Genomic DNA, 56,678 nt, shown 5'->3' on the forward strand with positions numbered 1-56,678 from the left:
ACGCCCGGTTACATTCCGAACCCGGAAGCTAAGCCTCACAGCGCCGATGGTACTGCAGGGGGGACCCTGTGGGAGAGTAGGACGCCGCCGAACTATTATTGAGAGGACCTTCGGTCCCGGCACACATGCTGGGACCGAAGGTCCTTTTTTGTTTTTCCAGAGCTTTTCTCGAAGCGCGCCGGCACCCCGGCTGCGCGAGAATGACTGCGGTACCGAAGACAGGAGTCCCCGATGTCCCCCAACTCTCCCGACGATCGACCGGAGCGCGATCAGCGCCGCCGGGACAGTGGCGACCGGGGCGGCTACCGCGGGAGCGCTCCGCGCGGTGACCGGCGTGGAGAGCGTCCGCAGGGCGACCGCGACCGCGACCGCGACCGTGGACCGCGCCGAGACGGTGACCGGCCCTCGTACCGACGCGACGACCGCCGTGATGATCGGCGCGATGACAATCGTGGTGGCGGCTTCCGGCGTGATGACAACCGTGGTGGTGGGTTCCGTGGGCGGGATGACCGGCCCTCGTACGGCGACCGTGATCGTGACCGGGATCGTGGGCCGCGGCGTGATGGTGACCGGCCGCCGTTCCGGCGGGATGACCGGCGTGATGACAATCGCGGTGGTGGGTTCCGTGGGCGGGATGACCGGCCCTCGTACGGTGGCGGTGACCGGGACCGTGACCGGGATCGTGGGCCGCGGCGTGACGGTGACCGGCCTCCCTTCCGCCGTGACGACCGACGTGATGACCGGCGCGATGACAATCGTGGTGGCGGCTTCCGGCGTGATGACAACCGTGGTGGTGGGTTCCGTGGGCGGGATGACCGGCCCTCGTACGGTGGCGGCGACCGTGACCGTGACCGGGATCGTGGGCCGCGGCGTGACGGTGACCGGCCTCCCTTCCGCCGTGACGACCGACGTGATGACCGGCGCGATGACAATCGCGGTGGTGGGTTCCGTGGGCGGGACGACCGGCCCTCGTACCGTCGTGACGACCGGGACCGTGACCGGGATCGTGGGCCGCGGCGTGATGGTGACCGGCCGCCCTTCCGCCGTGACGACCGCCGTGACGACCGCCGTGACGACCGCCGTGACGACCGGCGGGACGACCGGCGGGACGACCGGCGGGACGACCGGCGTGACGACCGGCGTGACGACCGGCGTGGTGGTGGGTTCCGTGGGCGTGATGATCGTGGGGGGCGGCCCGGTGGGGGCTACCGCGGGCGGGATGACCGGCGTGATGACCGTCGGGACGACCGGCGTGGTGGCGGGCGTTTCCGGGACGAGCGGGAGCGGGATCGTGAGCCGATCAAGCGGCTGCCGATTCCGGAGGACGTCTCCGGGTTCGAGCTCGACAGGGATGTGCAGCAGGAGCTGCAGTCGCTGCCGAAGGGGCTCGCGGAGGACGTCTCCAAGAACCTCGTCATGGTCGCCCGGCTGATCGACGAGGACCCGGAGAAGGCTTACGGATACGCGAAGGTCGCGCTGCGGCTCGCTTCGCGAGTGGCCGCTGTGCGCGAGGCCGCCGGGTTCGCCGCGTACGCCAACCAGGAGTACGGCGAGGCGCTCGCCGAGTTCCGGGCCGCGCGGCGGATGACCGGGCGCGTGGAGCTGTGGCCCGTCATGGCCGACTGCGAGCGAGGGCTCGAACGGCCGGAGAAGGCGCTCGACATGGCCGGGGCGCCCGAGGTGCAGAAGCTGGACAAGGCCGGGCAGGTCGAGATGCGGCTCGTCGCGGCCGGCGCCCGGCGTGACATGGGGCAGCTGGACGCCGCCATCGTGACGTTGCAGAGCCCCGAGCTCGCGTCGAACTCCGTACAGCCGTGGACGGCGCGGCTCCGTTACGCGTACGCCGACGCGCTGCTGGCCGTCGGGCGTGAGGGTGAGGCGCGCGAGTGGTTCGCCAAGGCCGTGGAGTCCGACAAGGACGGCAGCACGGACGCGTCGGACCGCCTTGCCGAGCTGGACGGGGTCGAGTTCGTCGACGCCTTCGACGGTGATGAGGACGGCAACGCCGACATCGATGACGATGTCGACGACGCCGACGACGGCGACGCGAAGTAGGCGTCGGCGGCGGGTCTTGTGACGACTGACGGGCGGGCCTTCGGGTCCGCCCGTCAGTCGTTTCCGTCGTCCGTGAGCGTGCGCAGGACCAGGCCGGTGGCCGGCTTCGGGCCGAACGACGTCGACTTGCGGGGCATCGTCACGCCCTGGCGGGCCAGTTCGCGTACGACCTCCTCGCGGACCGGGTGCATGAGGACCGCGGTGCCGCCGTCGCGGCGGGCCTTCTCGACCGTGGCGTCCATGGCGTGGATGTAGGTGACGTCGGCGGGGGAGTCCTCGGCGATGCCCCACAGATGGGCGAGGAGCGTGGAGTGCAGGACCGTCGCGTCCAGGGTGCGCCAGGGCTCGGGGCGGTCCTTCGGGACCGTGCGGTCGAGGAGGGCGGCGTCGGGGCGGTCGAGCAGGTAGTACCGGTCGGCGGTGCCGGTCAGGAGGAAGGCGTTGCCGTGGCGGGCCGCCTCGGCGAGGGACTCCATCGCCGAGGGAAGGGGGCCCGCGACCTCCCGTATGCGGAAGTGGGGGGACGCCGCCGCCAGGGCCTCGTCGAGCGGGAGGTTGTTCAGGAGGCGGTGGATGGCGCGGACGCGCAGGGGGTAGCGGGCCGTGTCGACGAGGAGGACCAAGCCGTGGTCCCACGGGGTCGGCGACGGATGTTCGGCGCGTAGCCGCAGGTAGGTGGCCCAGCGGTGGTGGCCGTCGGCGATGAGGGCCTGGCGGTGCGACAGGTCGTCCTGGACCGTACGGATGTCCGACGGGTCCGTGATCGCCCACAGGCGGTGGCTGTAGCCGTCCTCGGTGGTCGTGGAGAGGAGGGGCGTGGTGTGGCGGGTGGTGTGTTCGATGAGGGTGGCCGCGGCGCCGGGTGTTTCGTCCTCGGGCGCCTTGTCATTGGCCGAGTTGTCGCCGGGCGCCTTGCCGACGGTCGGGTTGTCGGCGGGTGCCCTGTCGACGGCCGGGTTGTCGGCCGTCGGGCCTGCGGTGGTCGGGCCGGCGTCGGTCGAGCCTGTGGTGACCGGGTCGTTGCCGCGGTAGGTGAGGAGGAGTGGCTCGAAGTTCGCCTCGGTGGTGCGCATCAGGCCCGCGCGGTCCTCGACGATGTGCGGCATGACGTCTTCGTGCGGCAGGACCACGCCCTCCGCCACCTCGGACAGGCGCAGGGCGCCGATGAGGCCGCGCTGCAGGAGTTCGCCGTTGCGCTGCTCGTAGACGTAGAGGGCCGGTTCGGTGTCGGCGGCGAGGACGCCTTCGGCGAGCCAGCGGTGCAGGGTGGCGGCCGCCTGGTCGTTGCGCGACTGCGGCGACGTGGCCTGCGGGAGGATCAGGCGGACGATGTTGTGCGGGTCCGCGCTCTCCAGGTGGAGCAGGCCGTCCGGGCGCACGACGACGTCGTACGGGGGTGAGGTGACGGCCGCGAGGCTGCCGATGCGCTCGGGGTCGTAGCGCACCCCGCGGAAGGGGCGCAGATCCAGGCCGTCACCTGCAGTGTTCATGCGGGCATCGTACGAGTGTCAGTGGTGTGAGGGATGATCGGGGGAGAGGGATCGAGGAAGGGCGGAACGGAATGAGCCAGAGTGCGAGCGGTGCGGCCGGCGCGGAGCCGCGGGTGCGGCCGGGGAGCAGCGCGCGGGCGCTGAGCGAGGCGTACGACACCGCGCTGCTCGATCTGGACGGGGTGGTGTACGCGGGTGGGCACGCCATCGTGCATGCGGTGGAGTCGCTGGCGGACGCGCGGGAGGCGGGGATGCGGCTCGCGTACGTCACCAACAACGCGTTGCGTACGCCGGACGCTGTCGCCGAGCACCTGGTGGAGCTGGGGATTCCGACCGGGGCCGACGATGTGATCACTTCCGCGCAGGCCGTTGCCCGGCTCGTCAGCGATCAGCTGCCCGAGGGGGCGCGGGTCCTTGTCGTCGGCGGGGAGGGGTTGCGGGTGGCCCTGCGGGAGCGGGGGCTCGTGCCGGTCGACTCGGCGGACGACGAGCCCGTCGCGGTCGTGCAGGGGTACGGGGGGCCCGACATGGCGTGGAAGCGATTCGCGGAGGCCTGTTATGCCATCGCGGGCGGTGGCGTGCCGTGGTTCGCGTCCAACACCGACCTGACGATCCCGAGCGCGCGCGGTATCGCTCCGGGGAACGGGGCGGCGGTGGAGGTCGTCCGGATCGCGACGGGGGCGGAGCCGCAGGTCGCGGGGAAGCCGTTGCCGCCGATGCACCGGGAGACCATTTTGCGTACGGGGGCGAAGACACCGCTGGTGGTCGGGGACCGGCTCGACACGGACATCGAGGGCGCGTTCAACGGGGAGGTGGACTCGCTGCTCGTGCTCACCGGGGTGACGGACGCGGCGCAGCTGCTCGCCGCGCCGCCGCAGCACCGGCCCACGTACGTGGACCGTGACCTGCGCGGGGTGCTCACCGGGCAGCCCGAGGTGACGGTCGAGGGGGACGGCTTCCGGTGCGGGGGGTGGACCGCCTCCGCGGGGGACGAGCGGCTGGAGCTCGAAGGGGACGGTGAGGCGATGGACGGGCTGCGGGCGTTGTGCGCGGCGGCTTGGACGGTTGCGGGGGACGGGGTTTGCGAGCTGGACGCGGAGAAGGTTCTGGGGCGCCTCCAGCTGTAGGGGGGTGGCCGCGGCGAGTCGGGCCCGGCGGGTGCAGGTGGTGCGGGTGCGGTCGCGGTCGGCGCGGTCGTCCCTTCCATCATCGCTTCAGCCGCTTCAGCCGCTTCAGCCGCTTCAGCCGCTTCAGCCGCTTCGGCTCGCCGATGGCCGCCGCCAGTCGCTCCCCGGCCCCGGGCGTAGCCCGCGGCGTGACAGGGCAGGGCGCATGAGGGATGCTTCTCTCGGGCAGCGGGACGCGGTCCATGGCGGCCAGCGAAATTGGGCCGATTTGGAGGGTAGGCTAACCTAACCTCGTGTTGGTCGACAGTCCCCCAGAAACGAGCGCGGACACCGCTCCCGCGCCACCCGGCCGCCGTACGGCGATACGTACGGCCGGGCTGCTCGCCTCGCTCGTCGTGCTGGTCGCCGTGTGCGTGGCGAGCATCGCCGTCGGCGCCAAACCGCTCTCGCTCGACCAGGTCTGGCACGGGCTGTTCCACGACTCGGGGACCTACGCCGACATCGTGGTGGGTGAGCGCGTCTCCCGTACGCTGCTGGGTCTGCTCGCCGGGCTCGCGCTCGGCCTCGCCGGAGCCGTGCTGCAGGCGCTGACCCGCAACCCGCTCGCCGACCCCGGCATCCTCGGCATCAACATGGGCGCCTCCGCCGCCGTCGTCACCGCGATCAGCTTCTTCGGTGTGACCTCGCTCAGCGGCTACGTGTGGTTCGCCTTCGCCGGTTCCGCCGCTGTCGGCGTGCTCGTGTACGTGCTCGGCGGTACGCGCAGTGCTACGCCCGTGCGGCTCGCGCTCGCCGGTACCGCGATCACCGCCGCGCTCTCCGGCTACCTCTACGCCGTGATGATCACCGACGACGTAGCGCTGAACCGTATGCGGTTCTGGCAGGTCGGTTCGCTGGCCAGCGCCAAGACGGACACGATCGAGCAGGTGCTGCCGTTCATCGCGGTCGGCGCCGTGCTCGCGCTGGGCCTCGCCCGGCCGCTCAACGCGATGGCCATGGGTGACGACACCGCCCGCGCCCTCGGCGCCCACCTCGGCCGCACCCGCGCCCTCAGCATGGCCGCCGCGACGCTGCTCTGCGGCGCCGCCACCGCCGCCTGCGGGCCCATCGTCTTCGTCGGCCTGATGGTGCCGCACATCGTGCGCTCGTTCACCGGCCCCGACATGCGCTGGATCCTGCCGTACGCGGCGGTCCTCTCACCCGTGCTGCTGCTCGGCGCCGACGTCGTCGGCCGGATCGTGGCCCGCCCCGCCGAACTCCAGGTCGGCATCGTCACCGCGGTCATCGGCGCCCCGGTCTTCATCCTTCTCGTACGACGCCGGAGGCTGGCCCAGCTGTGAAGGCGATGAAGACGATGAAGGTGACGAAGACGATGAAGACAGTGAAGGCGATACGCACCCCGGGCGGACTCTCCGTCCGGCTCGACGTCCGCGCGGCCGTCGTCGTGGGCGTGCTCGTCGTGGCCGCGCTCGCCGCGAGCGTCGTCCTCATCGGCACCGGCGACTTCCCGATCCCGGCCCTCGACGTCCTGCGCACCCTCGCCGGGCACGGCGACGCCGGGCAGGAGTTCATCATCAACGACCTGCGGCTGCCGCGGGTCCTCGTCGGCCTCCTGGTCGGCGGCGCGCTCGGCCTGTCCGGCGCGCTCTTCCAGTCCATCTCGCGCAACCCGCTCGGCAGCCCCGACGTGCTCGGCCTCGGGCAGGGCTCGACCGCGGGCGCGCTCGTCATGATCGTGATCTTCGGCGGCAGCGCCGCGCAGGTCGCGCTCGGCGCGCTCGTCGGCGGACTCGTCACAGGGCTCGCGATCTACCTCCTCGCGTGGAAGCGGGGCGTGCACGGCTACCGGCTCGTCCTGGTCGGTATCGGCGTCTCCGCGTTCGTCACCGCCGTCAACGGCTATCTGCTGACCAAGGCCGACTTCGTGGACGCGGCCCGCGCCACCGTGTGGATGACCGGCTCGCTCAACGGGCGCGGCTGGGAGCAGGTGTGGCCGCTGCTCGTCCTGTTCGCGATCCTCGTGCCGGTCGTCGCCGTGTTCGGACGGCCGCTGCGCATGCTGGAGATGGGCGACGACTCGGCCGGCGCGCTCGGCATCCGCGTCGAGCGGACCCGGCTGCTGCTGCTCACCGCCTCCGTCTTCCTGACCGCGGCCGCGACCGCCGCGGCGGGCCCGGTCACCTTCGTGGCGCTCACCTCCCCGCAGATCGTCCGGCGCCTCACCAAGTCGCCGGGGCCGAACCTGATGGCCGCCACCTGGATGGGCGCGACGCTGCTGATCGTCGCCGACCTGGTCTCGCAACGGATGTTCGGCGCGGACCAGCTGCCCGTCGGCGTCGTGACCGGCGTCGTCGGCGGCGCGTATCTGCTGTGGCTCCTCGTCACCGAGCGCAAGGCGGGCCGGATATGAGGGCCCGGACGCACACCTCCACGGCCGACCAGCCGCACCAGACCCTCCAGAACCGAAGGAGCACCGCTGTGAACAGGCTGATAGCCGACGACGTCACACTCGGCTACGACCAGCGCGTCATCGCCGAGAAGCTGTCCGTGGAGATCCCCGACCACTCCTTCACGGTGATCGTCGGCCCGAACGCCTGCGGCAAGTCCACCCTCCTTCGCGCCCTGTCGCGGATGCTCAAGCCGAGCGCGGGCCGCGTCCTGCTCGACGGCGGCGTCATCCAGTCGATGCCCGCGAAGAAGGTCGCCAAGACGCTGGGCCTGCTGCCGCAGTCCTCCGTGGCGCCCGACGGCATCACCGTCGGCGATCTCGTCGCGCGCGGCCGCTACCCGCACCAGGGCCTGCTGCGCCAGTGGTCGCCGGAGGACGAGAAGGTCGTACGGGAGTCGATGGAGTCCACCGGCGTCGCCGAGCTCGCCGACCGGTACGTCGACGAGCTCTCCGGCGGTCAGCGCCAGCGCGTGTGGATCGCCATGGCGCTGGCCCAGCAGACGCCGCTGCTGCTCCTCGACGAGCCGACCACGTACCTCGACATCCAGCACCAGATCGACGTGCTCGACCTCTGCGCCGAGCTGCACGAGGAGCAGGGGCGCACGCTCGTCGCCGTTCTGCACGACCTCAACCACGCCGCCCGCTACGCGACCCACCTCATCGCCCTGCGCGGGGGCGAGGTGATCGCCGAGGGCGCGCCGAAGGACATCGTCACCGCCGATCTCGTCGAGCGGCTGTTCGGGATGAAGTGCCAGGTCATCGATGACCCGGAGACGGGTACGCCGCTGGTCGTGCCCGCCGCCCGCAAGGCGCGCAGGCCCGCGCATCCGAAGGCGCCGGAAGCGGTTGCGGACGTGGACGCCCCGCAGGGCTCGGGAGTCGACTCCGAAGTGGCTAAAGCAGCGTCCTGAGGCGCAGCAGGTCGCGGAACGAGGCCTCCAGCCTGACCCGGCCCGCGGCCCACGCCTTCGCGAAGTTCAGTCGGCCGTTCACCAGGGCCACCAGATCGTCGCCCGTCATCGCGAGGCGGATCTGCGCCTTCTCGGCCGGCGGCCCGGGGTAGGTGGACAGGACCTCGATCCGGCCGTCCCGCAGGCGGCCGGAGAACGTCATGTCCAGGTCCGTGATGCGGCAGCTCAGGGTGCGGTCGAGCGCCGCGGCGGCCCGGACGTCGCCGTCCGCGCCCGCCATGGTGTCCGAGAGTTTGTCGAGCGCCGCGCGGCACTCCTCCGTAGTGGCCATCGTGATCGACGGTACACCGGGCTTCCGAGGTAGCGTCTGAGCATGAGTGAGCCCCCCGCCGAACCCCCCGCCGAACAGCCGTATGAGCCGTATGAGCCGTACGAGCCCGCGGCCCCGGTCCCCCTCGGCGTCGTGCGCACCCCCACCGGCAACGCCGACGTGGACGCCCAGCTCGAGCGGCTCGGCGATGTGGACCACCTCGCGGCGGACGGACACGTCGAGGTGTACGAGGATGTACACCAGGGCCTTCGCACCGCGCTGACCGCGCTCGACGCCAGGCCCCAGCCTTCGGCGACGCCCTCACCGGCACCGTCGCCGGCGCCCTCACCGACGTACGAACACAGGAGCTGAACCGACCGTGGCAGGTGTGGCACGTCGCCGCCTCGACGCCGAACTCGTCCACCGCAAGCTGGCCCGCTCGCGGGAGCACGCCAGCCAGCTGATCGCGGCCGGGCGGGTGAGCGTGGCCAAGATCGTCGCGACCAAGCCCGCGACGCAGGTGGACGCCGGGGTCTCCATCGTCGTCGCCTCGGACGACAGCGACCCCGACTACGTCTCGCGCGGCGGGCACAAGCTCGCGGGCGCGCTCGCCGCGTTCGGGCCGCAGGGGCTCGTGGTGAAGGGGCGGCGGGCGCTGGACGCCGGGGCGTCGACGGGCGGCTTCACGGATGTCCTGCTGCGGGCCGGGGCCGCGCACGTCGTCGCCGTCGACGTCGGATACGGGCAGCTCGCCTGGTCACTCCAGAGCGATGAACGCGTCACCGTCAAGGACCGTACGAACGTACGCGAATTGACGCTGGAGGCGATCGACGGAGTGCCGGTGGACGTGGTGGTCGGGGATCTTTCCTTCATCCCGCTCGGGCTCGTGCTGCCCGCCCTCGCGCGGTGCGCCGCGCCCGACGCGGACCTTGCCCTCATGGTCAAGCCGCAGTTCGAGGTCGGCAAGGAGCGGCTCGGCAGCGGCGGCGTCGTGCGCAGCCCCGAGCTGCGGGCCGAGGCGGTGCGCGGCGTGGCCGCACAGGCGTACGCGCTCGGGCTGGGCGTGCGGGGCGTCACCGCGAGCCCCCTGCCCGGGCCCTCCGGGAATGTCGAGTACTTTCTGTGGCTGCGTGCCGGGGCGCCCGAACTGGACCCGGCCGACGTTGACCGTGCAGTGGCGGAGGGGCCGCGTTGACAGAGACCCGAGCTCGTACTGTTTTCCTGCTCGCGCACACCGGGCGGCCCGCGGCCATCCGCAGTGCCGAACTCGTCGTGGAGGGGCTGCTGAAGAGCGGCCTCGGCGTGCGGGTGCTCGCCTCGGAGGCGGCCGACCTGCCGCTGCCGCCGTCCGTGGACCTCGTGCAGGAGGCCACCCCGGCCTGCCTCGACGGGTGCGAGCTGCTCATCGTCCTCGGCGGTGACGGGACGCTGCTGCGCGGGGCCGAGTTCGCGCGGGCGTCCGGGGTGCCGATGCTCGGCGTGAATCTCGGGCGGGTCGGGTTCCTCGCGGAGGCCGAGCGCGACGACCTCGACAAGGTCGTCGACCGGGTCGTCACCAAGGAGTACGAGGTCGAGGAGCGCATGACGATCGACGTCGTCGTGCACCGCAACGGTGACGTCGTCCACCGGGACTGGGCGCTCAACGAAGCCGCCGTGCAGAAGACCGAGCCCGAGCGGATGCTCGAGGTCGTTCTCGAGATCGACGGGCGGCCGGTGACCGGGTTCGGGTGCGACGGGATCGTCTGTGCGACTCCTACCGGGTCCACGGCGTATGCGTTCTCGGCGGGCGGGCCTGTGGTGTGGCCCGAGGTGGAGGCGTTGCTGATGGTGCCCATCAGCGCGCATGCGCTGTTCGCCAAGCCGCTTGTCACGTCGCCGGACTCTGTGCTCGCTGTGGAGGTGCAGCCGCACACGCCGCACGGGGTTCTGTGGTGTGACGGGCGTCGGACGGTGGGGTTGCCGGCCGGGGCGCGGGTGGAGGTCCGGCGGGGGGCCGTGCCTGTGCGGCTGGCTCGGCTGCATCATGCGGTGTTCACGGATCGGCTGGTGGCCAAGTTCGCGTTGCCGGTCGCGGGGTGGCGCGGGGCGCCGCACTGACGGGTGCGCGTCCGCGTCCGGCCGTGGCATGCCGGGTGACCGTCTCGTCGTGGCTGGTCGCGCGGTTCAGGGCGCGTCTGCCTGGTTGCGTGATCGTTGCCGGGCGCCGGTCTCGTCGTGGCTGGTCGCGCGGTTCCCCGCGCCCTTTCAGGGCGCTGGTCGTGCCGTTCGTCGCGCCCCTTTCGGGGCACTCGCTCAGGGGGCCGTCGCACGGACCGCCCCTAACCTCGTAAGGTCGTGTTCGTGTTGGAGGAGATGCGGATACGGTCGCTCGGAGTCATCGACGACGCGGTGGTCGAGCTGTCACCCGGATTCACGGCGGTGACCGGCGAGACCGGCGCGGGCAAGACGATGGTCGTCACCAGCCTCGGGCTGCTGCTCGGCGGGCGGGCCGACCCCGCGCTCGTGCGGATCGGCGCGAAGAACGCCGTCGTGGAGGGGCGCGTCGCCGTGCCCGCCGGGTCAGGTGCCGTGGCGCGTGCCGAGGAGGCCGGGGCCGAGCTGGAGGACGGGGTGCTGCTCGTCAGCCGGACCGTCTCCGCCGAGGGGCGTTCGCGGGCGCATCTGGGCGGGCGGTCGGTGCCGGTGGGCGTGCTCGCCGAGCTGGCCGATGAGCTGGTCGCCGTACATGGGCAGACCGATCAGCAAGGGCTGCTCAAGCTCGGGCGGCAGCGGCAGGCGCTCGACCGGTACGCCGGGGACGCCGTCGCTGCTCCGCTGGCCAAGTACGCCACCGTCTACAAGCGGCTCAAGGCCGTCAGCGGCGAGCTGGACGAGATCACCACGCGCGCGCGGGAGCGGGCGCAAGAAGCCGATCTGCTGCGGTTCGGGCTCGACGAGATCGCCGCCGTGGAGCCGCGCGCCGGTGAGGACGTCGAGCTGTCGGACGAGGCCTCGCGGCTCGGGCACGCCGAAGCGCTCGCCTCGGCCGCCGCCGCCGCGCACGCCGCCCTGGCCGGGAACCCCGAGGACCCGGAGGGCGTCGATGCCACGACGCTGGTCGGGGGCGCCGCCCGGGCTCTCGACGCCGTACGGGCCCATGACCCGGCCCTCGCCACGCTCGCCGAGCGGATCGGTGAGGTGCAGATCCTGCTGACCGATGTCGCCGCCGAGCTCGCCGGGTACGCCGACGACCTGGACGCCGACCCGCTGCGGCTCTCGGCCGTCGAGGAGCGCAGGGCCGCGCTGACCCAGCTGACCCGCAAGTACGGCGCGGACGGAGAAGGCACGGCGGGCGTGCTCGCCTGGGCCGAGACGAGCGCCGCCCGGCTGCTCGAACTGGACGGCGACGACGAGCGGATCGACGAGCTGAGCGCCGAGCGCGAGTCGCTGCGCGGTGAACTCGGCGCCCTCGCCCAGGAGCTGACCAGCGCCCGTACCGAGGCCGCCTCGCGGTTCGCCGCCGCCGTCACCGGGGAACTCGCCTCGCTCGCCATGCCGCACGCGCGCGTGTCCTTCGACATCCGGCAGAACGAGACCGCCGCGGGCGACGGCGTCGAGGTCGACGGGCGGACCGTGGCGTGCGGGCCCAGCGGCGTCGACGAGGTCGAGCTGCTGCTCGCGCCGCACCCCGGCGCCCCGCCGCGGCCCATCGCCAAGGGCGCGTCCGGCGGTGAGCTGTCCCGCGTGATGCTCGCGGTCGAGGTCGTCTTCGCGGGCACCGACCCCGTGCCGACCTACCTCTTCGACGAGGTCGACGCCGGTGTCGGCGGCAAGGCGGCCGTCGAGATCGGCCGGCGCCTCGCGAAGCTCGCCAAGACCGCGCAGGTCGTGGTCGTCACGCACCTGCCGCAGGTCGCGGCCTTCGCCGACCGCCAGCTCCTGGTCGAGAAGACGAACGACGGGACCGTCACACGCTCGGGCGTCACCGTGCTCGAAGGCGAGGACCGCGTACGGGAGTTGTCGCGGATGCTCGCCGGCCAGGAGGACTCGGAGACGGCGCGGGCGCACGCCGAGGAGCTGCTCGAGGCGGCCCGCGCCGATGCCTGAGGCCGTGCGGCGAGAGCGCGTGCCAGGCGTCGCGGGGCAGACGGCAACTGTCGGACAGGCCCTGGGCGTCGCCGCTCTGGCCGCGGGCGTCACCCGTGCCGCCCGCACCGCTCTGCGCCGTACGAAACCGGGCGGCGCGCAGCTCTGGGACCGGAAGAACCACGCGGGCCGCGGCGTCGATCTGTGCGCCGGGCCCGCCGTCACCCTGGGCACCGCGGCGGGCGTGCTCGTCGCGGACCCGGGGACGCGCGGCGCCGCGCTGATCGCCACGCTCGCGGCCGGGGCCTGCGGCGCGTACGACGACGTGGCGGGCGCGGACGACCCCCGGCGCGGCTTCCGGGCCCACCTCGGCGAGCTGCGGCACGGCGAAGTCACGAGCGGCGCCGTGAAATTGTTCGGCATCTCGGCGGCCGGGCTCGTCGCGGGCGCGCTGCTGAAGGAGCGCTTCGTCGACAAGGTCCTGGCCGGGGTCGTCGTCGCGAGCACCGCGCACGTCGTCAACCTCGTGGACGTACGCCCCGGACGCGCGGCCCAGGCGGCGCTCGCGCTCGGCAGCGCCGGGCTGCTGCGCGGATCGCTCGCCGCCGCGCCGATGGGCGCCGCCGTGGTGGCGCTCCCCGACGACCTCGCCGAGCGCGGCATGCTCGGCGACGCGGGCGCGCACGCCCTGGGCGCCGCGCTCGGCGTCGCCATCGTCGCGGGCAACGGACGGGCCGGGCTCGTCGCGCACGCCGCGGGTCTCGTCGCCGCCGTCGCGGGCGGGGAACGCGTGAGCGAGTGGGCCAGGAAAAGCCTGGGCTGAGACCCGCCCTGACTTCACCCGTGTGAGTGGTCCGGTGCGCCGGGTTGCCCGGGACGGCCCGGTGGGGGACCGTGGCCGGTGCCGGAACGTCCGTACGGGCTGGCATCCTTGGCCTGGACCGCACCGCACTCCGGCCCGAACCACCCGAACGACCTCATCAGGAGCCCCGCCGCGTGAGCCACGTGAGCAGCCACTCAGCACACGGACAGTCGCCGCTGCGCACCGTGCAGGTACTGGGTGGCGGCAGCGCGGGCAGCAGCGCCCACGTCCGGTCGCTCGCCGCGGGCCTCGTGGCCCGCGGGGTGCGCGTCACGGTCTGCGCGCCGTCGGAGGCCGAGCGCGCGTACGGGTTCGGGGGCGTCGGCGCCCACCATCTCGCGGTGCCGCGCCGCAGCGACCCGGCGTCCGTCGCCGCGCTCCGCGTGGCCTGCGCCGACGCCGACCTGGTGCACGCGCACGGCCTGCACGCCGCTCTGCGCGCCTCTCTCGCGCTGCACGGCCGCCGCGTCCCGCTCGTCGTCACCTGGCACACCCGCGGCTACGCGGAAGGGGCCCGCGCCCGTCTGCTGCGGATGCTCGAGCGCCGTGTCGCCCGCGCCGCGTCCGTCGTCCTCGGCACCTCGTCGGAGCTGGTCGACCGGGCGCGGGAGCGCGGCGCCCGTGACGCGCGGCTCGCCGCGGTCTCCTTCCCCGCGCGCCGGCTCGAGCGGGTCGACGCCGAGGACGCCGAGCGGGCCCGCAGCAAGACGCGGGCCGAACTGGGCGCTGTGGACCGCCCGTTGCTGATGGCTGTCGGAAGCCTGGAGCGGCATCGCGGCTACGACGTGCTGCTCGACGCCGCGCACGCCTGGCTCGACCTCGATCCGGCGCCGCTGCTCGTCATCGCGGGGGAGGGGCCCGAACGGGCCGCGCTCCAGCGGCGTATCGAGACCGAGGGGCTGCCCGTACGGCTCGCGGGGCGCCGCGACGACGTCGCCGAGCTGCTGCCCGCCGCCGATGTCGCGCTGCTGCCCAGCAGTTGGGAGTCGCGCTCGCTGCTCGCCCAGGAGGCGCTGCACGCGGGCGTGCCGCTGGTGGCGACCCAGGTCGGCGGCGTCCCCGAACTGGTCGGTGAAGCCGCCGAACTGGTGCCCTACGGCGACGCCCCGGCGCTCGCCCGAGCCGTCGAGCGGCTCCTCGATGACCCCGCGCGCCGCGCCGAACTCCGCGACCGGGGGAGGGCGCAGGCCGCGTCGTGGCCGACCGAGGACGCGACGATCGCCCAGGTCCTCAGCGTCTACGACGAGCTGACCGGCGCGTTCTGACCTCCCCTTCGCCATAGAGAAGGTCTTCGCCATATGCAAGGTCTTCGTCATTGAGACGGCTTCGTCGTAGAGACGGCTTCCTCGTAGAGAAGGGTTCGTCGTAGAGACGGGCTCATTGCACGTGGCGGCGGGCCCGCAGCGCCAGGCTCAGCGCGAGCACCGTCTGTGGATCGTCCAGATCCGTGCCGAGCAACTCCCCGATGCGGGCGAGCCGGTTGTAGAGGGTCTGCCGGTTCAGGTGCAGCTCGCGCGCCGTCTCCGCTTTGCGGCCGGCGTGGGCGAGGTAGATCTGGAGGGTGGGCAGCAGCGGCGGCTTCGCGCGTCCGTCGTGGTCCCGGAGCGGGCCGATCGCCCGCTCCACGAACGCGGCGAGGGCCCCCTCGTCGTGGCGGTGCAGTCGCCACAGCAGCAGGTCGATGTCGAGTCGCCGGGCGTCGTGCCACGGCTTGTCGTCCAGGCCCTGCGCCGCCGTCGCCGTCTCGGCCGCGTGGCGCAGGCCCGCCGCCACCGCGGCCCAGCCGCCCGCGCCGCCGACCACGACGATCGGGGCCTGCGCGCCCGCGCGGCGCATCCCGGCCCGTTCGACCCCGGCCCGCAGCGCCGCCGCGACCCGCTCCGCGACCGCCGGGCGCTCCGTCTCCGCGCGCAGGCCGAGCAGCAGCGGCACCCGCCCCTCGACGGGCCGTACGCCGAGCAGGACGGGCACGCCGACCGACGCCAGCTCCTCCGACACGGCCCGTGCGAGGACCGCCCAGCCGCCGCCCGCCGAGGAGCCGACCGGGGTCTCCGGCAGCCGCATCACCACCGGAAGGAGTGGCCCCTGCCCGGTGGGCTTGAAGCCGAGGACGCGGGCCTGCGCCGGGGCGTCCTCCGGCGTGATCCGGCCCTCGGCGAGGTCGGTGAGGAAGTCGCCGCGCCCGCGTGCCGCCAGCTCCTCCTCCTGCCGCGCCTGCATCAGCACCACGGCCAACGACCCCGCGGCGCGCTCGGCGGCGATCCGGTGCACCGGTGCGAGCGGCGCCGCCACCGGCAGGAGCACGAGCCGGGCCCGCACCGAACCGGCTCCGGGCCCGCCGCCCGGCACGTCCACGAGCACGGCGCCGCCGGGCGGTTCGTCCTGGTGGGTCGCGCGCATGCCCTCCCACACCTGGAGCGGGTCGGCGACGTCACCGGCCGCGCCCGCCGCGTACAGGAGTTGCCCGTCGACGGTCTCCAGGAAGACGGGGTTGCCGCTGAACCCGGCGAGGACGTGCAGGACCTGCGGGACACCGCCGCCGCCGAGCAGGGCCTCGGTGCAGCGGCGGTGCACGTCCTCGGCGCGGCGAAGGAGCGCGTAGTGCCCGTTGACGATCTCGGTGTGGATCTCCTCGGTGACCGTCACGAACGGCACCTCGCGGTGCAGCTGCACCAGCGGGAGGCCCGCGGCCCGCGCCGTCTCGACGAGCGCGGCGGGCAGCCGTTCGAACCGCTGGCCAAGCTCTATGACGAGCGCCGCGATGCCCCGCTCGGCCAGTTTCCGGACGAAGGCGCGCTGCTCGGCCGGGCGCGTCCCTAGCCCGTAGCCGGTGCTCAGGAGCAGTTCGCCGCCCTTGAGCAGCGACGCGATGTTGGGCACCTCGCCCGCGTGCACCCAGCGCACGGTCCGCTGCAGCCGGTCCGCGCCGGCCACCACCTCGGGGAGTCCGCTGCGCAGCCCCGGCAGCTCCAGGGCGCGCTGCACGGTGATGCCCCCCGGGGCGTTCTGCGAGGTGCGGGAGGTGTCCATGGGACGGACGCTACCTGCGCGTCCGCCCTACGAACATCCCGGGGCCCGGGACCGGTGACTCAGCCGCTGTACGCCCCTGACGAGGTCAGGCGCAGCGCCGTGTCGATCAGCGGCACGTGGCTGAACGCCTGCGGGAAGTTGCCGACCTGACGCTGCAGGTGCGGGTCCCACTCCTCGGCGAGCAGGCCCAGGTCGTTGCGGAGGGCGAGCAGCTTCTCGAAGAGCTTGCGCGCCTCGTCGACCCGGCCGATCATCGCGAGGTCGTCCGCCATCCAGAATGAGCAGGCCAGGAACGCGCCCTCGTCACCGGGCAGCCCGTCGAGCCCGGCGTTGTCGCCGTCGGTCGGGTAGCGCAGGATGAAGCCGTCCGGCGTGGACAGCTCCCGCTGGATCGCCTCGATCGTGCCGATGACGCGCTTGTCGTCCGGCGGCAGGAAGCCCATCTGCGGGATGAGCAGCAGCGACGCGTCCAGCTCCTTGGAGCCGTAGGACTGCGTGAAGGTGTTGCGCTCGGCGTCGTATCCGCGCGCGCACACGTCCCGGTGGATGTCGTCGCGCAGATCGCGCCAGCGGTCCAGGGGACCGTCCGCCTCGCCCGACTCCAGGAGCTTGATGGTGCGGTCGACCGCGACCCACGCCATCACCTTCGAGTGCACGAAGTGGCGGCGCGGCCCGCGCACCTCCCAGATGCCCTCGTCGGGCTCGTCCCAGTGCTTCTCCAGGTACTGGATGAGCTTGAGCTGGAGCAGCGAGGCGTAGTCGTTGCGGGCCAGGCCCGTCATGTGCGCCAGGTGCAGCGCCTCGGTGACCTCGCCGTACACGTCGAGCTGGAGCTGGTGCGCCGCCCCGTTCCCGACCCGTACGGGCGTCGAGTTCTCGTAGCCGGGGAGCCAGTCGAGCTCGGCCTCGCCCAGCTCGCGCTCGCCCGCGATGCCGTACATGATCTGCAGGTTCTCCGGGTCGCCCGCGACCGCGCGAAGCAGCCACTCGCGCCAGGCGCGGGCCTCCTCGCGGTAACCGGTGCGAAGCAGCGAGGACAGCGTGATCGCCGCGTCCCGCAGCCAGGTGTAGCGGTAGTCCCAGTTGCGCACGCCGCCGATCTCCTCCGGCAGGGAGGTGGTGGGCGCGGCGACGATGCCGCCGGTCGGCGCGTACGTGAGCGCCTTCAGCGTGATGAGGGAGCGCACGACGGCCTCGCGGTAGGGGCCGTGGTACGTACAGTGCTCGACCCACTCGCGCCAGAAGTCCTGGGTCGCCGAGAGCGCGCCCTGAGGGTCCGGCAGCGGCGGCTGGTCCTTGTGCGAGGGCTGCCACTGGATGGTGAACGCGACCCGCTCGCCGGGCGCCACCGTGAAGTCGGAGTACGTCGTCAGGTCCTTGCCGTACGTCTCCGCCTCGGAGTCCAGCCACACGGAGTCGGGGCCGGCGACGGCGACCGTACGGCCGTCGATCTTGTGCACCCACGGGGTGATGCGCCCGTACGAGAACCGCATCCGCAGCGCCGAACGCACCTGGACGCGCCCGGTGACGCCCTCCACGATGCGGGTGAGCTGCGGCGCGCCGTCACGCGGCGGCATGAAGTCCGTCACGCGGACGGTGCCGCGCGGGGTGTCCCACTCGGACTGGAGGATCAGGGAGTCCCCGAGGTAGCCGCGGCGCGTCGCCGCCGGCGGTTCGGAGTCGGCCGCGTGCGCGGGGCCAAGGCGCCAGAAGCCGTGATCCTCGGTGCCGAGCAACCCGGCGAAAATGGCGTGCGAGTCGAAGCGGGGCAGGCACAGCCAGTCGACTGTGCCGTCCCGGCAGACCAGGGCGGCGGTCTGCATGTCTCCGATAAGTGCGTAATCCTCGATGCGCCCGGCCACGTGCGTCTCCAGTCGAACGGCCACGTACGCCCCAGGACCGCGACAGTGGGTCGAGGGACGATCGCAATGCGGTCTCAGCGGTCAGCGGTCATAGGTCTAGATGATCGGTCAACGGTAAACGGTCGACGGTTCACAGACGGAAGTCAACGAATCGTCTTGATACGTCGTCGGGGGACGTCGTCGCAAACGAACCGACCAGCCGGTTGTTCCGGCGACGGCACCTGCATTCACGGACGGGGGTGGCGCCGTTGTGCTGCCGTTCTCCTGTGTGACTCGCCGAGCCGACTGTCGCGAGCAGGATACGACGCGCCCCAGTGATCCGCTTGCCGCTCCTGACAACACGCCTGCGCCGAAAGGGTGACCACCGGGTGACGATGTCGTGGACCCGTGGTGACGCGTGCGCGGAGCGTGGCCGGAAGCACCCTGCCCGCGTCGCTGATACCCTGGTAGCCCGTGAGCCGGTGGTCATAGAACCCCCGAACCGCAGCGACGGCGCCTCCCCGAAAGTCCGGAGTTCGCGCCGGTACGCACCTCCAGACCGCGACCACGGGAGCCCCCTCTTGGCCATGACGCCCAAATCCACGACGACCAAGCACATCTTCGTCACCGGGGGTGTCGCCTCCTCCCTCGGCAAGGGCCTCACCGCCTCCAGCCTCGGGATGCTGCTCAAGGCACGGGGCCTCCGCGTCGTCATGCAGAAGCTCGACCCGTACCTCAACGTCGACCCCGGCACGATGAACCCCTTCCAGCACGGCGAGGTGTTCGTCACCAACGACGGCGCCGAGACCGACCTGGACATCGGCCACTACGAGCGCTTCCTCGACGTCGACCTCGACGGCTCGGCCAACGTCACCACCGGCCAGGTCTACTCGCAGGTCATCGCCAAGGAGCGGCGCGGCGAGTACCTCGGCGACACCGTCCAGGTCATCCCGCACATCACCAACGAGATCAAGCACCGCATCCGCCGCATGGCCACCGACGAGGTGGATGTCGTCATCACCGAGGTCGGCGGCACGGTCGGCGACATCGAGTCGCTGCCGTTCCTGGAGACCGTCCGCCAGGTCCGCCACGAGGTCGGCCGCGACAACGTGTTCGTGGTGCACATCTCGCTGCTGCCCTACATCGGCCCCTCCGGCGAGCTGAAGACCAAGCCCACCCAGCACTCGGTGGCCGCCCTGCGCAACATCGGTATCCAGCCGGACGCCATCGTGCTGCGCTGCGACCGCGAGGTCCCGACCGCCATCAAGCGCAAGATCAGCCTGATGTGCGACGTCGACGAGGACGCCGTCGTGGCCTGCCCCGACGCCCGCTCGATCTACGACATCCCGAAGGTCGTGCACACCGAGGGCCTCGACGCGTACGTCGTCCGCAAGCTGGACCTGCCGTTCCGCGACGTGGACTGGACGACCTGGGACGACCTGCTCGACCGCGTCCACAACCCCGACCACGAGATCGTCATGGCGCTGGTCGGCAAGTACATCGACCTGCCCGACGCCTACCTGTCGGTGACCGAGGCGCTGCGCGCCGGCGGCTTCGCCAACAAGGCCCGCGTCAAGATCAAGTGGGTCACCTCCGACGACTGCAAGACCCCGGCGGGCGCCGCGAAGCAGCTCGGCGACGTCGACGCGATCTGCATCCCCGGCGGCTTCGGCGAGCGCGGTGTGTCCGGCAAGGTCGGCGCGATCCGGTTCGCCCGCGAGAACAAGGTGCCGCTGCTCGGCCTCTGCCTCGGCCTGCAGTGCATCGTCATCGAGGCCGCGCGCAACCTCGCCGACGTGCCGGACGCCAACTCCACCGAGTTCGACCCCGCCACCGGCCACCCGGTCATCGCCACGATGGCCGAGCAGCTCGACATCGTCGCGGGCGAGGGCGACATGGGCGGAACGATGCGCCTGGGCATGTACCCGGCCAAGCTCGCCGAGGGCTCCATCGCGCGCGAGGTGTACGACGGCAAGGAGTACGTCGAGGAGCGCCACCGCCACCGCTACGAGGTGAACAACGCCTACCGCGCCGAGCTGGAGAAGAAGGCCGGTCTGCAGTTCTCCGGGCTCTCCCCGGACGGCAAGCTCGTCGAGTACGTCGAGTACCCGCGCGAGGTCCACCCCTACCTGGTCGCCACCCAGGCCCACCCGGAGCTGCGCTCGCGCCCGACGCGTCCGCACCCGCTCTTCGCCGGTCTGGTGAAGGCGGCCGTGGAGCGCAAGGTCGCCGCCGCGCAGGGTTCCGCGGGTTCCGCGGGGGCCAAGAAGGCCAAGTAAGGCCAAGTGAGGCCTGTCGCACCAGCGATGTACGGTTACCGGGGTGCGTGCCTTTTGCGGCACGTGCCCCGGTTTCTTTTGTGTGTGCGTGGGAGGAAGTGGCGACATGACCGCGATCAAGGACACCCCTGAGCACTGGGAGGTCCGGGCCACCGAGACACCCTTCGTCGGGAACAAGACCTCCGTGCGTACGGACGACGTCGTCATGCCCGACGGGTCGGTCGCCCGCCGCGACTACCAGGTCCACCCCGGCTCCGTCGCGGTCCTCGCCCTCGACGACGAGGACCGCGTCCTCGTCCTCAAGCAGTACCGCCACCCCGTCTCCATGAAGCTCTGGGAGATCCCGGCGGGCCTTCTGGACGTCCCCGGCGAGAACCCGCTGCATGCCGCGCAGCGCGAGCTCTACGAGGAGGCGCACGTCAAGGCCGAGGACTGGCGGGTCCTCACCGACGTGTACACCACCCCGGGCGGCTGCTCCGAGGCGGTCCGCGTCTTCCTCGCGCGGGGTCTCTCCGAGGCGGAGGGGGCTCGCTTCGAGGTGGAGGACGAGGAGGCGGACATGGAGCTGGCGCGGGTGCCTCTGGCGGAGCTGGTTGCCGGGGTGCTCGGGGGCGACCTCCACAACAACTGCCTTGTGGTGGGGGTGCTTTCGCTCAGCGCGGCGCGTGCTGGGGGGCTGGTGGACGGGTTGCGGCCGGCTGAGGCGGAGTGGCCCGCGCGTCCCTTCGACGCGTAGTCGCCGTCGGGGCGACGGTTCTCGGGCGAGCGCGGGTGCGTCGTGGCTGGTCGCGCAGTTCCCCGCGCCCCTGAAGGCCTGCGGCTCCGCCGCGCCTTCCCCGACACGGCGCCCCGGTGGGGACGCGCCCGGTGGGGACGCGCCCTTGAAATGGCGCACGTAGTGCGCATTTCGGGGGCGCGGGGAACTGCGCGACCAGCCACGACGCACCCGCACGCGGCCACGCACGGCGGAGCCCATGGCGCGCCCCGCCCCCGCCCACGCACGGCGGAGCCCACCGCGCTTAATGCGAAGATCCGCTGATCCGATCGGGGGATCTTGGCGCGGCGCTCGCCGGAGACGTACCCGGTCACTGAACTAGGCTCGGGACCGCCCCTGCCGATCCCCGGAGGGGCAGGGTGAGACGGAGCGTGGCCCGTGACGGATCAGGCGGTCGAATCGGACGACGAGACGGCGGTCGGGTCGTCGCCTCGTGACGTGACGGCCCGTCAGTTCTTGGGCCGCAGGCGGGAATTGAAGGAGCTCAGGGCCGACATCGAGCGGGCCGGGCTGGACACCCTGTCCGGCCGGAAAGCACCCCGCGCAAGAGTCCTGCTGATCGCGGGACGCCCCGGCACCGGCCGCACCGCCCTCGCCGAGGAACTGCTGCGCCAGGTGGCGGAGCGGTACCCGGACGGCGCCCTGCGGACCCGGCTCACCGCGCCGGACGGCACCCCCGTACCGACCGAACGAGTCGCCCGTGACCTGCTGAACGCGCTCGAACTGCCCGCGCCCCCGGGGGAGACGGCCGACGACCTGGCGGAGCGGCTGCGCGAGGGGCTCTCGGTGCGCAGGGTCGTGCTGCTGCTCGACGACGCGGGCGATGCCGAGCACGTCGACCCGCTGCTCCCGGACGCCCCGGACTGTCTGGTTGTCGCCGTCGCCGAGGGACCGCTCACCGGGATCGCGGACGTACGGCCCTGCACGATCGGCGGGCTCGACACCAAGTCGGCGCTGGAGCTGCTGACCACGCACATCGGGTCCGTCCGCGTCACCTGCGACCCGCGCTCCGCCGAGGCCCTTGTCGAGCTGTGCGCCGGTGAACCGGCCGCTCTGAAGATCGCCGGCGGCTGGCTGGCCCGGCGGCCCAAGGAATCCGTCGCCGATCTGGCCAGGCAACTGCACTCCGCCGACGACGCCGGGGACGGGCCCGCACTCGTCCGCGTCTTCCGGCACGCCTACGCCACCCTGCCCGGACCGGCCGCGCGGATACTGCGCTACTTGTCCCTGGCGCCCGAGGGCTACGTCGACCCGCACACCGCGTCCGCGCTGGCGGGCTGCTCCGTCTCCGCCGCCCGCGCCACGCTGGACGACTTCGTCGCCCTCGGACTCGTCCGCGCCGTCGGCACGCGGCTGCCGCAGTACGAGGTGCCGGTCTGCCTGATCCCGTTGTTGCGCGGGCTCACCGAGAGCCAGGACCGGCCCGGCGAACTCCAGCTGGCCCGCGCCCGGATGCTGGAACGGACCGTCCGCCTGCTGACCTCCTGCCGCGCCGTCACCGAGCCCGCCGACAGCCCGGCCCGAAAGAAGCTCGCCGGGCTGCCCAGCGCCCTGCGGTTCCCGGACCCGGCGGCAGCGGCGGAGTGGCTGCACGCCAGGCAGCCCGCGCTGCTCGCCGCGGCCCGGCTCGCCGTGGCCGACGGCGACCTCGACACCCTGGCCCGGCGGCTGATGGCGGCGCTGGTGCGAGCCCTCGTCGCGCACCGGGGCACCGAGGCCGCAGCCCCTGAGCTGTACGCCGTCCATGGCCTCGTGCTCGATGTCGCCGGGCGACGGAACCTGCCCAGGGAGAAAGCCGCCGCGCTGCTCAACCTCGGTGATCTCGACGCCGGTACCGGGCGGACGCGGGAGGCGCTCGCCCGGTACCGGGCCGCGCTCGACGCCGGACGGGCGGCGCAGGACCCGTACGCCACCGGCCGCGCGATGGAATCCGTGGGCGGCGCGTATCAGCAGCTGGAGGACTGGCACCGGGCGGCGGACTGGTACGGGCGGGCCCTCGCCCAGCGGCTCGCGCGGGGTGAGCGGGCCGACGCCGCACGGCTGCACGGGCGGATCGCCGCCGTCCACACGTACGCGGGGCGCTACGGCGAGGCGCTGCGCGGCTGGCGTTCGGCGATCGCCGGGTACCGCAAGGAGGGCGATGTGCCCGCCCAGGCGCGGGCGCTGAGCGAGCTGGCCCGGGTGCAGGAGTACGCCGGGCGGCCCGAGGAGTCGCTGCGTATCTGTCAGGAGGCGGCCGAGTGGGCGCGGCAGGCCAAGGACGTACGGCTGCAGGCGGCGCTCCAGCTACGGCTCGCCGACACCCTCGAACGGCTCGGGGACCCGGCCGCCGCCAAGCTGCACCGGGGTGCGGCCGAGCGCATGCTGGGAGAGGAGGCGGCCAGGTCAGCCGTGGGCGGCGCTCCGGAAGCAAACCCTTCGGAACATGCGGCTAACACCTGCGAAATCCGTAGTGCTTCACCAGAAGATTGATGTATCGAAAGGCTAGACAGCTCGAAAACCTTCATTAGACTGGCTCCGCCGCGTGCTTCCGTGGCGTCTCCCGGTGTGTCCTTCGGCGCACTGGTATGCAGTGCAATGACCGGTATATCCCCCGAGCCAAGGACCGTGATCGACGATGAAGGTCGGCATCCCCCGCGAGGTCAAGAACAACGAGTTCCGGGTGGCCATCACCCCGGCCGGCGTGCACGAGCTCGTGCGCCACGGCCACCAGGTCTTCGTCGAGCGGAACGCCGGTGTGGGTTCCTCGATCCCGGACGTGGAGTACGTCGCCGCGGGTGCGCAGATCCTCGACACCGCCGATGAGGTGTGGGCCACCGCCGACCTGCTCCTGAAGGTCAAGGAGCCGATCGCGGAGGAGTACCACCGCCTCCGCAAGGACCAGACGCTCTTCACCTACCTGCACCTGGCCGCGTCCAGGGAGTGCACGGACGCGCTCCTGGAGTCGGGCACGACCGCCATCGCGTACGAGACGGTCGAGACCGCCGGCCGTCAGCTGCCGCTGCTCGCCCCGATGTCCGAGGTCGCGGGCCGGCTCGCCCCGCAGGTCGGCGCCTACCACCTGATGGCCGCGAACGGCGGTCGCGGTGTGCTGCCCGGCGGCGTCCCCGGCGTCCTCGCCGGCAAGGCCGTCGTCATCGGCGGCGGCGTCTCCGGCTGGAACGCCGCGCAGATCGCCATCGGCATGGGCTTCCACGTGACCCTGCTCGACAAGGACATCAACAAGCTCAAGGAAGCCGACAAGATCTTCGGTACGAAGATCCAGACGGTCGTCTCCAACGCCTTCGAGCTGGAGAAGGCGTGCCTGGAGGCCGACCTCGTCATCGGCGCCGTCCTGATCCCCGGCGCCAAGGCGCCGAAGCTCGTCACCAACGAGCTGGTCTCGCGGATGAAGCCGGGAAGTGTCCTTGTCGACATCGCGATCGACCAGGGCGGCTGCTTCGAGGACTCGCACCCGACCACGCACGCCGAGCCGACCTTCCCGGTGCACGGTTCGGTCTTCTACTGCGTCGCCAACATGCCCGGCGCCGTGCCCAACACGTCGACGTACGCGCTGACCAACGCCACGCTCCCGTACATCGTCGAACTGGCCAACCGCGGCTGGGCCGAGGCGCTGCGCCGTGACCACGCGCTGGCCCTCGGCCTCAACACGCATGACGGCAAGGTCGTTTACAAGGAGGTCGCGCAGGCCCACGGCCTGGACCACGTCGACCTCGACGCGCTGCTCGGCTAGAACCGCCGGTGGCGGCGCCATGCGGCGGCGTCAACAAAAGTCGTCAATCTCACGCTTACGGCCGGACCTTGTCAGGGGTCCGGCCGTAAGCGCATGGGTACGGACTTGGCCAACTCGCCGTGAACGTAACCCTTTAGCCGATTCGCGCCCCCGCGAAACGCGCCGAAGAACCGCCGCACGCCCTTGACATGAGGGTGTTCCGATGCCGACACATCCTGCCGGGTACGGCGGATTGTGTTGCTGCGGAGCGGTGACACGCCATAGAGTCGCCAACCGTCGGCATAGTGCCACGCTGACCTATCGATAAATTGTTCCTGGTCACATCCAAGGAGGTAAGACGACTTGTGAATGAGTCGACATTTACTCCCGGAGGTGCCCAGCCAGGCGGACAGGGACCCGCGGGGCTTCAAGCTGTCGGCTCCGTAGCTGTGCGTACCTTCGCGGCCCACCAGAGCGGCTTCCAGAGCAGCTTCAAGCAGCAGCCGAGCAGCCCCCAGCCAAAGCCGACGCAGACAGCACACCAGAGCATGGATGGCCATCACGTGAACGCCATGGCCGGCGACCGAAGCGGCGACACCCAACACAGCCACTTCGCCGACTACGACGAACTGTCCCCCGAGGGGCACTTCTACGACCCCGACGCCGAGTACGAGCCGGACCCCGAGTACGCGGCCACGCTTGCCCCGGACGCTGCCCGGCAGCGCCGTGAGCGCGTCGGCCCCACCGGGCGTCCGCTGCCGTACTTCCCGATTCCAGGACCGCTGACCGACCACGGGCCCGCGAAGATCATCGCGATGTGCAACCAGAAGGGCGGCGTCGGCAAGACCACGTCGACCATCAACCTGGGTGCCGCGCTCGCCGAGTACGGCCGCCGGGTCCTGCTCGTCGACTTCGACCCGCAGGGCGCCCTGTCGGTGGGCCTGGGTGTGAACCCGATGGAGCTCGACCTCACGGTCTACAACCTGCTCATGGAGCGGGGCATGTCCGCGGACGAGGTCCTCCTCAAGACCGCGGTCCCCAACATGGACCTGCTGCCGAGCAACATCGACCTGTCCGCCGCCGAGGTGCAACTGGTCAGTGAGGTCGCGCGCGAGTCCACGCTCCAGCGCGCCCTGAAGCCGCTGATGGCCGACTACGACTACATCGTGATCGACTGTCAGCCCTCGCTCGGTCTGCTCACGGTCAACGCGCTGACCGCCGCGCACAAGGTCATAGTGCCGCTGGAGTGCGAGTTCTTCGCACTGCGCGGTGTGGCCCTGCTGACCGAGACCATCGAGAAGGTCCAGGAGCGGCTCAACCCCGAGCTCGAGCTCGACGGCATCCTCGCCACGATGTACGACTCCCGCACGGTGCACAGCCGTGAGGTGCTCGCGCGCGTGGTCGAGGCGTTCGACGACCACGTTTACCACACGGTCATCGGGCGCACGGTCCGCTTCCCGGAGACCACGGTCGCCGGTGAGCCGATCACCACGTACGCCTCGAACTCGGTCGGTGCCGCGGCCTACCGTCAGCTCGCCAGGGAGGTGCTCGCCCGGTGTCACGCCGAGTGAGTCTGCCGGGGGCCGACGAACTGTTCCGTACGACCGGGGGAATGGCACTGCAGGCGTCGTCACCACGGCGCCCGGCGAACGGTGAGGCGCGGGTCCCGGGCCCGGCCGGCGAGAGCGACGAGGCCGCGGCCGCGCCCTCCGCCGACGAGGGCGACCCGGAGACGGCGTCCGCGCCCGCACCCGCCGCCGAGCACGCGGCCGCGGAGGCCGATTCGGAGGCGGGCTCGCGCAACCGCGCCGCCGCTGCCGAGGCCGGGGAGAAGCCGGCCCGGCGGTCCTCCGGCGCCGCGCAGGAGGGCACCGGTGGCCGTGGGTCGACCGCTGCCGCCCGGCGCCGCTCCCGCGCCGCCAACCGGCGCCCCAGCGGCCGTGAACGGCACGACGAGAAGATCACCGTGTACGTCTCCGCCGAGGAGCTGATGGACCTCGAGCACGCCCGCCTGGTGCTGCGCGGCGAGCACGGCCTCGCCGTCGACCGGGGCCGCATCGTGCGCGAGGCCGTCGCCGTGGTCCTGGCCGACCTGGAGTCCCGCGGGGACGCGAGCATTCTCGTACGCCGGCTGCGCGGGCGTTAGTCGCTTCGGCGGTAGCCTCCGGCAGTGATGCCCGTGAACGATTCCTCACCTGTGCCCGGCCGGGGCGCCCGACGGCGTGCGCTGGGCCGTGGAGCGGTGGCCGCGCCGGTCGAGCCGGATGATGTGGCGGCGGAACCGGAGAGCGCCGCGCCCGGGTCCGGGTCGATGCCGATTCCCGAGTCCGGGGCGGACGGCGTGGCCGTAGTGGAGACCGTGCCTGAGGCCGGAGTGGGGCCGGAGGCGGTGTCCGGGAGCCGGCCGGTCCCTGAGGGAGCCGGGGCCGGAGCCGAGCCCGCTCCGGAAGCGGGGCTCGCGGAGACCGGAGACCAAGCCGCTCCGGAAGCCGTCCCCGCGGCGGCCGAGGCCGACGACGGGCGCTTCACAGTGCGGCTCGCCAACTTCGAGGGGCCCTTCGACCTGCTGCTCCAGCTCATCTCGAAGCACAAGCTGGACGTCACCGAGGTCGCGCTGTCGAAGGTGACCGATGAGTTCATGGCGCACATCCGGGCCATGGGGCCCGACTGGGACCTCGACCAGACCACCGAGTTCCTCGTCGTCGCCGCGACCCTGCTCGATCTGAAGGCGGCCCGGCTGCTGCCCGCCGCCGAGGTGGAGGACGAGGCGGATCTGGCGCTGCTCGAAGCCCGCGACCTGCTGTTCGCGCGGCTGCTCCAGTACCGCGCCTACAAGAGGATCGCCGACATCTTCAGCGGGCGGCTCGATGACGAGGCGCGGCGTTATCCGCGTACCGTCGGGCTCGAGCCGCACCATGCCGAGCTGCTGCCCGACGTCGTCATCAAGATCGGTGCTGAGGGGTTCGCCGCACTCGCCGTGAAGGCGATGCAGCCCAGGCCGAAGCCGCAGGTGTACGTCGACCACATCCACGCGCCGCTGGTCAGCGTCCAGGAGCAGGCCGGTCTGGTCGTGGCGCGGCTGCGGGAGATGGGCGAGGCGACCTTCCAGGCGCTCGTGGCCGACACCGACGACACCCTGACCGTCGTGGCACGGTTCCTGGCGCTGCTCGAGCTGTACCGGGAGAAGGCCGTCGCCCTGGAGCAGGAGACCGCGCTGGGGGAGCTGCTCGTGCGCTGGACCGGCGAGGAGGCGGCCGAACCCGTGGTGACCGACGAGTTCGACCGGGCGCCCGAGCCGGTGGCCGAGAACAAGGAGAGTGCGGGATGAGCGTGGGCGACGCGGCGGACGCCGACGAGGGCGGGGTGGCCGGGCTCGCGCTGCGGCCCGCCCTCGAAGCCGTCCTCATGGTCGTGGACGAGCCCGCCACCGAGGAGCACCTCGCCAAGATCCTGCGGCGGCCGAGGCGGGCCGTGGCCGACGCGCTGCGGGAGCTGGCCGACGAGTACACGGTGCAGGGGCGCGGCTTCGAGCTGCGCCCGGTCGCCGGGGGCTGGCGGTTCTACACACGGCCCGAGTACGCGGAGGCCGTCGAGGGGTTCGTGCTCGACGGGCAGGCCGCCCGGTTGACGCAGGCCGCCCTGGAGACGCTGGCCGTGGTCGCGTACCGCCAGCCGGTCAGCCGTTCCCGGGTCTCCGCCGTGCGCGGAGTGAACTGTGACGGGGTCATGCGGACCCTGTTGCAGAGGGGTCTGGTGGAGGAGGCGGGCGCGGAACCCGAAACAGGTGCGATCCTGTACAGGACGACGAACTACTTTCTGGAGCGGATGGGCCTGCGCGGCCTGGACGAGCTGCCGGAGCTCGCGCCCTTCCTCCCCGAGGCGGACGCGATCGAGGCCGAGACGCTGGAAGGGGTTCCGTCGTTCGATCCGGACGCACCCGATGCGCCGGGTCTCGGACACGACGATCACATCGATCGCACCGAGCACGCAGCCGACTAGACGGAAATTTTGATGCGAAGCAGCAGCGGCAGGAACAGCAGCGGAAACAACGGCGGGAGCCGTGGTGGCAACAGCGGCGGCCGCGGCGGTAGCGGCGGCGGCCCGCGCGGTGGGAGCGGCTCCGGCCGCGGCAACTACCGCGGTGCCGGCAACGACCGCGACGACAAGCAGGGCGGCGCGGGCCGTCCGAAGAAGCCGCGCCCCGAGGAGCGGCGTTACGACGTGGGCCCCGGCGGCACGCAGGACGGCCCCAAGTCGGGCCGCGGTGCCTCGGCGCGCGGCGGTGCCAAGGGCGGCCCCAAGCGCGGGCAGCAGTCCGGCGGCCGTACGGCTCCCTCGCGCTCCCGTGAGTACGAGACGCGGGCCGAGGAGCGCAACCGCGACCGGTACGCGGGCAAGCCGAAGGTGAACCTCCCCAAGACCTTCCCCGGCGCCGAGCAGGAGGGCGAGCGGCTGCAGAAGATCCTGGCCCGCGCCGGTTACGGCTCGCGCCGCGCCTGCGAGGAACTGGTGGAGCAGGCCCGTGTCGAGGTCAACGGCGAGATCGTGCTCGAGCAGGGCATGCGCGTCGACACGGACAAGGACGTCATCAAGGTCGACGGGCTGACCGTGGCCACGCAGTCGTACCAGTTCTTCGTCCTGAACAAGCCGGCCGGCGTCGTCTCCACCATGGAGGACAACGAGGGGCGGCAGTGCCTCGGCGACTACACGAACAACCGTGAGACGCGGCTGTTCCACGTCGGGCGGCTCGACACCGAGACCGAGGGCGTGATCCTGCTCACCAACCACGGTGAGCTGGCGCACCGCCTCACGCACCCCAAGTACGGCGTGAAGAAGGTCTACCTCGCGCACATCGTGGGCCCGATCCCGCGCGACCTGGGCAAGCAGCTCAAGGACGGCATCCAGCTGGAGGACGGGTACGCGAAGGCGGACCACTTCCGGGTCGTCGAGCAGACCGGCAAGAACTACCTGGTCGAGGTGACCCTGCACGAGGGGCGCAAGCACATCGTGCGACGCATGCTCGCCGAGGCCGGTTTCCCGGTCGACAAGCTGGTCAGGGTGGCGTTCGGCCCGATCACGCTCGGCGACCAGAAGTCGGGCTGGCTGAGGCGCCTGTCCAACACCGAGGTCGGCATGCTGATGAAGGAAGTCGACCTGTAGACACGTGCGAGAACAGCCGTAGGGCTTGTTCGCGGCAGCCCCCTCCCTTTAGAGTCGCTTAGACCAATAAGGGAGGGGGCTGCCGTATGCACGGCTACGACAAGCACGCCTATGAGCCCTTCGCCGTCACCGTCGACCTCGCCGTCTTCACGCTCCGCGCGGGCCGGCTGCAGATCCTGCTCGTCGAGCGCGGCCAGGAGCCGTACGCGGGCCACTGGGCGCTGCCGGGCGGGTTCCTGGAGCCCGCCGAGTCCGCGGAGAGCGCGGCGCGGCGCGAGCTGGCCGAGGAGACGGGGCTGAGCGATGTGGCCGGGCTGCACCTGGAGCAGTTGCGCACCTACAGCGAGCCGGACCGCGACCCCCGGATGCGGGTCGTCTCCGTGGCCTTCGCCGCGCTCGTCCCGGACGCCCCGCAGGCGCACGGCGGCGGGGACGCGGCCCGCGCCGCCTGGCTGCCGTACGAGCCCGGTGCGCTCGGCGCGTACGGCCCGCTCGCCTTCGACCACGACCGGATCCTCGCCGACGCCCACGACCGGATCGGCGGCAAGCTCGAGTACACCTGCCTGGCCACCGCGTTCTGCCCGCCCGAGTTCACGCTCGGGGAGCTGCGCCAGGTCTACGAGGTCGTGTGGGGGACCGAGCTCGACCCGGCGAACTTCCGCCGCAAGGTCCTCGCGACGCCCGGCTTCGTCGAGCAGATCCCCGGCGCCTCCCGGCTGACCGGCGGCCGCGGCAAACCCGCCGCCCTGTACCGGGCCGGCGGCGCGACCTCACTGCTCCCGCCCCTGCTCAAGCCCGCGTCCGACGCGACGGAAGGACCCCGCTGATGACCCCGATGACCAAGAGCCCCGCGACCGGCTCCCTGCTCGGGCTCGCCCTGGGGGACGCGCTCGGCTTCCCGACCGAGTTCAACGACGTACCGGCGATCCTCGCCAAGTGCGGCCCCTGGCGAGAGATGGAGCTGCCGGGGCCCGTCGCGTACATCACGGACGACACGCAGATGGCGCTCGCCGTGGCGCGGGGTCTGCGTACCGCGATGGCGCGGGGACCGCTCGACGCCGCGCGCTCCGAGCCGCCCCTGCGCGCGGAGTTCATCGACTCGTACCGGTCGCCCGACAACAACCGCGCGCCCGGCAACACCTGCCTCACCGCCTGCGGCCTCCTGGAGGACAACGAGCGGGACTGGCGCGACGCGAGCCGGCTCCACTCCAAGGGCTGCGGCGCCAACATGCGGGTCACTCCGATCGGCCTCGTCCCCGGGCTGAGCGAGGAGCAGCGGGCCGGGGCCGCCCAGTTGCAGGCCGCGCTCACCCACGGCCATCCGACCGCGCTCGCCGCGAGCGACCTGACCGCCCGCGCCGTGTTCCTGCTCGCGAACGGTGCCGACCCCACCGGCTTGGTTGGACAGTTGCGGTCGTACGCCCTCGAGAACCGCACGCGCTACCGGGAGGACTGGCTCGGCGACCTGTGGCGCCGGTCGCAGGACCCGGACCCCGAGCACTTCATCACCCGCGGCTGGGACGAGTGCCTGGCCGTCCTGGAACGCCTGGCCGCGGCCGTGCCCACCGTCAACCCGGAATCCGACCCGTGCCTGGCCACCGGCGCCGGCTGGATCGCCGAGGAGGCCCTCGCCACCGCCCTCCTCTCCTTCCTCCTCTTCGTGGACGCCCCCGTCCTCGCCCTGCGCCGCGCCGCCTGCACCTCCGGCGACTCGGACTCGATCGCGGCCCTGACCGGCGCCTTCGCGGGCGCGTACCTGGGTGCGGACGCCTGGCCGAAGGAATGGACCGGGCGGGTGGAGCACCGGGACGAGCTGACGGCGTACGGGGCGGCGTGGGACGCGTGATCCGTCGGTCCGCTCCGGCGCGGTCCGGCACCATGGGGAGATGATCGCCGACGCACACCTCCCCGCGGACATCGACCTGACCTCGGTCGTCGCCGCGGAACCCGACCCGCTGCTCTTCGCCACCGTCTCCGGCGCGCACCTGTACGGGTTCCCGTCCCGCGACTCCGATGTGGACCTGCGCGGCGTCCATCTGCTGCCCGCCCCGGCGCTCCTCGGGCTGCGCGAGCCGGAGGAGACCCGGTCGCGGATGTGGTTCACGGACGGCGTCGAGATGGACCTCGTCACGCACGACCTGCGCAAGTTCGTCCGCCTGATGCTGCGCCGCAACGGCTACGTCCTCGAACAGCTCCTGTCGCCGCTGGTCGTCCACAGCACGGAGGCCCACCGCGAGCTGGTCTCGCTCGCGCCGGGCGTCCTCACGCGCCACCACGCGCACCACTACCGGGGCTTCGCGGGCACCCAGTGGCGGCTGTACGAGAAGAACCACGAGCTCAAGCCGCTGCTGTACACCTTCCGCGTGCTGCTCACCGGGATCCACCTCATGCGCAGCGGCGAGGTGCAGGCCGACCTGCCCACGCTGCTCGGCGAGGTGACCGCCCCCGCCTACCTGCCCGAGCTGATCGAGGCCAAGGCGGCGGCCGAGCACGGCGGCGCCGACGTGGAGCACGCGCGCGTGGCCGCCGACATCGAGGCGCTGCACGCCGGACTGGACGCGGCGCAGGAAGCGTCGAAGCTGCCCGACGAGGCGTCCGCCCACGACGCCCTGCACGATCTAGTGGTGCGCGTCCGCCTGGAGGGCTGAGGCGCGGCGGGCCCGGATCAGGAAGTCCTCGACGCGGGCGCGGTCCGGTCCCCCGGGGAGCGGGGTGCGGCGGGCCGCCTCGTCCGCCTCGGCCGCCAGGGCGGTCATCCTGCGGTCGATCTCCGGCCACGGCACCTCGCCGCGCTTCACCGCGAGCAGCGCCTCCCGCTGATCGCCCACGTCGATCGTGAGCGTGCCGGTGCGCAGCAGGTCGCGGCAGGAGGTGAGCAGGCGGAGCAGGTGCATGGCGTGTTTCCAGCGCGGGGCGCCGTGGGCGCGGACGTCGGCCTCCAGCTTGCGGCGCTGGCTGACGGCGTAGCGGGCGAACGTGTCGTGGGCCTGCTGGGAGAGGAACGCGTCGCGCAGGGCGAGGAGTTCGCGGCCCGTGTCCGTGAGGCGTTCCACGAGCGGGGAGTGCAGGCACTCCAGGATGTTCGGGTTGGCGCGCAGGGCCAGTTCGCAGAAGCGCTCCAGCTCCCAGGAGAACTGTTCCTCGGCCGGGCCCTCGACGTGCGTCGGCGGCTTGTCGAACCGCCAGAACAGCGGGGTCGGCGCCAGGTACACGCCCCGGCGGTCCGTATCGCTCGCCTCCGTGGCCAGGCCGAAGGCGCGCGAACCCATCACGCAGGCGTAGATCGTGTGGTCGCGCACCAGCTCGTCCCGTTCCATTCCGGGAGCGTACGGGGCCGGCTCAGCCCAGCGAGATCGATTTTCCGGTGACCGTGATCTTCTGGGGCGGCAGCGGGCGCGGCGCCGGGCCGCCCGCCACCGACGCGTCCGCGATTTTGAACTTGGAGCCGTGACACGGACAGTCGATCGTGCCGTCCGACACCGCGTTCACCGTGCAGCCCTGGTGCGTGCAGACCGCCGAGAACGCTTTGAAGTCGCCTTGCGTCGGCTGGGTCACGACGACCTTCTCGTCGGCGAAGACCTTCCCGCCGCCGACCGGGATGTCGGAGGTCTTCGCCAGCTCGTCCGGGGCCGCGGAAGGCTCCCCGGAGGGTTTCGCGCCGGAGGACCCCGATGACCCCGAGGCTCCCGAGGACACGGCCGGGGCCGACGGCTCCGGCTGCGCGCCGCCGCCGTCGTTCTCCCCGCCGTACTTACTGCAGCCCGCCGCGAGCGCCGCCGCCCCCGCGACCAGGACGCCGCGCCGCGTCGCCGCCGGTTTCATGTCGTCACCCCCACCGTGCGGAAGAACCAGAGCGCCGAGGTGAACCAGAGCAGCGTCAGGACCGCGAAGGCCAGACCGCCGACGACCGGAAGCAGCCAGCCAGGCAGCCGCTCCGAGCGCAGCAGCAGCATCTTGGCGCTGAACGCGCCGAAGAAGAAGCAGCCGAGGAAGGAGTGCCACATGACGCGGGTCGAGTACGTCTGATAGCCGAGCGCGTACAGGCAGTGCACCGCCACGGGCACGGCGAGGAGGAAGGCGATCCGGCCCGACCAGCGGTGCAGCGCGGGCGCCCATGCCGGGCCGCGCAGCTTCCCGTAGACCATGAACGCCGACCCCACCTGCACGAGGGCGAACGCGAACGCCGCCGTCGACAGCCAGGACTTCACCGCGCTCGTGCTGGAGAAGCCCGCCAGGTTGAACGCCGTGCCCTTCGGGTCGTGGGTCTTGCCGTACACGCCGAGCGCCACGGCCACCACGGCCGCGACGACGGCGGGCACCAGATAGCGGGCCGCGCCCCGGCCCCGGCCGGGTTCGGGGCTCGGGAAGCTCTGGGTCGGGGCGTTCGGGTCGATGGTCATGACTACCCCTTGCGAAAGTGGTCAGGGCACGACGGGACGCGCGGTGAGCTCTTCGCCGTCGACCGTGACGGCGCCGGTCTCCGGGTCGACGGAGGGTGCGGCGGACGGCTCGCCGTCTTTACGGACGATGCCGACCTGGCGGCCGTCGGGCAGGACGATCCAGCCGCCGTCGATCTCCGCGCCGCGCACCTCGGTGGTGGCGCGGTACAGGCCGGATCCCTTGACGGCCTTCTTCGCGGTGAAGTCCTGCGGCCCGTCCTGGACGCGGACAGTGCCCCGGATCTGTTCGTCGGCGAGGGTGCCGGCCAGCGTGGCGCCGTTCTTCCCGGTCAGCTTCATGGTGCCGTCGTCCTTGACGTCCCCCTTCAGCCAGGACTCCTTGGTGCGGCCGTCGCAGTAGTACGCGATCGCCTTCGCACCCCGTACGGAGACGGAGACGGCCGCGATGTCGTCGTCGGTGCGGCCCGCGTAGCCGGTCTTCGCGCGGGCCGCCGTCCTCGACGGGCTGGGCTCAGGGGCCGGGCTCGCCCTGGAGACGCTCGGCGAAGGCGATGCCGTGGCCGCGGGAGCCCCCGCGTACGAGGAGCCGCCCTCGCCCGTCGTCGCGTTGAGCGTCAGCATGATCACCGCCAGGGCAAGCCCGGCGTACAGCGTGTAAAGGGGTCCTGAGCGCTTCATCACGAGCCTCCCCCGAGGCGGCAGGTAGCGCCCCCCATGCAAGCAGCTCCGGCGGGACGGCGACAGGGTCTCGTCCGGGCGAACTAGGCTGGACCCCTGACTGCCCCCGTTGCCGCCGCCCCGCGCAAGGACATCGCCCCGTGAGAACCGCACTCGTCATCGGAACCGGCCTGATCGGCACCTCCGCCGCCCTGGCCCTGGCCTCGCGCGGCGTCACCGTGCACCTCGCCGACCACGACACCGCGCAGGCCCGCACCGCCGCCGCGCTCGGCGCCGGGACGGACGAGGCGCCCGAGGGCCCTGTCGACCTGTGCGTCGTGGCCGTGCCGCCCGCACACGTCGCGGCGACTCTCGAAGGCGTCATGCGGAAGGGCGCGGCCCGCGCCTACCTCGACGTCGCCAGCGTGAAGGGCGGCCCGCGCCGCGACCTCGAAGCGCTCGGCCTCGACCTCACCGCGTACATCGGCACGCACCCGATGAGCGGCCGGGAGCGCAGCGGCCCGCTCGCCGCGACCGCCGACCTCTTCGAGGGCCGCCCCTGGGTGCTGACCCCGACCCGGGACACCGACACCGAGGTCCTGAACCTCGCCCTTGAGCTTGTCGCCCTGTGCCGCGCCGTGCCCGTCGTGATGGACGCGGACGCCCATGACCGGGCCGTCGCGCTCGTCTCGCACATGCCCCACCTGGTCTCCAACATGGTCGCGGCCCGTCTGGAGAACGCCGAGGAGAGCGCCGTACGCCTCTGCGGGCAGGGCATCCGTGACGTGACGCGGATCGCCGCCTCCGAGCCCGGCATGTGGATCGACATCCTCTCCGCCAACCCCGGGCCGGTCGCCGACCTGCTCTCCGCCGTCTCCGCCGACCTCGACGAGACGGTCCAGGCGCTGCGCTCCCTGCAGTCCAGCGACGACGCCAAGCGCCGCGCGGGCGCCGACGGCGTCGAGACGATGCTGCGCCGGGGCAACGCGGGCCAGAGCCGGGTCCCCGGCAAGCACGGCGCCGCCCCGGCGGCGTACGAGATCGTCGCCGTCCTCATCTCCGACCAGCCCGGCGAGCTGGCCCGCATCTTCGCGGACGCGGGCGCCGCCGGTGTCAACATCGAGGACGTCCGCATCGAGCACGCCACCGGGCAGCAGGCCGGTTTCGTGCAGCTCATGGTGCAGCCCGCCGCCGCCCCGAGGCTGACGGCGGCGCTGCGCGAGCGCGGCTGGGCCATGCGGCAGTAAGAGGCGCCCGTAGGAGCCAGTAACCTTGTGCGGGGCGCTCTCTCGCCCCGCCCTCCTGCCCCGTGCACTCAGAAAGGTGTCCGTCACCGTGGAAACCGCCGCCCCGGCAGCCGTGATCGTCGCCATCGACGGACCCTCCGGCACGGGCAAGTCGAGCACCTCGAAGGCCGTCGCCGCCCAGCTCGGCCTGAGCTACCTCGACACCGGCGCCCAGTACCGGGCGATCACCTGGTGGATGGTGAACAACGGCATCGACCTGACCGACCCCTCCGCCATCGCGGCGGTCGCGGGCAAGGCCGACATCGTCTCCGGCACGGACCCGGCCGCGCCCACCATCACCGTCGACGGCACGGACGTCGCGGGCCCGATCCGCACGGGCGAGGTCACCTCCGAGGTCAGCGCCGTCAGCGCGGTCCCCGAGGTGCGCGCCCGCATCACCGAGCTGCAGCGCTCCATCGCCGCCTCGGCCGCGACGGACGGCAAGGGCATCGTCGTCGAGGGCCGTGACATCGGTACGACCGTGCTGCCCGACGCCGACCTGAAGATCTTCCTCACCGCCTCGCCGGAGGCCCGCGCCGCCCGCCGCTCCGGCGAGCTGAAGGGCGCCGACGTCAAGGCCACGCAGGAGGCCCTGGTCAAGCGGGACGCGGCCGACTCCAGCCGCAAGACGTCGCCGCTCGCCAAGGCCGACGACGCCGTCGAGGTGGACACCACCGACCTCACGCTCCAGCAGGTCATCGAGTGCGTCGTCACCCTCGTCGGGGAGAAGCGGGCCTCCAAGTGAGCCCCGACATCTCAGGCCGCCCCTCCGAGCGGGGCGCGGAGGTCGGCCGGCGCATCGGCGTAGGGCTGATGTACGGGCTGTGGAAGCCGCGCGTCCTCGGCGCCTGGCGGGTCCCCGCGAGCGGCCCGGTGATCTTCGCCGTGAACCACTCGCACAACGTGGACGGGCCCATGGTCATGGGCGTCGCCCCGCGCCCGACGCACTTCCTGATCAAGCGGGAGGCGTTCATCGGGCCGCTCGGCACCTTCCTCGAATCCATCGGGCAGGTGAAGGTCGACCGGACCAGCACGGACCGCACGGCCATCACCCGGGCCCTCGACGTCCTCGCGGGCGGCGGCGCGCTCGGCATCTTCCCCGAGGGCACGCGCGGCGAGGGCGACTTCGCCTCGCTGCGGGCCGGGCTCGCGTACTTCGCGGTGCGCGGCGGCGCCCCGATCGTCCCGGTCGCCGTGCTGGGAAGCACGGAGAAGCGCGGACGGTTGATAAAGAAGCTGCCGCCGCTGCGCAGCCGCGTCGACGTCGTCTTCGGCGACCCGTTCGAGGCGGGCGACGGGACCGGGCGGCGTACGCGTACGGCGCTCGACGCGGCGACCGTACGCATCCAGGGGCGGCTCACCGCGCACCTGGACCATGCCAGGCGTCTGACCGGGCGCTGAGCGAGACTTTCAGTAGTGGATCGCCGTACACGAACACGGCGGCCCACCGATCACCACGAATGAACGACGAGGTACGGACTTCATGAACGACCAGATCCAGCCCGAGGGTGGCTCCGAACACGAACACGGGGCGCTCGGCGACGCGGAGTACGCGGAGTTCATGGAGCTCGCCGCCGAGGAGGGCTTCGACGTCGAGGACGTCGAGGGCGCGATCGAGGAGGCGGGCCACGGCCCGCTCCCCGTCCTCGCCGTCGTCGGCCGCCCGAATGTCGGCAAGTCGACCCTGGTGAACCGCATCATCGGCCGCCGCGAGGCCGTCGTCGAGGACAAGCCGGGCGTCACCCGCGACCGTGTCACCTACGAGGCCGAGTGGTCGGGCCGCCGCTTCAAGGTCGTCGACACCGGCGGCTGGGAGCAGGACGTGCTCGGCATCGACGCGTCGGTGGCCGCGCAGGCCGAGTACGCGATCGAGACGGCCGACGCGGTCGTCTTCGTCGTCGACTCCACGGTCGGCGTCACCGACACCGACGAGGCCGTCGTCCGTCTGCTCCGCAAGGCGGGCAAGCCGGTCGTCCTCTGCGCCAACAAGGTCGACGGCCCCAGCGGCGAGGCCGACGCCACGGCCCTGTGGTCCCTCGGCATCGGCGAGCCCCACCCGGTCTCCTCGCTGCACGGCCGCGGCACCGGCGACATGCTCGACGCGGTCATCGAGGCGCTGCCCGAGGCGCCCCCGCAGACCTTCGGCGCGGCGATCGGCGGCCCGCGCCGCATCGCCCTGATCGGCCGCCCGAACGTCGGCAAGTCCTCGCTGCTGAACAAGGTGGCGAACGAGGACCGCGTCGTCGTCAACGAGCTGGCCGGCACCACCCGCGACCCGGTCGACGAGCTGATCGAGCTGGGCGGCGTCACCTGGAAGTTCGTCGACACGGCGGGCATCCGCAAGCGTGTGCACCTCCAGCAGGGCGCCGACTACTACGCCTCGCTGCGCACCGCCGCCGCCGTCGAGAAGGCGGAGGTCGCGGTCATCCTGATCGACTCCTCCGAGTCGATCTCGGTGCAGGACCAGCGGATCGTGACGATGGCGGTCGAGGCGGGCCGCGCGATCGTCGTCGCGTTCAACAAGTGGGACACCCTCGACGAGGAGCGCCGCTACTACCTGGAGCGCGAGATCGAGACCGAGCTCGCCCAGATCGCCTGGGCGCCCCGGGTCAACGTGTCGGCGCGTACGGGCCGTCACATGGAGAAGCTGGTCCCCGCGATCGAGACGGCCCTGGCGGGCTGGGAGACGCGCGTGCCGACCGGCCGCCTCAACGCCTTCCTCGGCGAACTGGTCGCCGCCCACCCGCACCCGATCCGCGGCGGCAAGCAGCCCCGCATCCTCTTCGGGACGCAGGCAGGGACCAAGCCGCCGCGGTTCGTGCTCTTCTCCTCCGGGTTCATCGAGCACGGCTACCGGCGCTTCGTGGAGCGCCGGCTGCGCGAGGAGTTCGGCTTCGAGGGGACGCCGATCCACATCTCGGTGCGAGTGCGCGAGAAGCGCGGGCGCAAGAAGTAGCGATACTTCTGCGGTGCGCGTGAGCTTCTAAGGCCTACGCGGTGCGGGCGGCAGTGCGGCCGGGAGGTGACCTCCGTGGCCGGGCTGCCGCCCGTTCTGCTGGGGGTAGTGCTGGCCCGTCGCGTAGTACGGGGTGTGGTGCCGGGCCACGTACGTCCCTGTCCCGAAGGGCGCGAAGCCCAGCTGTTCCTCGCCGCTGCGGTCGCCGGGCAGGGTCCTGAAGGAGCGCCGGTACTCCGCGCAGAGGGCGTCGTAGATCGGCGTGGCCGAGCTGCCCGTCTGGTAGTCCTGCGGGGGACGCATCGCCGGGATGTAGTTCGGGTACGGCTGGCGGCGTCCGGTGTGGGATGAGGTGGGGTCGTATGGGTGCACATACGTGCCAACGACCCGGGACCCCGACGGATGCGCCCTTGGCCTGGGCTTTTGCTGCGTGTTGCCGGTGTGACCGGCGCATTCGTGGGGGCCCCGGCGGGCCGACGGTGCCGGCTCAGGTGCCCGCGAGCGGCATGGCGGCGGCGACGAGCCGGCCGTTCGCCGCGGCCTTGTCGAGCGCGTCGCGCAGCAGGTCCTCGCGGGGCTGGCGGCCGATCGAGCCGGCGGGGGCGGCGAAGACGAGCACCGTGTGCGTCTTGTTGGCGGCGGTCCGCCAGCCCTCGGTGACCACGAGCGGCTGGTGCGCCTGCCACCAGGCGACCTGGGAGGGGGCGCCGCCGGTGCCGGGCTGGAGCACGGCGTGCAGCTGGCCCATGGCGAGCAGCACCGACCAGCCGGGCAGCGTGTGCGGCGGCTCGGTCAGCGCGGTGACCGGCATGAAGCCCTGCTCGATCAGGAGCGGCAGGAAGTCGTCACCGCCCTCGCCGGGGACGGTGGACCCGGGGCGGGCGATGGGGCCGGTCGGCTCGATGACGAGGGCCGGGTGCAGCTCGCCCTCGATCAGGACCAGGCCGCTGGTCACACCGAGCACGGCCTGCGGCGCGCCGGCCTGGGCGGGCACGGCGGCGCCCGCCGCCTCCGTGGCGGCGACGGCCTGCACGGCGCCCTGCAGCTGGTCCTCCGCGACCCGCACGACCTGCGAGGGCAGGCAGCCGGAGTGGGCGAAGGCCAGAACGGCGGTCTCGTCCCCGACGAACAGGACCGTGCTGGTGCGCTCCTGGGTGGTGTCGCCGGGGGTGCGGCAGGACGTGCAGTCGTACCCGCCGGGGGCGTTCTCGCCGGCGAGCAGCCGGTCTGCTTCGTCGTCGCCGATCTCGGCGCGTACGTCGTCACTCACGTCGAGCAAGCGCGGCACGGGGGCTCCTCTGTATCGATGTATCGATGGGGTGGGGGCGGATGCGTACTGATAAAGGGACAACGGGCGATCTGTGGCCGGAGTCACGCCCGGAACCGAACGGAATCCACCCATCCGCAGCAGACCGTGAAGAGGCGCCCGGAATCTGTCACTCCATGCCAACTTGTTGGGATTGCAAGCAAGTTGAGTTGGTGAGGTGGGTCACAGATCACCGTGATGACAGGTCGACAAATCATGAAATCAGTGAATGAAGTGGGTGGCCGGAACTCGCCGCTACTCCTGGTAACGGTGAACTGACCTGGCGTGACGGGGCGTCAGTTGATGTGGCCCCGTGGGCTGCCTAGATTCCACCGCCGTCTGCACACCGCAGTCCACGAGGCCCACGAGAGGGAATCTCATGTCCGTGCCGATTCGTACGGCTCGAACGACAGTGGTGATCGCCGGGGCGGCTCTGCTCGCCCCCCTCGGCCTCCTCGCCACCGCCGGCTCCGCGCACGCGGACGGCGGCGTCTGGGACCGCATCGCCCGCTGCGAGAGCGGCGGCAACTGGAACACCAGCACCGGCAACGGCTACTACGGCGGACTCCAGTTCTCCGCCGGGACCTGGCGCGCGTACGGCGGAGGGGCCTACGCGTCGACGGCCGACCGGGCGACGAAGGCGCAGCAGATCGCGGTGGCCTCCCGGGTGCAGCGCGCCCAGGGCTGGGGCGCCTGGCCCACCTGCTCGGCGCGGGCCGGCGCGTACGGCGCGGCACCGGCGGCTCCGGCCGCCCCCGCCGCACCGAAGGCGGTGAAGCCCGCTCAGCCGCAGCAACCGCAGCCCAGGTCCGCCCCCGCGCAGCGGAACTCCTCGGGCGCCGACCGCGGGGCCGCCCGCGGCGGCGGCTACGTGGTCCGCGGCGGTGACACCCTGAGCCTGATCGCGGCGGCGCACGGCACCGGCTGGCAGCGCCTGTACACGATCAACCGGGCGGCCATCGGCGCCGACCCGAACCTGATCATGCCGGGGCAGCGGCTGCTGATCGGTTAGCGGCCCGGTCCGTTGGTCGTACGGGCCCCGCGGCTCCGCCCGGTCGATGCGATAAGCCGACCGGGTGGGGTCGCGGGCCCCGCGGCGCGGCATCGGAGGGTTGCCGCGTGTCGGTGCTTAGCGTGGCGCGATGCACCTGAAGCGCTTGATGCCACTGAAGCCCGTGAGCCCGGTGAAGTCCAGCAAGCCCCTGAGGTCTTCGCAGCCGAGGACGTTCGGCCGGGCGGCGGTCGTCCTCGGCGGGTTGCTCGCACTGACCTGCACCCCGGTCGCCGCGTCCGCCGCCCCGGCGCCCGCGCCCGGCGCGGGGGCAACCGTCACCAAACCACGCGACTGCGCACGCGACCAACGCCTGTGGACCTGTCTCGCCGAGTGCGAGAGCGGCGGCCGCTGGAACGCGAACACCGGCAACTCCTTCTACGGCGGACTCCAGTTCACACAGACCACCTGGGAGGCGTACGGCGGCCTGAAGTACGCGCCGCGCGCCGACCTCGCGTCCCGCGCCGAACAGATCGCGGTGGCCGAGAAGGTCCTCGACGCCCAGGGATGGGGCGCCTGGCCCGCCTGTTCGAAGCGGTACCGGCTCGCCGGACGCGTGGTGCAGAGCGAGGTGCGCAAGCCGCACAAGAAGGAACGGCGCCCCGCCCGCTCGGAGGCCGGCACGACGTCGATCATCCCGCGGTAGCCGCGCCACCCGCCTCGTCCGCCTCGGCCAGCTCGCCCGCCTCCCCGCTGAACACGACGGCGCCGCGCCGCAGCTCGTGCACGAGCACGGTGCCGTCGCCCGTGCGCAGCCCTGGCGGCAGCCGCTGCTCGGCGAGGACGACGGCGGCGTCCAGCTCGCGCAGCAAGGCGTACGTACGGGCGGCGACCCGGGGCGCCATGCCCTGGGCGGGCTCGTCGACCAGGACGACACGCGCGCGGGAGAGCAGGGCGCGGGAGACGGCGACCATGCGCTGCTCGCCGCCGGACAGGGTGCCCGCGCGCCGGTCGAGGAGGGGGCGCAACTCGGGGTAGGCGTCGAGCGCCGGGCGGTGATCGCCGTCCGGGGCCGCGAGCCGCAGCTGCTCGGCGACGCGCAAGGCGGCGAACACGGCCTGCCGGTCGGGGACGAAGCACAGCCCCGCGGCGGCGCGGGCGTGCGCCGCGTGCCGGGTCACGTCGGCGCCGTCCCACACGACGGTCCCGGCGCTGAGCTTCGCGGTACCGGCGAGGGCGCGCAGGACGGTCGTACGGCCGGCCCCGTTGCGGCCGAGCAGCACGGTGACCGCTCCGGTGGGGGCGGCCAGTTCGACGCCGTGCAGTGCCTCCAACGGCCCGTGACGGACGCGGGCGGCGCGCAGCTCGATGCCGCGCCTCACGGCCGTGCCCCGCTGAGGTGTTCGAGCACGCTGGACGGTGGCCCGGACGCGACGACGCGCCCCGCGCTCATGACGTGCACGACATCGGCCAGTTCCGCGACGAGATCGAGATCGTGCTCGACGACGAGCAGCGCCGCCCCGTCGGCGGCGAGGGCCCGCAACAGCCGGGCCATCTCCCGTACTTCCGCGTCGTCGAGCCCGGCGGCGGGTTCGTCGAGCAGGAGGGTGTGCGGCCGCCCCGCGAGCGCGCGGGCCAGTTCTACGCGGCGCAGGGCGCCGGTGGGCAGCTCGGACGTGCGCTGCTCACCGCGCAGCCCGAACAGCGCGAGCAGACGCCCGACGGCGTCCGGATCGGGTACGCGGCCCTGCTCGGCGCCGACCCGGACGTTCTCGGCCACGGTCAACGACGGAAAGACAGCCAGCTCCTGAAACGTGCGGGCCACCCCGAGCCGGGTCCGCGCATGCGCGGGCAGCGCGGTCACATCCCGCTCCCCGAGCCACACCCGCCCCGTCCCCGGCCGCAACGACCCGGCCAGACAGTGAAAGAGCGTGCTCTTCCCCGCCCCGTTGGGCCCGACAACGGCAACGACCCGCCCGGCCGGCACGCTGACATCGACCTCCCGCAGCACGGGACGCCCGGCGAAGGCGACGGTGAGGCGCGAGGCGGCGAGCAGGGGCTCCGCCCCGGGGGCAGGTATCCGGCCGGTCGGGGGCCGAGTGCTGGACGAGCCGCGGTCCCGTCGCCTGCCGGCCTGGGAGGACGCTCGCGAAGCCGGTCGGCTCTCGGGCGGCGTGGCCCTGGGGGGCGCCGACGGGGTGCTGGGCGGGGGAGGCGCTTGTGTCGCCGGGCGACTCTCGGGCGGTGAGGCTCTGCGAGGCGACGGCCGGGCGCTGGGCGCGGAGGGCGCCCGGAGCGCTGCCCTGTCCGAGGATCGGCGGCGCCATCGCTCCGTCCAGAGCGTCGGCCCGTCCGAGGAGCGGTCACGCGACTGCTCCGCCCGGAGCGTCCGCTCGGCCGAGGAGCGGCCACGCACCCGTTGCCGCACCTCCGCTCCCCGCGCCGTCAGCCGTCCCCGTCCCCGTCCACGTACGTACGGTCCCTCCGGGAAGTGGCCGATCAGGACTGCCAGTACGCCGATCGTCGCCGCCGCGACGCCGCCGTGGGCGCCCGCGTCCAGGCCGACCAGGAGGGCCGCGCCCGCCAGCGCGCCGAGGAGGCTGTCCGCGCCGAGGACGATGAGGGCCGCGAACCAGAGCAGGCCGCGTACCGGGTCGTACGCGCCGGGGTCGAAGGACCGGACGCCGAGCGCGAGCAACCCGCCGCCGAGCGCCGCGAGCCCCGCGCCCGCCACGAACGCCGCCACCTTGAGCGCGGGCACCCGTACCCCGGCCGCCGAGGCGCCCGCCTCGTGGTCCCGCATCGCCGCGAGGGCGCGGCCGGTCCGGCCCCGCCGTAGGACCGAGACGAAGAGCAGCGCCCCGGCCAGCAGCACCAGCTCCAGTACGTAGTACGCGCGGTCGTCGTCGAACCCCGCCGGTCTGCCGGGCGCCAGGCCCGACGCCGCGTACGGCTGCGTGAACACGAACCGGCTCACACCCACCCCGACCGCGAACGTCGCCAGGGCCGGCGCCAGGCCGTGCCGCCCGATCGCGGGAACCGCCGTGAGCAGGCCCAAGGGAGCCACCAGGAACACCGAAAGGAGCAGAGCCGCCAGGCCCGGTACCTCGGGCAGCAGCGGGAAGCGGCCCAGCGTCAGCAGTGTCGCGAACAGCGCGCCCAACCCCGCGAACGCGCCCTGGCCGAGCGCCGGCTGACCGGCCCGGCCCGTCACCACCACCAACGACAGGAGGATCATCGCGAGCGCCGGTACCTGGACCGACGTGTGCAGGTCCGCGCCCGCGAACCCGAGCGGCAGCAGGAACAGCACCGCCGCCACCGGCCACGCGCCCGGCGGCGCGGGCAGCCCCCGGCGCGTCGTCGCGCGCGGCAGCGCCCCGCGTCCGCCGATCCCGGGCAGGGCGAGCGCCGCGACGAGCAGGGCGACCACGAACAGGTTCGCGCCGACCGCCTGGAGCAGCGGCTCCGCCCATCCGCCGGGGTGCACCCGGGTCAGCTGGCTCTGCGCGACCCCGATGGCGAGGGCCACGAGCACCGCCACGGACAACAGCCGCATCCGCGCCGCGACCGCCACCGCCACGACCTCCATCACCAGCAGGGGCAGCCCGTACGGATCGAGCCGTACGTACGGGGCGAGCAGCACGCCCGTCAGGCCCGCCGTGAACGAGCCGAACGCCCAGCCCGCCGCCGCGACCCGGTCCGCGTCGATGCCGCCGAGCACGGCGAGCCGCCGGTTGTCGACGACCGCCCGCAGCTCCCCGCCGAACCGCGTCCACCGCGTCACCGCCCACACCGCCACCGCGACCGCGCAGGCGACCGCGAGCTGCCCCCACGGATCCGCCGCGAACAGCGTCGGCGCGTCCTCCTGCGCGCCCGTGCCCCAAAGGAGCGCCGCCGCCCCGACCAGGAGCACGAAGACGCCGATGGAGGCGACCAACGTACGGGCCGGGTCCGCGCCCTCCTTCGCGAGCGGGCGGAACACCCCGCGCTCCAGGACGAGTCCGAGGCCCGGCGCCACGACCAGGAGCACCAGCGCCGCGCCCGCCCACAGCGGCCAGTCCCAGACCACCACGCATTGCCGCAGCAGGTACGCGCAGAGCATCGCGATCGCGCCGTGGGCGAAGTTGAGGACGCCCGTCGCGCGATAGGTGACGATCAGCCCGGTCCCGGTGAGCGCCGCCGCCGCGCCCACCGACAGACCCGCGAGCGTGAGGTCGTACGTGAGGGAGGCCACGCCTCAGCCCTCCGCGGGCGGCTCGCAGACGGGGCACGGGCCGAGCCCGCCCCCCGTCCGTGCCCCGGCATCGGCGGGCACGGCCTCGGGCTTGCCCGCGACGAGCGGGCAGTCCGCGCGGTGCCACAGCGTGCCGCCCGGGATCATGAGCAGGGCCTCGGCGGTGGCGACCGGGCCGGTCACGGGCGGCGGTCCGGCCGGTTCGTCGGCGACCAGAAGCTCGTACAGCTCCTCCACCCGCGACGTGGCGAGGGCGCTCCTGCCGTACGTGAGCAGGACCGCGCCCGCGACGATCAGGGCCGCGCCCGGCACCGTGCACGAGGCGAGATACGGCAGCTGCCGCTCGGCGAACCGCTCGCCGGAGACCCCGTACCAGCCGGCCACGCAGAGCACGGCGCCCGCGGCGAGAGTGGTGAGCCCGGCCCACAGGGCGGGGCGCGCGGTTCGGAGCCGGGCAGTCCGCATCGGTGACCCCCACGTCATGACGGAGTGTGCCTGCGCGCGTCTGGTCTTGTCGGCCGATCGCTTGCACTATGCCTTCTGCAGGCCAACCTCGAAAGCTCCGGGCGGAGTCGAGGCCCGGACCGACACCCGGTGGTGAGCCAGATGGTTCTCGGGATCATGAGCAGGGCCCGGCCCGGCCGCAGGCGGGGCGCGGCGCTCGCCCTCGCCGCGGCCCTGGCGCTCGGCCCGGCGATGACGGCGTGCAGCGACGACAGCGGGGGCGGCGAGAGCGATCCGCCGACCCCGTCCAGCCAGGGGCCCGCCTCGAAGGAGCCCTCGGCCGAGGTGCCGACCCGGTCCGCGCCCGCCGACGCGGCCGCGGCGCGCAAGGAGATCAGGGAGAACTGGCAGAAGTTCTTCGACCCGGCCGTGGCGCAGGAGGAGAAGGAGCAGGCCCTGGAGGACGGCGCCAAGATGCGGCCGGTGCTGCGGAGCTTCAACGGGGACAGCCGCGGCGGCCAGGTCGAGGCGAAGGTCACCACCATCCGGTTCACGTCGCCGACCGGCGCCGAGGTGACGTACTCCCTTGCCCTGAAGGGCGCCACGGTGCTGCCCGGCGCGAAGGGCACCTCCGTCGAGCAGGACGGCACGTGGAAGGTGTCGGTCCGGACCTTGTGCGCGCTGGTGCAGCTGAGCGGCAATGCGTCGGCGCCTCCGGGCTGCTGAGGCGCTCGCCGCGGCGCTCGCCCTGAGCGCCGTGCTCGCGCTCTCCGGCTGCGGTTCGCGGCTGCCGGAGAGCGCCTTCGAGGACGGGGCGGAGCGCCGCACGCCGGCCCGGACGGCCGCGCCGGTCCACGTCGGCATCCTCACCAGCGCCACGAGCCCGGTCGGCGGCGCCACCTTCACCGACACCCGCGACGGCGCACAGGCGTACTTCCGCGGCCTGAACGACAAGGGCGGCATCGGGGGGCGCCCCGTCGAGGTGCACCTGTGCGACGACGGCGGCAGCGGCGTCGGCAACAACGCGTGCGTGCACGAACTGGTCGACGAGAAGAAGGTCGTCGCCCTGGTCGCCACCACCTCCCTCGACTACGCGGGCGCCGAAAAGGTCTCCCACGCGCGCGTGCCCGACATCGGCGGCCAGCCGATCGGCGCCGCCTACGACACCTATCCGCATCTGTACGGGATCTACGGGAGCCTCGCGCCCCGCGACGGCACGCCCGGCTGGGACGGCCGGCTGTACGGCGGCACCGAGGTCTACCGCTACTTCAAGCGGGAGCAGGGCGCCCGCACCGCCGCCGTCGTCTCCTACAACCAGGCCGCCTCCGCCGCGTACGCGCGCCTGGTGACGCGGGGTCTGCGGGCCGAGGGCTACAAGGTGATCACCGAGCAGGTCGACTTCGCGCTGCCGAACTTCCGCGCGGCCGCCGCCGACCTGAAGGACCAGGGCGCCGATCTCGTCCTCGACGCCATCGACGCGCACGGCAACGCGCGGCTGTGCCGGGCCATGGACCAGGTCGGCGCCCGCGTCACCGCGAAGGTCATGACCGTACAGAGCTGGACCTCGACCGTCGCCGCCGACTACAAGGACGCCCCGCACTGCCGCGCCTCCCTGTGGGCGACGGGCGCGAGCCGCAACTTCGAGGACACCGGGCACCCGGCCGTGCGCGCCTTCCGCGACGCGACCGAGGGGCTGCGGACGCACTCGCAGTGGCAGCTGGAGGGATGGGCCGCCGCCCTCTGGTTCACGGACGCGGCGCGCTCCTGCGTCCGGGGCGGGGGCGACGTCACGCGCGCGTGCCTGGACCGCTTCATGGACCGCCCCGCCCCCTACACGGCCGACGGGCTGCTGCTGCCTGTGACCTACCGCACCCTCCCTGAGCCGCCAAGTACCCGGAGGACGTGTCTGTCGGTCGCCAGGTGGACGGACGGACGGGGCTGGGTCACGCGGAACGGTGACATGAGCCGTACGTGCTTCGACGTACCGCAACTCGCCTACCAGCCATGACGTAACCCTGATGGACGAAGAGATGAACTGGTTCCCCGACTTGTGTACCGATCAGGCAACTGTTGTGGAACAAGATGATGATGATGGACAACCCTCGCCACGGAACACCTGTCTAACCATCGGTGGGCGGGGTCGCCCGGGACGGATTCAGACCGTCCGGACTGTCCGCGAGGAATGGTGGGATACGGGGACGCATGCAGATTTCTTTCCTCATTCACAACGCGTACGGGATCGGAGGGACGATTCGCACCACGTACAACCTGGCCAACACGCTGGCCGAGCACCACGACGTGGAAGTGGTCTCCGTCTTCCGGCACCGTGAGGAGCCGACGTTCGCGCCCGACCCGCGCGTCCGGCTCCGGCACCTCGTCGACCTGCGCAAGGACTCGCCGACGTACGAGGGCGACGACCCCGAGTACAAGAAGCCCGCCTCGGACTTCCCCAAGCACGAGGGGCGCCTCGCGCAGTACAGCGCGCTCACCGACCGGCGCATCGCCGCGCACCTGGCGAGCGTCGAGGCGGACGTCGTGGTCGGCACCCGGCCCGGTCTCAACGTGCACCTCGCGCGCCAGACCCGGCGCGGCCCGCTCCGCGTCGGCCAGGAGCACCTCACGCTCGACACGCACTCGGCGGGGCTCCGCCGCGAGCTGCGCAGCGTCTACCCGCGGCTCGACGCGCTGACCACGACCACGGAGGCCGACGCCCGCGCCTACCGCGCGGGCATGCGGCTGCCCGGCGTCCGCATCGAGGCCATGCCCAACCCGGTGCCCGCGCCCCGCGTCGCGCCCGCCGACGGCAGCGGCAAGTGGGTCGTGGCCGCGGGCCGGCTCGCCCCGGTCAAGCGGTACGACCTGCTGATCAAGGCCTTCGACAAGGTGCGGGCCGAGCGCCCCGACTGGCGGCTGCGGATCTACGGCCACGGCAAGCAGAAGGACAAGCTGCGCCGCCTCATCGACCAGCGCGGCCTCTACAACCACGTCTTCCTCATGGGCACCGCCAACCCCATCGAACCGGAGTGGGCGAAAGGTTCCGTCGCCGCGGTGACGTCCACCTTCGAGTCGTTCGGCATGACGATCGTCGAGGCGATGCGGTGCGGTCTCCCGGTGGTCTCCACCGACTGCCCGCACGGGCCCGGCGAGATCATCGACAACGGTGTCGACGGACGCCTCGTCGAGGTCGGCAACGTCGACGCGATCGCCGCAGGGCTGCTCGAACTCATCAACGACGACGAGCTGCGCAAGGAGATGGCGGCGCGCGCCCTGACGCACTCCGAGCGCTTCGACCCCGCCCGGATCGCCGAGCGCTACGAGGACCTCTTCGGCTCGCTCACCGCTCGCAACGGCTCCGTCGGCCTGCTGCACCGGGCCCGCGGCTCCCTGATGAACGGCGCCTTCGCCGTGCGGGACGCCCTCAAGTCGCCGGAGAAGGGACGCACCGCATGACGACGCCGCTGGCCTCGCCCGCACCGATCCCCCCGTCCGACGACAGGACCGCCCGCATGCCACCCCGCGCCGACTGCATCGCCGACTCCGCCGGCGGCCTCACCTTCGACGTCTCCGACCATGGTTCGCCCGCCCCGGCCAGCCTCGTCCTGGTCGACCGGACCGCCGGGGAGGAGGTGCGCCTTCCGCTCACCCCGGCCGGCGACGGCCGGCTGCGCGCCTCCCTGCCGATCAGTGTCGGCCTCCCCGAAGGCCGCTGGGACGCCTACGTCCAGGTCTCCGGCGAGAACCCGGTGCGCCTCGTGCCCGGCATGAATGACCTGCGCTCGCTCGTCGACCGCGCGCCCAGCGGCTCGCGCGGCTACGTGGCCGTGCGCATCCCGTACGCGACCAAGCACGGCAATCTGACCGTACGGAGCTGGCTGCGCACCCCGCACGCGGAGGCCGGTGAACTGCTCATCACGGGCGGCGAGCTGACCGCCAAGGGGCGTGTCTACGGCACGGGAATCACCGCCAAGGCGCACGCGGAGATACGTTCCCGCGCGACGTCCGGACCGGTCCTCCGCGGCGAGCTGACCGTGGACGGCGCCGAGTTCGCGCTGCGCATCGGCTACGACGAGCTGTCCGAGGGCCACTGGGACCTGTGGCTGCGGCCCGCCGGTGAGGACGGGCCCGAGGTGCGCCTCGCCCGGCTCCTGGACGACATCGCCGACAAGAAGCCGATCTTCGCGTACCCCGCGGTGAAGGTGGCGGCCGGCGGCCGTGAGCTGACCGCCGAGCCGTACTACACGGGCGACAACGACCTCGCGATCGAGGTGCACGCGGGGGCTTGAGCCCTCAGTCGCCCACGTGGGCCTCGGTGTCCGGGTTGTGGGTGCCGGGGCCGGAACCGGAGTGCGCGGCGAAGGCCGCGAACTCCGGATGATGCAGATCGAACGCCGGGGATTCCGAGCGGATCCTCGGCAGCGTCGTGAAGTTGTGGCGGGGCGGCGGGCACGACGTCGCCCACTCCAGGGAGCGGCCGTACCCCCACGGGTCGTCGACCTCGACCTTCACCCCGTACTTGGCCGTCTTCCAGATGTTGTAGAGGAACGGCAGCGTCGAGAGGCCGAGCAGGAACGCGCCGATGGACGAGAGCGTGTTGAGGGCCGTGAACCCGTCCGCGGCGAGATAGTCCGCGTACCGGCGCGGCATGCCCTCCGCGCCCAGCCAGTGCTGCACCAGGAACGCCATGTGGAAGCCGGCGAACAGCGTCCAGAAGTGGATCTTCCCGAGCCGTTCGTCGAGCATCTTCCCGGTCAGCTTCGGCCACCAGAAGTAGAACCCGGCGAACGTGGCGAAGACGACCGTGCCGAAGACCACGTAGTGGAAGTGCGCCACGACGAAGTACGTGTCCGAGACGTGGAAGTCCATCGGCGGCGACGCCAGGATGACCCCGGTCAGGCCGCCGAACAGGAACGTGACGAGGAACCCGCACGACCACAGCATCGGCGTCTCGAAGGACAGCGAGCCCTTGAGCATCGTGCCGATCCAGTTGAAGAACTTCACGCCCGTCGGCACGGCGATCAGGAACGTCATGAACGAGAAGAACGGCAGCAGCACCCCGCCCGTCACGAACATGTGGTGCGCCCACACGACCACCGACAGGCCGGTGATCGCCATCGTCGCGCCGACCAGCATCGTGTAGCCCCAGATCGGCTTGCGGCTGAAGACCGGCAGGATCTCGCTGACGATCCCGAAGAACGGCAGCGCGATGATGTAGACCTCGGGATGGCCGAAGAACCAGAACAGGTGCTGCCACAGGAGCGCGCCGCCGTACTGCGCCTCGAACACCACCGAGCCGAGGCGGCGGTCCGCCTCCAGGCAGAGCAGCGCGGCCGCGAGGACCGGGAACGCGAGCAGGACGAGGATCGACGTGAACAGCGTGTTCCACGTGAAGATCGGCATCCGGAACATCGTCATGCCGGGCGCCCGCATCCCGATGATCGTGGTCAGGAAGTTCACCGAGCCGAGGATGGTGCCGAACCCGGCGAGCGCGAGCCCCATGATCCACATGTCGGCGCCGATCCCGGGGGAGCGGGTCAGACTGTTGAGCGGCGCGTAGGCGAACCAGCCGAAGTCCGCGGCCCCGCCCGGCACCACGAGCGAGGCGAGCACGATCAGGCCGCCGAAGAGGAACAGCCAGTACGACAGCATGTTCAGGCGCGGGAACGCCACGTCGGGCGAGCCGATCTGCAGCGGCATGATCTCGTTGGCGAACCCGGCGAACGTCGGCGTCGCGAAGAGCAGCAGCATGATCGTGCCGTGCATGGTGAACAGCTGGTTGTACTCCTCGTTGGAGACGATCTGGAGCCCGGGACGGGCCAGTTCGGCCCGCATCACCAGCGCCATGAGGCCGCCGATGAGGAAGAAGACGAACGAGGTGATGAGGTAGAGATGGCCGATCTTCTTGTGGTCGGTGGTGGTCAGCCAGTCCACGATCACCCGGCCCGGCTGCCGCTCCCGCGGCCGTGCCAACGCCTCGGCACCGGCCTGCACACCGGTCGTTCCCATCGCTTGCCCCCTCGCTGCTCACGCGCCCCGGGCCTGCTTGCCGAACTCACGCCATGATGCTCGCGCCGCCCCCGCCACGACAGGGTGCGCACACCTCTTTCTGTCATGGACAGGCATTTCCCGGACGATCTCAACGGGCCCGAACCGGCCCGGGATTCGGAATGCGCGGGGAATTGCGCGCGGGGCTTCCGGTAAAGGACAGGGGCGCGCGCCGGTGGAATCCGGGCCACTTGCGGAATTCCGCGCGCGGCGGTCGGGAGAGTCCGGATGAGAACAGTATGAGAAGTAGGGAACCGCCCGATCGTGTGAGGAAGTTCGACCAAAACAACCGTCGTGATCTTGTGACGAAAGCGTGACCGTACGAAGCCGCGCGGGGCTCGTCGGGCGCTCGTCGGGCCGGGCCTGGCGTCGCCTCCGCACACCGCTTACGGTGGCCGTATGGCACCCATTCCGACCCCGCCCGCAGAGCCTGAAGACACCCCGGACACCTACGTCGGACTCGACGCCGAACCCGCCGAGCGCCGGGCGCGCGGCCGCGGCTGGTCGACCGTGCGGCAGGTGCCGCCAGGAGCGGTCATCACGATGGAGTACCGCGTGGGACGCCTGAACTTCGAGGTCACGGACGGCAGAGTGACCCGCTGCTGGAAGGGCTGACCCCCGACGCCGGCCCACGACGAAGGGCCCGGAACCTGTGAGGTTCCGGGCCCTTCGCTCATGCGGGCTGGTTGTGCGTACCGTGCCCGCCGCTGGTGGGAGTGGGCCGTCAGGCCCGCTGCGGGTCCGTCGTGGCCGTCCGCGCGGTGCCGCGCACCGCCGCCGGGCGTCTGCTGCCCGCCGGTGGCGTGCGCTCGCCGCGCGGGGTGTGCGGACCCGGCGCGAGCAGGGCGGAGGGGCGGGCGCCGGGGCGCGCGGTGGAGACCGGTTCGCGCGCGCGGGCCGCGTCCTCGGCGGCCGGCGCCGCGACGGGCTGCACGGCCATCGCGGGCGACGCGGCGGGCTGCGGCGCGGCGGCGCCGATACCGGCGCGGCGGGAGCGCAGACGGTCGCGCAGCGACAGGACGACCGCCTCGGCGCGGGTGACGAGCGGCTCGATCCAGGGCAGCGCGAGCAGGATGAGCAGGCCCGCGGCCCAGCCGAGAAGGACGTCGCTCAGCCAGTGCGTACCGAGGTAGACGGTGGTCAGGCCGACGCTCAGGGAGATCACCGCGGAGAGCGCGGACAGCCAGCGGCGGGCGCGCGGTGTGGAGGCCAGATAGGCCAGGATCCCCCAGGTCACCACCGCGTTCGCGGTGTGTCCCGAAGGAAATATATCGCCGTTCTTCCACATCTCGTTCGAGCCGATGACGGTGGCGTAGTGCGGGCCCGCGCGGCCCATGCCGTACTTGGCGGCGCCCACCGTGGCGTTGAGCAGCAGCAGCGCGGCGCCGAACATCAGGAGCGGGCGCAGAGTGTGCTGCCGCCAGGCGCGCCAGCCCAGCCACGCCATCACCATGACGGCGGTCGGGCCGCGCTGGCCGAGGACGACCCAGTAGTCGAGGAAGGCGTGGATCTCCGGCCACTGCTGGTAGGGCCGGAAGAACATGACCTGCCAGTCGAAAGCCACCAGCCACGTCGTGGCCAGGACGGCGACCACGATCGCGAGGTAGAAGGCGAGGGTGAGGCCGAGGAGCACGACACGGTGCCGGCTCATCCTGGGCATGACCAGGTTGGCCGGCCGTTCGGGCTCACGGTCGAGTCTCGCGAAGACCCGCTCGAGGCGCCGGGTCAGGTTTCGTTCGGTACGCACCCAATCGACGCTACAGCGGGTGCGCTGCGGACCAGGACGGAACAGTGGCTTTGTGATGACGATGTGATGTGGGATTGATCTCAGGGCCCCCTTTATCCCGGGTAATCCGGAAGCGGGGGCGGGAAGTCCGCGTGAATGCGTCGATCGTTTTCCGGATCTCCCGCTCGCGCGCTTATGAATGCGTTCACCGCGTGCTGGCACGGAATTCTCCGTCCGCTCATCGGGCCCGTCGAAGTCGATCAAGGTCGGCCGGGCCCGGTCACGGCCGGGTCCGGTCAGGGCGGCCCCGACCCGTTCAGCCAGAACGCCCCGTAGACCGCCGAGACCAGCGCGAGCCCGCCGAGCACCCATGCCGACCTGCTGGTACGCCACCGGGCCAGGGCCACCGCGATCGGCAGGAGCAGCGGGAACGCGGGCAGCAGCAGACGCGGCTTCGATCCGAAGTACCCCGAGGCACACAGGGCAAGCAGCACGACACAGCCCGTGTAGACGAGCAGCGGCACCGGCTGGCGCTGCCGCACCCCGGCCACGTAGAGCCGGATCACCAGGGCCACGCCGACGACGAGGCCGGTCCCGGCGAGCGCGCTCAGCGGTGACGTGAACTTGTCGGCGACGAAGCGGGCGAAGGCGGCGCCCCCGTCGAACCCGTTGCCCCACTGCCCCTGCACGTCGAGGTAGCCGAACAGGCCGCCGCCCGTGCGGTGCCCGACCCACAGCACGTACGCCGCCGCGCCCGCCGGGGCGAGCAGCACGCCGAGCACCGTGCGCCAGGACGCGCGGCGCTCGCGGGCGATCTGCGTCGCCGCCGCCACCCACACCGCCGCCACGACCGCCGCGCCGATCGGCCGGGTCAGACCCGCGAGGGAGGCGAGAAGGCCCGCGCTCAGCCAGTGCCGCCGCAGGACCGCGTACAGCCCCCAGGCCGCGAGCGCGGTGAACAGGGCCTCGCTGTACGCCATCGAGGCGACGATCCCCACCGGCAGCGCGCCCCACAGGACCGCCAGACAGACACCGGCCCGGCGCCCGTACAGGTGCGCGCCGACCGCGAAGATCCCCCAGGCCGCGGCGAGCGAGGCGAGCCAGCTCACCGCCAGGCCCGCGTCGGCGTGGGAGAGCGGGCTGATCGCGGCCCCGCCACGTTCCAGCCAGGGCAGGAGCGGGAAGAATGCCAGATTGGAATGGACAGTGCCGTCCGGCAGCGTCACCGACCAGCCGTAACCGGCCCCGGCGACCCGCGTGTACCAGAGCGAGTCCCAGCGCGCGCTCAGCAAGGTGTGCGGGCTCTTTCCCTCGGCCGCGCTCCACAGGGCGAGCGCGAGCAGGCCGAGCGCGCGTACGCCCGCATAGCCCAGCAGGGCGGGCAGCGCTTTTCGCAGGATGGGAGGCTCGTGCTGGTCGACGTCGTTCACGGCCCCGATTATCGACGCCGGTCGCCGGGGACCCGCGCGCCGCCCCCGCCGCCCCAGTGGCGCACGCCACACGGGCCGGAGGGCTCCGTGAGAGGTCCGACACGTGTACGTGGCCTGAACTCGCGTACGCTGACGGCTCACTCGCCTTCCGTAGCGGGGCCGGGAGAACCGCTCCTCCCGAGCCGAAGACCACGGGCATCCCCGGCCCGTGGATCCGCCGGACACGAGGATCACTGGGAGGTACGCACATGTCCGGGACGAGCACGGCCGCCGGGCGGCTGCACCATCACCTCGCCGCTCTCGCAGGCCGCGCGAACCGCTGGGTCGTCCTGGTCGTCCTGTGCACGAGCCTGCTCCTGGTCGCCCTCGACTCGACCATCCTGTACGTGGCCCTGCCCTCGGTCACCGAGGACCTGCGGCCCACCTCCGTCGAGCTCCTCTGGATCGGCGACGCCTATCCGCTGATCTGCGCCTCGCTCCTCATCCTCTTCGGCACCCTCGGCGACCGCGTCGGCCGCAGACGGATCCTGCTGCTCGGCTACGGCCTGTTCGGCGCGGCCTCCGCGCTCGCCGTCCTCGCCGACAGCGCGCAGGTGCTGATACTGGCCCGCGCCCTGCTCGGCATAGGCGGGGCGATGATCATGCCTGCGACTCTGTCGATCGTGCGGGACGTCTTCCCCGACCGGCGCGAGCGGGCCGTGGCCATCGGCGTGTGGACGGCGGTCGCCGCGATCGGCGCCGCCACCGGTCCGGTCCTCGGCGGTTTCCTCGTCGAGCACTACTGGTGGGGCTCGGTCTTCCTCATCAACATCCCGCTGATGGCGGTCATGCTGCCGCTGTGCCGGGTCCTCGTCCCCGAGTCCAAGGGCCGCGCGGACGGACCCTGGGACCTCTTCGGCGCGCTGCTCGCCGCGCTCGGCGTCCTCGGTGTCGTGTACGGCATCAAGGAGCTCGGCATGGACCGGGACCTGCTCGACGCGGGCGCCGTCCTGCCGTTCCTCGCGGGCGTCGCCTTCCTGGTCCTCTTCGTCCGCCGCCAGCGCAGGCGCGAGCACCCGCTGATCGACATGCGGCTGTTCTCCCGCGCCGCGTTCTCCACCTCTGTGGGCTGCATAGTCATCGCGATGCTGGCGCTGGTCG

The 56,678-nt window shown here is 72.5% G+C and carries 51 protein-coding genes and 1 rRNA gene (1 of these 52 running past the window's edge); 36 read left to right on the forward strand and 16 right to left on the reverse strand.

Translation table 11 applies throughout. The features are described 5' to 3' along the window. A 5S ribosomal RNA gene (gene rrf / locus ACH4RC_RS29155) occupies positions 1 to 93 on the forward strand; the annotation flags it as partial. 1,215 nt (positions 94 to 1,308) lie between these two features. Continuing rightward, on the forward strand, positions 1,309 to 2,055 hold the full coding sequence (locus tag ACH4RC_RS29160; RefSeq protein WP_398206446.1) for a hypothetical protein: 747 nt from the start codon (positions 1,309 to 1,311) through the stop codon (positions 2,053 to 2,055). Between the two features lie 53 nt (positions 2,056 to 2,108). Here ACH4RC_RS29160 and ACH4RC_RS29165 read toward each other — a convergent pair whose 3' ends face one another. After that, positions 2,109 to 3,545 (reverse strand): DUF1015 family protein, encoded by a 1,437-nt coding sequence (locus tag ACH4RC_RS29165; RefSeq protein ID WP_398206188.1) that lies wholly within the window; start codon positions 3,543 to 3,545, stop codon positions 2,109 to 2,111. A gap of 71 nt (positions 3,546 to 3,616) precedes the next feature. Between ACH4RC_RS29165 and ACH4RC_RS29170 the strand changes: the two genes are divergently transcribed. The 4 genes from ACH4RC_RS29170 to ACH4RC_RS29185 all read left to right on the forward strand — a co-directional run bounded on the left by ACH4RC_RS29170 (position 3,617) and on the right by ACH4RC_RS29185 (position 8,032). Further along, positions 3,617 to 4,672, forward strand: coding sequence for an HAD hydrolase-like protein (locus tag ACH4RC_RS29170; protein ID WP_398206189.1), 1,056 nt, complete (start codon positions 3,617 to 3,619; stop codon positions 4,670 to 4,672). A 293-nt stretch (positions 4,673 to 4,965) separates the two neighbouring features. Continuing rightward, on the forward strand, positions 4,966 to 6,012 hold the full coding sequence (locus ACH4RC_RS29175) for a FecCD family ABC transporter permease (protein WP_398206191.1): 1,047 nt from the start codon (positions 4,966 to 4,968) through the stop codon (positions 6,010 to 6,012). A 32-nt stretch (positions 6,013 to 6,044) separates the two neighbouring features. After that, positions 6,045 to 7,082, forward strand: a complete 1,038-nt coding sequence (locus ACH4RC_RS29180; protein WP_398206193.1) for a FecCD family ABC transporter permease — start codon at positions 6,045 to 6,047, stop codon at positions 7,080 to 7,082. 68 nt (positions 7,083 to 7,150) lie between these two features. After that, entirely contained in the window at positions 7,151 to 8,032 is an 882-nt protein-coding gene (locus ACH4RC_RS29185) for an ABC transporter ATP-binding protein (RefSeq protein WP_398206194.1), read from the forward strand. On the opposite strand, the gene ACH4RC_RS29190 is transcribed toward ACH4RC_RS29185, so the two are convergent. Beyond that, positions 8,016 to 8,363, reverse strand: coding sequence for an SCP2 sterol-binding domain-containing protein (locus ACH4RC_RS29190; protein WP_398206196.1), 348 nt, complete (start codon positions 8,361 to 8,363; stop codon positions 8,016 to 8,018). The two genes, ACH4RC_RS29185 and ACH4RC_RS29190, sit on opposite strands and share 17 nt — an antisense overlap. A gap of 42 nt (positions 8,364 to 8,405) precedes the next feature. Here ACH4RC_RS29190 and ACH4RC_RS29195 point away from each other — a divergent pair, with 42 nt between their 5' ends. From ACH4RC_RS29195 to ACH4RC_RS29220, 6 genes are all read left to right on the forward strand, one after another. Beyond that, entirely contained in the window at positions 8,406 to 8,714 is a 309-nt protein-coding gene (locus ACH4RC_RS29195; protein ID WP_398206198.1) for a hypothetical protein, read from the forward strand. 7 nt (positions 8,715 to 8,721) lie between these two features. Then, complete coding sequence (locus tag ACH4RC_RS29200) at positions 8,722 to 9,537, forward strand: TlyA family RNA methyltransferase (RefSeq protein WP_398206200.1); 816 nt, start codon at positions 8,722 to 8,724, stop codon at positions 9,535 to 9,537. Beyond that, positions 9,534 to 10,439 (forward strand): NAD kinase, encoded by a 906-nt coding sequence (locus tag ACH4RC_RS29205; protein WP_398206201.1) that lies wholly within the window; start codon positions 9,534 to 9,536, stop codon positions 10,437 to 10,439. The genes ACH4RC_RS29200 and ACH4RC_RS29205 overlap by 4 nt, the downstream gene beginning before the upstream one ends. A gap of 255 nt (positions 10,440 to 10,694) precedes the next feature. After that, positions 10,695 to 12,428 carry a DNA repair protein RecN gene (recN, locus tag ACH4RC_RS29210; protein WP_398206448.1) on the forward strand — a complete coding sequence of 578 codons (1,734 nt, stop codon included), beginning with the start codon at positions 10,695 to 10,697 and terminating at the stop codon, positions 12,426 to 12,428. After that, the gene (locus ACH4RC_RS29215; RefSeq protein WP_398206203.1) at positions 12,421 to 13,230 is read left to right on the forward strand and encodes a hypothetical protein; all 810 of its coding nucleotides are present in this window, start codon (positions 12,421 to 12,423) and stop codon (positions 13,228 to 13,230) included. The genes recN and ACH4RC_RS29215 overlap by 8 nt, the downstream gene beginning before the upstream one ends. 173 nt (positions 13,231 to 13,403) lie before the next feature. After that, on the forward strand, positions 13,404 to 14,534 hold the full coding sequence (locus tag ACH4RC_RS29220) for a glycosyltransferase family 4 protein (protein ID WP_398206205.1): 1,131 nt from the start codon (positions 13,404 to 13,406) through the stop codon (positions 14,532 to 14,534). 112 nt (positions 14,535 to 14,646) lie between these two features. Here ACH4RC_RS29220 and ACH4RC_RS29225 read toward each other — a convergent pair whose 3' ends face one another. Continuing rightward, on the reverse strand, positions 14,647 to 16,299 hold the full coding sequence (locus ACH4RC_RS29225; RefSeq protein WP_398206207.1) for a PucR family transcriptional regulator: 1,653 nt from the start codon (positions 16,297 to 16,299) through the stop codon (positions 14,647 to 14,649). A gap of 59 nt (positions 16,300 to 16,358) precedes the next feature. Continuing rightward, on the reverse strand, positions 16,359 to 18,161 hold the full coding sequence (locus ACH4RC_RS29230; RefSeq protein WP_398206450.1) for a glycoside hydrolase family 15 protein: 1,803 nt from the start codon (positions 18,159 to 18,161) through the stop codon (positions 16,359 to 16,361). 566 nt (positions 18,162 to 18,727) lie between these two features. On the opposite strand from ACH4RC_RS29230, the gene ACH4RC_RS29235 reads away from it, so the two are divergent. The 12 genes from ACH4RC_RS29235 (at position 18,728) to ACH4RC_RS29290 (ending at position 32,714) form a co-directional block, all read left to right on the forward strand. Further along, entirely contained in the window at positions 18,728 to 20,419 is a 1,692-nt protein-coding gene (locus ACH4RC_RS29235) for a CTP synthase (RefSeq protein ID WP_398206208.1), read from the forward strand. 106 nt (positions 20,420 to 20,525) lie between these two features. After that, positions 20,526 to 21,155, forward strand: coding sequence for an NUDIX domain-containing protein (locus tag ACH4RC_RS29240; RefSeq protein WP_398206209.1), 630 nt, complete (start codon positions 20,526 to 20,528; stop codon positions 21,153 to 21,155). Positions 21,156 to 21,572: 417 nt separating this feature from the next. Then, positions 21,573 to 23,666, forward strand: coding sequence for a tetratricopeptide repeat protein (locus tag ACH4RC_RS29245; RefSeq protein WP_398206210.1), 2,094 nt, complete (start codon positions 21,573 to 21,575; stop codon positions 23,664 to 23,666). A 145-nt stretch (positions 23,667 to 23,811) separates the two neighbouring features. Continuing rightward, positions 23,812 to 24,927, forward strand: coding sequence for an alanine dehydrogenase (gene ald / locus ACH4RC_RS29250; protein WP_398206212.1), 1,116 nt, complete (start codon positions 23,812 to 23,814; stop codon positions 24,925 to 24,927). A gap of 344 nt (positions 24,928 to 25,271) precedes the next feature. After that, positions 25,272 to 26,477, forward strand: a complete 1,206-nt coding sequence (locus ACH4RC_RS29255; protein ID WP_398206214.1) for a ParA family protein — start codon at positions 25,272 to 25,274, stop codon at positions 26,475 to 26,477. Next, positions 26,462 to 27,052, forward strand: coding sequence for a hypothetical protein (locus ACH4RC_RS29260; protein ID WP_398206216.1), 591 nt, complete (start codon positions 26,462 to 26,464; stop codon positions 27,050 to 27,052). Before ACH4RC_RS29255 ends, ACH4RC_RS29260 begins: the two co-directional genes overlap by 16 nt. 27 nt (positions 27,053 to 27,079) lie before the next feature. Beyond that, positions 27,080 to 28,234, forward strand: a complete 1,155-nt coding sequence (locus ACH4RC_RS29265) for a segregation and condensation protein A (protein ID WP_398206218.1) — start codon at positions 27,080 to 27,082, stop codon at positions 28,232 to 28,234. Continuing rightward, positions 28,231 to 28,905: an SMC-Scp complex subunit ScpB gene (scpB, locus tag ACH4RC_RS29270; protein WP_398206220.1), complete on the forward strand. Its 675-nt coding sequence runs from the start codon at positions 28,231 to 28,233 to the stop codon at positions 28,903 to 28,905. The genes ACH4RC_RS29265 and scpB overlap by 4 nt, the downstream gene beginning before the upstream one ends. Before the next feature lie 12 nt (positions 28,906 to 28,917). Next, positions 28,918 to 30,066: a pseudouridine synthase gene (locus ACH4RC_RS29275; protein WP_398206222.1), complete on the forward strand. Its 1,149-nt coding sequence runs from the start codon at positions 28,918 to 28,920 to the stop codon at positions 30,064 to 30,066. Positions 30,067 to 30,152: 86 nt separating this feature from the next. Then, on the forward strand, positions 30,153 to 30,893 hold the full coding sequence (locus tag ACH4RC_RS29280) for an NUDIX hydrolase (RefSeq protein ID WP_398206224.1): 741 nt from the start codon (positions 30,153 to 30,155) through the stop codon (positions 30,891 to 30,893). Positions 30,894 to 30,901: 8 nt separating this feature from the next. Further along, positions 30,902 to 31,912, forward strand: a complete 1,011-nt coding sequence (locus tag ACH4RC_RS29285) for an ADP-ribosylglycohydrolase family protein (protein ID WP_398206452.1) — start codon at positions 30,902 to 30,904, stop codon at positions 31,910 to 31,912. 40 nt (positions 31,913 to 31,952) lie between these two features. Further along, positions 31,953 to 32,714 carry a DNA polymerase beta superfamily protein gene (locus ACH4RC_RS29290; protein WP_398206225.1) on the forward strand — a complete coding sequence of 254 codons (762 nt, stop codon included), beginning with the start codon at positions 31,953 to 31,955 and terminating at the stop codon, positions 32,712 to 32,714. Here ACH4RC_RS29290 and ACH4RC_RS29295 read toward each other — a convergent pair. The 4 genes from ACH4RC_RS29295 to ACH4RC_RS29310 are packed head-to-tail and all read right to left on the reverse strand — an operon-like array spanning position 32,685 to position 35,144. Next, complete coding sequence (locus tag ACH4RC_RS29295) at positions 32,685 to 33,383, reverse strand: DNA polymerase beta superfamily protein (RefSeq protein WP_398206226.1); 699 nt, start codon at positions 33,381 to 33,383, stop codon at positions 32,685 to 32,687. The genes ACH4RC_RS29290 and ACH4RC_RS29295 overlap by 30 nt on opposite strands. A gap of 22 nt (positions 33,384 to 33,405) precedes the next feature. Continuing rightward, positions 33,406 to 33,888, reverse strand: a complete 483-nt coding sequence (locus ACH4RC_RS29300; RefSeq protein ID WP_398206228.1) for a Rieske (2Fe-2S) protein — start codon at positions 33,886 to 33,888, stop codon at positions 33,406 to 33,408. Further along, positions 33,885 to 34,466, reverse strand: coding sequence for a DUF6529 family protein (locus ACH4RC_RS29305; RefSeq protein ID WP_398206230.1), 582 nt, complete (start codon positions 34,464 to 34,466; stop codon positions 33,885 to 33,887). The genes ACH4RC_RS29300 and ACH4RC_RS29305 overlap by 4 nt, the downstream gene beginning before the upstream one ends. A gap of 21 nt (positions 34,467 to 34,487) precedes the next feature. After that, complete coding sequence (locus ACH4RC_RS29310; RefSeq protein ID WP_398206231.1) at positions 34,488 to 35,144, reverse strand: hypothetical protein; 657 nt, start codon at positions 35,142 to 35,144, stop codon at positions 34,488 to 34,490. A 140-nt stretch (positions 35,145 to 35,284) separates the two neighbouring features. On the opposite strand from ACH4RC_RS29310, the gene ACH4RC_RS29315 reads away from it, so the two are divergent. From ACH4RC_RS29315 to der, 4 genes are all read left to right on the forward strand, one after another. Then, a complete protein-coding gene (locus ACH4RC_RS29315) occupies positions 35,285 to 36,370 on the forward strand; it encodes a prephenate dehydrogenase (protein WP_398206233.1) in 1,086 nt (361 codons plus the stop codon). 112 nt (positions 36,371 to 36,482) lie between these two features. After that, complete coding sequence (gene cmk / locus ACH4RC_RS29320) at positions 36,483 to 37,154, forward strand: (d)CMP kinase (protein ID WP_398206454.1); 672 nt, start codon at positions 36,483 to 36,485, stop codon at positions 37,152 to 37,154. Beyond that, entirely contained in the window at positions 37,112 to 37,810 is a 699-nt protein-coding gene (locus ACH4RC_RS29325; RefSeq protein WP_398206235.1) for a lysophospholipid acyltransferase family protein, read from the forward strand. The genes cmk and ACH4RC_RS29325 overlap by 43 nt, the downstream gene beginning before the upstream one ends. A gap of 82 nt (positions 37,811 to 37,892) precedes the next feature. After that, a complete protein-coding gene (gene der / locus ACH4RC_RS29330; protein ID WP_398206237.1) occupies positions 37,893 to 39,365 on the forward strand; it encodes a ribosome biogenesis GTPase Der in 1,473 nt (490 codons plus the stop codon). 27 nt (positions 39,366 to 39,392) lie between these two features. On the opposite strand, the gene ACH4RC_RS29335 is transcribed toward der, so the two are convergent. After that, a complete protein-coding gene (locus tag ACH4RC_RS29335) occupies positions 39,393 to 39,668 on the reverse strand; it encodes a hypothetical protein (RefSeq protein ID WP_398206238.1) in 276 nt (91 codons plus the stop codon). A 184-nt stretch (positions 39,669 to 39,852) separates the two neighbouring features. Next, complete coding sequence (locus ACH4RC_RS29340; protein WP_398206240.1) at positions 39,853 to 40,653, reverse strand: hypothetical protein; 801 nt, start codon at positions 40,651 to 40,653, stop codon at positions 39,853 to 39,855. A gap of 397 nt (positions 40,654 to 41,050) precedes the next feature. On the opposite strand from ACH4RC_RS29340, the gene ACH4RC_RS29345 reads away from it, so the two are divergent. Beyond that, positions 41,051 to 41,683 carry a transglycosylase family protein gene (locus ACH4RC_RS29345; RefSeq protein ID WP_398206242.1) on the forward strand — a complete coding sequence of 211 codons (633 nt, stop codon included), beginning with the start codon at positions 41,051 to 41,053 and terminating at the stop codon, positions 41,681 to 41,683. Positions 41,684 to 41,813: 130 nt separating this feature from the next. Next, positions 41,814 to 42,368, forward strand: a complete 555-nt coding sequence (locus ACH4RC_RS29350) for a transglycosylase family protein (RefSeq protein ID WP_398206244.1) — start codon at positions 41,814 to 41,816, stop codon at positions 42,366 to 42,368. On the opposite strand, the gene ACH4RC_RS29355 is transcribed toward ACH4RC_RS29350, so the two are convergent. From ACH4RC_RS29355 to ACH4RC_RS29365, 3 genes are read right to left on the reverse strand one after another with little or no spacing between them, the layout of a single operon-like run. After that, entirely contained in the window at positions 42,355 to 43,044 is a 690-nt protein-coding gene (locus ACH4RC_RS29355) for an ATP-binding cassette domain-containing protein (RefSeq protein WP_398206246.1), read from the reverse strand. The genes ACH4RC_RS29350 and ACH4RC_RS29355 overlap by 14 nt on opposite strands. Then, complete coding sequence (locus ACH4RC_RS29360; RefSeq protein WP_398206248.1) at positions 43,041 to 45,896, reverse strand: ATP-binding cassette domain-containing protein; 2,856 nt, start codon at positions 45,894 to 45,896, stop codon at positions 43,041 to 43,043. The genes ACH4RC_RS29355 and ACH4RC_RS29360 overlap by 4 nt, the downstream gene beginning before the upstream one ends. A gap of 3 nt (positions 45,897 to 45,899) precedes the next feature. After that, complete coding sequence (locus ACH4RC_RS29365) at positions 45,900 to 46,361, reverse strand: hypothetical protein (RefSeq protein WP_398206250.1); 462 nt, start codon at positions 46,359 to 46,361, stop codon at positions 45,900 to 45,902. A 156-nt stretch (positions 46,362 to 46,517) separates the two neighbouring features. On the opposite strand from ACH4RC_RS29365, the gene ACH4RC_RS29370 reads away from it, so the two are divergent. The 4 genes from ACH4RC_RS29370 to ACH4RC_RS29385 all read left to right on the forward strand — a co-directional run bounded on the left by ACH4RC_RS29370 (position 46,518) and on the right by ACH4RC_RS29385 (position 50,623). Continuing rightward, entirely contained in the window at positions 46,518 to 47,066 is a 549-nt protein-coding gene (locus ACH4RC_RS29370) for a hypothetical protein (RefSeq protein WP_398206252.1), read from the forward strand. Further along, on the forward strand, positions 47,041 to 48,348 hold the full coding sequence (locus ACH4RC_RS29375) for an ABC transporter substrate-binding protein (protein WP_398206254.1): 1,308 nt from the start codon (positions 47,041 to 47,043) through the stop codon (positions 48,346 to 48,348). Before ACH4RC_RS29370 ends, ACH4RC_RS29375 begins: the two co-directional genes overlap by 26 nt. Positions 48,349 to 48,542: 194 nt before the next feature. Further along, on the forward strand, positions 48,543 to 49,790 hold the full coding sequence (locus tag ACH4RC_RS29380) for a glycosyltransferase family 4 protein (RefSeq protein WP_398206256.1): 1,248 nt from the start codon (positions 48,543 to 48,545) through the stop codon (positions 49,788 to 49,790). Beyond that, positions 49,787 to 50,623 (forward strand): hypothetical protein, encoded by an 837-nt coding sequence (locus ACH4RC_RS29385; RefSeq protein WP_398206258.1) that lies wholly within the window; start codon positions 49,787 to 49,789, stop codon positions 50,621 to 50,623. Before ACH4RC_RS29380 ends, ACH4RC_RS29385 begins: the two co-directional genes overlap by 4 nt. A 4-nt stretch (positions 50,624 to 50,627) precedes the next feature. On the opposite strand, the gene ctaD is transcribed toward ACH4RC_RS29385, so the two are convergent. Then, on the reverse strand, positions 50,628 to 52,343 hold the full coding sequence (gene ctaD / locus ACH4RC_RS29390; protein WP_398206259.1) for a cytochrome c oxidase subunit I: 1,716 nt from the start codon (positions 52,341 to 52,343) through the stop codon (positions 50,628 to 50,630). A gap of 438 nt (positions 52,344 to 52,781) precedes the next feature. On the opposite strand from ctaD, the gene ACH4RC_RS29395 reads away from it, so the two are divergent. Next, positions 52,782 to 52,997, forward strand: a complete 216-nt coding sequence (locus ACH4RC_RS29395; protein ID WP_398206261.1) for an I78 family peptidase inhibitor — start codon at positions 52,782 to 52,784, stop codon at positions 52,995 to 52,997. 109 nt (positions 52,998 to 53,106) lie between these two features. Here ACH4RC_RS29395 and ACH4RC_RS29400 read toward each other — a convergent pair whose 3' ends face one another. Beyond that, complete coding sequence (locus tag ACH4RC_RS29400) at positions 53,107 to 54,129, reverse strand: phosphatase PAP2 family protein (RefSeq protein ID WP_398206262.1); 1,023 nt, start codon at positions 54,127 to 54,129, stop codon at positions 53,107 to 53,109. Between the two features lie 275 nt (positions 54,130 to 54,404). Further along, positions 54,405 to 55,538 carry a hypothetical protein gene (locus ACH4RC_RS29405; protein WP_398206264.1) on the reverse strand — a complete coding sequence of 378 codons (1,134 nt, stop codon included), beginning with the start codon at positions 55,536 to 55,538 and terminating at the stop codon, positions 54,405 to 54,407. Positions 55,539 to 55,786: 248 nt separating this feature from the next. On the opposite strand from ACH4RC_RS29405, the gene ACH4RC_RS29410 reads away from it, so the two are divergent. Continuing rightward, positions 55,787 to 56,678, forward strand: partial view of an MFS transporter gene (locus ACH4RC_RS29410; RefSeq protein WP_398206265.1) — the 5' portion only. 707 nt of this gene lie beyond the right edge of the window; only the first 892 of its 1,599 coding nucleotides appear in the window; the start codon lies at positions 55,787 to 55,789; its stop codon lies beyond the right edge, outside the window.

Origin of the sequence: Streptomyces sp. NPDC016845, from assembly GCF_044332585.1 — a bacterium.
Lineage (GTDB): Bacteria > Actinomycetota > Actinomycetes > Streptomycetales > Streptomycetaceae > Streptomyces.

Coding starts and splice junctions, on each gene's coding strand:
- ACH4RC_RS29170 (WP_398206189.1), top strand. CDS start 3,617: ATGAGCCAGAGTGCGAGCGGTGCGGCCGGCGCGGAGCCGCGGGTGCGG.
- ACH4RC_RS29190 (WP_398206196.1), bottom strand. CDS start 8,363: ATGGCCACTACGGAGGAGTGCCGCGCGGCGCTCGACAAACTCTCGGAC.
- ACH4RC_RS29165 (WP_398206188.1), bottom strand. CDS start 3,545: ATGAACACTGCAGGTGACGGCCTGGATCTGCGCCCCTTCCGCGGGGTG.
- ACH4RC_RS29375 (WP_398206254.1), top strand. CDS start 47,041: ATGCGTCGGCGCCTCCGGGCTGCTGAGGCGCTCGCCGCGGCGCTCGCC.
- ctaD (WP_398206259.1), bottom strand. CDS start 52,343: ATGGGAACGACCGGTGTGCAGGCCGGTGCCGAGGCGTTGGCACGGCCG.
- ACH4RC_RS29385 (WP_398206258.1), top strand. CDS start 49,787: ATGACGACGCCGCTGGCCTCGCCCGCACCGATCCCCCCGTCCGACGAC.
- ACH4RC_RS29225 (WP_398206207.1), bottom strand. CDS start 16,299: ATGGACACCTCCCGCACCTCGCAGAACGCCCCGGGGGGCATCACCGTG.
- ACH4RC_RS29365 (WP_398206250.1), bottom strand. CDS start 46,361: ATGCGGACTGCCCGGCTCCGAACCGCGCGCCCCGCCCTGTGGGCCGGG.
- ACH4RC_RS29180 (WP_398206193.1), top strand. CDS start 6,045: ATGAAGACAGTGAAGGCGATACGCACCCCGGGCGGACTCTCCGTCCGG.
- ACH4RC_RS29215 (WP_398206203.1), top strand. CDS start 12,421: ATGCCTGAGGCCGTGCGGCGAGAGCGCGTGCCAGGCGTCGCGGGGCAG.
- ACH4RC_RS29195 (WP_398206198.1), top strand. CDS start 8,406: ATGAGTGAGCCCCCCGCCGAACCCCCCGCCGAACAGCCGTATGAGCCG.
- ACH4RC_RS29350 (WP_398206244.1), top strand. CDS start 41,814: ATGCACCTGAAGCGCTTGATGCCACTGAAGCCCGTGAGCCCGGTGAAG.
- ald (WP_398206212.1), top strand. CDS start 23,812: ATGAAGGTCGGCATCCCCCGCGAGGTCAAGAACAACGAGTTCCGGGTG.
- ACH4RC_RS29345 (WP_398206242.1), top strand. CDS start 41,051: ATGTCCGTGCCGATTCGTACGGCTCGAACGACAGTGGTGATCGCCGGG.
- ACH4RC_RS29370 (WP_398206252.1), top strand. CDS start 46,518: ATGAGCAGGGCCCGGCCCGGCCGCAGGCGGGGCGCGGCGCTCGCCCTC.
- ACH4RC_RS29265 (WP_398206218.1), top strand. CDS start 27,080: ATGCCCGTGAACGATTCCTCACCTGTGCCCGGCCGGGGCGCCCGACGG.
- ACH4RC_RS29240 (WP_398206209.1), top strand. CDS start 20,526: ATGACCGCGATCAAGGACACCCCTGAGCACTGGGAGGTCCGGGCCACC.
- ACH4RC_RS29280 (WP_398206224.1), top strand. CDS start 30,153: ATGCACGGCTACGACAAGCACGCCTATGAGCCCTTCGCCGTCACCGTC.
- ACH4RC_RS29235 (WP_398206208.1), top strand. CDS start 18,728: ATGACGCCCAAATCCACGACGACCAAGCACATCTTCGTCACCGGGGGT.
- ACH4RC_RS29290 (WP_398206225.1), top strand. CDS start 31,953: ATGATCGCCGACGCACACCTCCCCGCGGACATCGACCTGACCTCGGTC.
- recN (WP_398206448.1), top strand. CDS start 10,695: ATGCGGATACGGTCGCTCGGAGTCATCGACGACGCGGTGGTCGAGCTG.
- ACH4RC_RS29380 (WP_398206256.1), top strand. CDS start 48,543: ATGCAGATTTCTTTCCTCATTCACAACGCGTACGGGATCGGAGGGACG.
- ACH4RC_RS29300 (WP_398206228.1), bottom strand. CDS start 33,888: ATGAAACCGGCGGCGACGCGGCGCGGCGTCCTGGTCGCGGGGGCGGCG.
- ACH4RC_RS29305 (WP_398206230.1), bottom strand. CDS start 34,466: ATGACCATCGACCCGAACGCCCCGACCCAGAGCTTCCCGAGCCCCGAA.
- ACH4RC_RS29335 (WP_398206238.1), bottom strand. CDS start 39,668: ATGCGTCCCCCGCAGGACTACCAGACGGGCAGCTCGGCCACGCCGATC.
- ACH4RC_RS29295 (WP_398206226.1), bottom strand. CDS start 33,383: ATGGAACGGGACGAGCTGGTGCGCGACCACACGATCTACGCCTGCGTG.
- ACH4RC_RS29285 (WP_398206452.1), top strand. CDS start 30,902: ATGACCAAGAGCCCCGCGACCGGCTCCCTGCTCGGGCTCGCCCTGGGG.
- scpB (WP_398206220.1), top strand. CDS start 28,231: ATGAGCGTGGGCGACGCGGCGGACGCCGACGAGGGCGGGGTGGCCGGG.
- ACH4RC_RS29275 (WP_398206222.1), top strand. CDS start 28,918: ATGCGAAGCAGCAGCGGCAGGAACAGCAGCGGAAACAACGGCGGGAGC.
- ACH4RC_RS29310 (WP_398206231.1), bottom strand. CDS start 35,144: ATGAAGCGCTCAGGACCCCTTTACACGCTGTACGCCGGGCTTGCCCTG.
- ACH4RC_RS29395 (WP_398206261.1), top strand. CDS start 52,782: ATGGCACCCATTCCGACCCCGCCCGCAGAGCCTGAAGACACCCCGGAC.
- der (WP_398206237.1), top strand. CDS start 37,893: ATGAACGACCAGATCCAGCCCGAGGGTGGCTCCGAACACGAACACGGG.